At 61.6% G+C, this 47184-nt stretch carries 44 protein-coding genes and 1 other RNA gene; 4 read left to right on the forward strand and 41 right to left on the reverse strand.

The genetic code is table 11. The features are described from left to right. From dnaX to DMP11_RS08450, 18 genes are all read right to left on the reverse strand, one after another. Positions 1–1222, reverse strand: a 1222-nt coding sequence (gene dnaX, locus DMP11_RS08365; RefSeq protein ID WP_123186041.1) for a DNA polymerase III subunit gamma/tau, incomplete at its 3' end; no start/stop codon positions are given. 115 nt (positions 1223–1337) lie between these two features. After that, a complete protein-coding gene (locus tag DMP11_RS10645; RefSeq protein ID WP_214647109.1) occupies positions 1338–2345 on the reverse strand; it encodes a VTT domain-containing protein in 1008 nt (335 codons plus the stop codon). A 31-nt stretch (positions 2346–2376) separates the two neighbouring features. Continuing rightward, positions 2377–2470, reverse strand: an RNA gene (ffs, locus tag DMP11_RS08375) — signal recognition particle sRNA small type. 177 nt (positions 2471–2647) lie between these two features. Beyond that, positions 2648–3985 (reverse strand): chloride channel protein, encoded by a 1338-nt coding sequence (locus DMP11_RS08380; protein WP_161555342.1) that lies wholly within the window; start codon positions 3983–3985, stop codon positions 2648–2650. A gap of 110 nt (positions 3986–4095) precedes the next feature. Continuing rightward, positions 4096–4893: a formate dehydrogenase accessory sulfurtransferase FdhD gene (fdhD, locus tag DMP11_RS08385; protein ID WP_123186043.1), complete on the reverse strand. Its 798-nt coding sequence runs from the start codon at positions 4891–4893 to the stop codon at positions 4096–4098. Positions 4894–4985: 92 nt separating this feature from the next. After that, complete coding sequence (locus tag DMP11_RS08390; RefSeq protein WP_183621512.1) at positions 4986–5819, reverse strand: formate/nitrite transporter family protein; 834 nt, start codon at positions 5817–5819, stop codon at positions 4986–4988. 25 nt (positions 5820–5844) lie between these two features. Next, positions 5845–6414 carry a hydrogenase maturation peptidase HycI gene (gene hycI / locus DMP11_RS08395; protein ID WP_214647108.1) on the reverse strand — a complete coding sequence of 190 codons (570 nt, stop codon included), beginning with the start codon at positions 6412–6414 and terminating at the stop codon, positions 5845–5847. Continuing rightward, complete coding sequence (locus tag DMP11_RS08400; protein WP_123186045.1) at positions 6411–7004, reverse strand: formate hydrogenlyase maturation HycH family protein; 594 nt, start codon at positions 7002–7004, stop codon at positions 6411–6413. The genes hycI and DMP11_RS08400 overlap by 4 nt, the downstream gene beginning before the upstream one ends. After that, positions 7001–7783: an NADH-quinone oxidoreductase subunit B family protein gene (locus DMP11_RS08405; RefSeq protein ID WP_123186046.1), complete on the reverse strand. Its 783-nt coding sequence runs from the start codon at positions 7781–7783 to the stop codon at positions 7001–7003. The genes DMP11_RS08400 and DMP11_RS08405 overlap by 4 nt, the downstream gene beginning before the upstream one ends. Further along, positions 7784–8314 carry a formate hydrogenlyase complex iron-sulfur subunit gene (locus DMP11_RS08410; RefSeq protein WP_123186047.1) on the reverse strand — a complete coding sequence of 177 codons (531 nt, stop codon included), beginning with the start codon at positions 8312–8314 and terminating at the stop codon, positions 7784–7786. It abuts the gene before it with no gap. Positions 8315–8316: 2 nt separating this feature from the next. Next, on the reverse strand, positions 8317–10056 hold the full coding sequence (locus DMP11_RS08415) for a hydrogenase large subunit (protein ID WP_123186048.1): 1740 nt from the start codon (positions 10054–10056) through the stop codon (positions 8317–8319). After that, the gene (locus DMP11_RS08420; RefSeq protein ID WP_123186049.1) at positions 10056–11633 is read right to left on the reverse strand and encodes a hydrogenase 4 subunit F; all 1578 of its coding nucleotides are present in this window, start codon (positions 11631–11633) and stop codon (positions 10056–10058) included. The genes DMP11_RS08415 and DMP11_RS08420 overlap by 1 nt, the downstream gene beginning before the upstream one ends. 3 nt (positions 11634–11636) lie before the next feature. Next, positions 11637–12299, reverse strand: coding sequence for a hydrogenase 4 membrane subunit (gene hyfE, locus DMP11_RS08425; RefSeq protein WP_235869435.1), 663 nt, complete (start codon positions 12297–12299; stop codon positions 11637–11639). Positions 12300–12305: 6 nt separating this feature from the next. Next, a complete protein-coding gene (locus DMP11_RS08430; RefSeq protein ID WP_123186051.1) occupies positions 12306–13232 on the reverse strand; it encodes a respiratory chain complex I subunit 1 family protein in 927 nt (308 codons plus the stop codon). Between the two features lie 9 nt (positions 13233–13241). Continuing rightward, complete coding sequence (gene hyfB / locus DMP11_RS08435) at positions 13242–15329, reverse strand: hydrogenase 4 subunit B (protein WP_123186052.1); 2088 nt, start codon at positions 15327–15329, stop codon at positions 13242–13244. Then, positions 15330–15923, reverse strand: a complete 594-nt coding sequence (locus DMP11_RS08440) for a 4Fe-4S dicluster domain-containing protein (protein WP_123186053.1) — start codon at positions 15921–15923, stop codon at positions 15330–15332. A 33-nt stretch (positions 15924–15956) separates the two neighbouring features. Further along, a complete protein-coding gene (gene fdhF, locus DMP11_RS08445; protein ID WP_123186054.1) occupies positions 15957–18143 on the reverse strand; it encodes a formate dehydrogenase subunit alpha in 2187 nt (728 codons plus the stop codon). 17 nt (positions 18144–18160) lie between these two features. Continuing rightward, the gene (locus DMP11_RS08450) at positions 18161–18709 is read right to left on the reverse strand and encodes a 4Fe-4S dicluster domain-containing protein (protein WP_123186081.1); all 549 of its coding nucleotides are present in this window, start codon (positions 18707–18709) and stop codon (positions 18161–18163) included. A gap of 406 nt (positions 18710–19115) precedes the next feature. Here DMP11_RS08450 and DMP11_RS08455 point away from each other — a divergent pair, with 406 nt between their 5' ends. Then, on the forward strand, positions 19116–19787 hold the full coding sequence (locus DMP11_RS08455) for a type II toxin-antitoxin system RelB/DinJ family antitoxin (RefSeq protein WP_136845558.1): 672 nt from the start codon (positions 19116–19118) through the stop codon (positions 19785–19787). A gap of 55 nt (positions 19788–19842) precedes the next feature. On the opposite strand, the gene DMP11_RS08460 is transcribed toward DMP11_RS08455, so the two are convergent. The 6 genes from DMP11_RS08460 to DMP11_RS08485 form a co-directional block, all read right to left on the reverse strand. Next, positions 19843–20124 carry a molybdopterin-binding protein gene (locus DMP11_RS08460; protein ID WP_123186056.1) on the reverse strand — a complete coding sequence of 94 codons (282 nt, stop codon included), beginning with the start codon at positions 20122–20124 and terminating at the stop codon, positions 19843–19845. 117 nt (positions 20125–20241) lie between these two features. Beyond that, positions 20242–21204, reverse strand: a complete 963-nt coding sequence (gene nrfD / locus DMP11_RS08465) for an NrfD/PsrC family molybdoenzyme membrane anchor subunit (protein WP_123186057.1) — start codon at positions 21202–21204, stop codon at positions 20242–20244. Next, positions 21205–21888 carry a 4Fe-4S dicluster domain-containing protein gene (locus DMP11_RS08470; RefSeq protein WP_123186058.1) on the reverse strand — a complete coding sequence of 228 codons (684 nt, stop codon included), beginning with the start codon at positions 21886–21888 and terminating at the stop codon, positions 21205–21207. A 69-nt stretch (positions 21889–21957) separates the two neighbouring features. Next, on the reverse strand, positions 21958–22767 hold the full coding sequence (locus DMP11_RS08475) for a molybdopterin-dependent oxidoreductase (protein WP_123186059.1): 810 nt from the start codon (positions 22765–22767) through the stop codon (positions 21958–21960). Between the two features lie 25 nt (positions 22768–22792). Then, entirely contained in the window at positions 22793–24376 is a 1584-nt protein-coding gene (locus DMP11_RS08480) for a molybdopterin-dependent oxidoreductase (RefSeq protein WP_148041124.1), read from the reverse strand. A 400-nt stretch (positions 24377–24776) separates the two neighbouring features. Further along, the gene (locus DMP11_RS08485; protein WP_161555343.1) at positions 24777–25064 is read right to left on the reverse strand and encodes a helix-turn-helix domain-containing protein; all 288 of its coding nucleotides are present in this window, start codon (positions 25062–25064) and stop codon (positions 24777–24779) included. Between the two features lie 112 nt (positions 25065–25176). Between DMP11_RS08485 and DMP11_RS08490 the strand changes: the two genes are divergently transcribed. Continuing rightward, complete coding sequence (locus tag DMP11_RS08490; protein ID WP_123186062.1) at positions 25177–25587, forward strand: type II toxin-antitoxin system RelE/ParE family toxin; 411 nt, start codon at positions 25177–25179, stop codon at positions 25585–25587. Further along, positions 25544–25846, forward strand: coding sequence for a helix-turn-helix domain-containing protein (locus tag DMP11_RS08495; protein WP_123186063.1), 303 nt, complete (start codon positions 25544–25546; stop codon positions 25844–25846). The genes DMP11_RS08490 and DMP11_RS08495 overlap by 44 nt, the downstream gene beginning before the upstream one ends. 2 nt (positions 25847–25848) lie before the next feature. On the opposite strand, the gene DMP11_RS08500 is transcribed toward DMP11_RS08495, so the two are convergent. Beyond that, on the reverse strand, positions 25849–26781 hold the full coding sequence (locus DMP11_RS08500; RefSeq protein ID WP_123186064.1) for a slipin family protein: 933 nt from the start codon (positions 26779–26781) through the stop codon (positions 25849–25851). A 37-nt stretch (positions 26782–26818) separates the two neighbouring features. Next, complete coding sequence (locus DMP11_RS08505) at positions 26819–27211, reverse strand: GntR family transcriptional regulator (RefSeq protein ID WP_123186065.1); 393 nt, start codon at positions 27209–27211, stop codon at positions 26819–26821. Between the two features lie 102 nt (positions 27212–27313). On the opposite strand from DMP11_RS08505, the gene DMP11_RS08510 reads away from it, so the two are divergent. Continuing rightward, on the forward strand, positions 27314–28348 hold the full coding sequence (locus DMP11_RS08510; RefSeq protein WP_123186066.1) for a tyrosine-protein phosphatase: 1035 nt from the start codon (positions 27314–27316) through the stop codon (positions 28346–28348). Positions 28349–28405: 57 nt separating this feature from the next. Here the strand turns inward: DMP11_RS08510 and nrfD (DMP11_RS08515) are convergent, their stop codons facing one another. The 15 genes from nrfD (DMP11_RS08515) to DMP11_RS08585 form a co-directional block, all read right to left on the reverse strand. Continuing rightward, positions 28406–29458 (reverse strand): NrfD/PsrC family molybdoenzyme membrane anchor subunit, encoded by a 1053-nt coding sequence (gene nrfD / locus DMP11_RS08515; protein ID WP_123186067.1) that lies wholly within the window; start codon positions 29456–29458, stop codon positions 28406–28408. A 22-nt stretch (positions 29459–29480) separates the two neighbouring features. Then, positions 29481–30149: a 4Fe-4S dicluster domain-containing protein gene (locus DMP11_RS08520; RefSeq protein WP_214647107.1), complete on the reverse strand. Its 669-nt coding sequence runs from the start codon at positions 30147–30149 to the stop codon at positions 29481–29483. A 49-nt stretch (positions 30150–30198) separates the two neighbouring features. Next, on the reverse strand, positions 30199–31011 hold the full coding sequence (locus tag DMP11_RS08525; RefSeq protein ID WP_123186068.1) for a molybdopterin-dependent oxidoreductase: 813 nt from the start codon (positions 31009–31011) through the stop codon (positions 30199–30201). Between the two features lie 49 nt (positions 31012–31060). Then, a complete protein-coding gene (locus tag DMP11_RS08530) occupies positions 31061–32644 on the reverse strand; it encodes a molybdopterin-dependent oxidoreductase (RefSeq protein WP_123186069.1) in 1584 nt (527 codons plus the stop codon). A gap of 325 nt (positions 32645–32969) precedes the next feature. Further along, on the reverse strand, positions 32970–33878 hold the full coding sequence (locus tag DMP11_RS08535) for a MerR family transcriptional regulator (protein ID WP_123186070.1): 909 nt from the start codon (positions 33876–33878) through the stop codon (positions 32970–32972). A 260-nt stretch (positions 33879–34138) separates the two neighbouring features. After that, entirely contained in the window at positions 34139–35917 is a 1779-nt protein-coding gene (gene aspS / locus DMP11_RS08540) for an aspartate--tRNA ligase (RefSeq protein ID WP_123186071.1), read from the reverse strand. Positions 35918–36182: 265 nt separating this feature from the next. Then, positions 36183–37070, reverse strand: a complete 888-nt coding sequence (locus DMP11_RS08545) for a proline iminopeptidase-family hydrolase (protein WP_123186072.1) — start codon at positions 37068–37070, stop codon at positions 36183–36185. Positions 37071–37145: 75 nt separating this feature from the next. After that, complete coding sequence (locus DMP11_RS08550) at positions 37146–38549, reverse strand: APC family permease (protein WP_123186073.1); 1404 nt, start codon at positions 38547–38549, stop codon at positions 37146–37148. A gap of 226 nt (positions 38550–38775) precedes the next feature. Beyond that, positions 38776–39681: an acetamidase/formamidase family protein gene (locus tag DMP11_RS08555; protein ID WP_123186074.1), complete on the reverse strand. Its 906-nt coding sequence runs from the start codon at positions 39679–39681 to the stop codon at positions 38776–38778. A 134-nt stretch (positions 39682–39815) separates the two neighbouring features. Further along, complete coding sequence (locus tag DMP11_RS08560) at positions 39816–40712, reverse strand: acetamidase/formamidase family protein (protein WP_123186075.1); 897 nt, start codon at positions 40710–40712, stop codon at positions 39816–39818. Positions 40713–40790: 78 nt separating this feature from the next. Further along, positions 40791–42104 carry an MFS transporter gene (locus DMP11_RS08565; RefSeq protein ID WP_123186076.1) on the reverse strand — a complete coding sequence of 438 codons (1314 nt, stop codon included), beginning with the start codon at positions 42102–42104 and terminating at the stop codon, positions 40791–40793. 146 nt (positions 42105–42250) lie between these two features. After that, positions 42251–43372, reverse strand: a complete 1122-nt coding sequence (locus DMP11_RS08570) for a putative manganese transporter (protein ID WP_211236163.1) — start codon at positions 43370–43372, stop codon at positions 42251–42253. 358 nt (positions 43373–43730) lie between these two features. Continuing rightward, a complete protein-coding gene (locus DMP11_RS08575; RefSeq protein WP_123186083.1) occupies positions 43731–44516 on the reverse strand; it encodes an amino acid ABC transporter ATP-binding protein in 786 nt (261 codons plus the stop codon). 34 nt (positions 44517–44550) lie between these two features. After that, positions 44551–46026, reverse strand: coding sequence for an amino acid ABC transporter permease (locus DMP11_RS08580; RefSeq protein WP_123186078.1), 1476 nt, complete (start codon positions 46024–46026; stop codon positions 44551–44553). 25 nt (positions 46027–46051) lie between these two features. Then, positions 46052–46918, reverse strand: coding sequence for an ABC transporter substrate-binding protein (locus DMP11_RS08585; RefSeq protein ID WP_123186079.1), 867 nt, complete (start codon positions 46916–46918; stop codon positions 46052–46054). Positions 46919–47184: the final 266 nt, after the last annotated feature.

Here is a 47184-nt window from a genome sequence, read left to right on the forward strand (position 1 = left end):
GGGCCGGGGCAACAGGGGCCGCCACCGGCGCAGAAGCCACCGGTGCCGCGGCCGCCATCACCGGGGCCAGCCCCATCACGCCGCCGCTGCGCTCCAGCGCTTCCACCCGCTCCGCCAGCGCCTCCAGCGTAAGGTCCGATTCGGGGCGCACCATGCGGGTGAGGGCTATCTCGAAGGTGAGGCGGGCGTTGGTGGAGGTTTTCAGCTCCGCCAGCAAATCCCCCATCACCGTGAGCAGCCGCGCCAGACGGTCGGGGCCGAACAGCGGCAGCAGCGCCTCCATCTCGCGCCGCTCGGTGTCGGACACGTCCAACGCCACATCGGCGCCGGCCAGGCTCATCACGTACAGGTTGCGGATGCTGGCGGCCATGTCGCGGGAAAACTGGGCCAGGTCGGCGCCGGTTTCCACGTAATCGGCGGTCCAGCAGAAGGCGGCCGCGGCGTCGCGGCGCCCCACCATGCCGATGATTTCAGACAGACCGGTGGAATCCAGCGCCCCCAGCATGCGGGAGGCCACCTCCATGGTCACGTTGTTGCCGGAAAACGCCATCAGCTGCTCCAGCGAGGTGAGGGCGTTGCGCATGCCGCCATCAGCCCGGTGGGCCACCAGCTCCAGCGCGTCGCCGTCGAAGGTAGCGCCCTCGGCCACGCAAATGGCTCCCAGCCGCGCCACCATCTCGTCGGTGGAGATGCGGCGGAAATCGAAGCGCTGGCAGCGGGAATGGATGGTTTCCGGCACCTTCTGCGGGTCGGTGGTGCACAGGATGAACACCACGTGGGACGGCGGCTCTTCCAGCGTCTTCAACAGCGCGTTAAAGGCGGCAGTGGAGAGCATGTGCACCTCGTCGATGATGTACACCTTCGAACGGCCGCGGGTGGGGGCGTACTGCACGCGGGAGATGATCTCTTCGCGCACGTTCTCCACGCCGGTGCGGGAAGCGGCGTCCAGCTCGTACACGTCGGGGTGGGTGCCGTTGGCGATTTCAAGGCACTCTTCGCAGGTGCCGTCCGGGTCGGGAGTGGGGCCCTTCTCGCACAGCAGCGCCTTGGCCAAAAGCCGCGCCGTGGTGGTTTTGCCGGTGCCGCGCGGGCCGGTGAACAGATAGGCATGGGACACTTTGTCCTGATCGATGGCGTTTTTCAGCGTCCGCTCAATGTGTTCTTGGCCCACCACGTCCTCGAAGATCTGGGGGCGGTACTTCCGGTACAGTGCCTCGGCCATTAACGGCATCCCTTCTCGTTTCGCAAAGTTTCGCTGCACAGCTTACAACAAGAAGCGCCGCCCATGGAGGGGCGGCGCGGTGGTTCCGCAGGGTTTCGCGGCAAAGCGCGCCGGCCTACTCGGGCTTGCCGGCCGCGTCGGGCGCGTCGGGCGCATCGGGCGCCGGCGCCTCTTCCGCCGGGCCCTCTTGGGAAGACGACACCTCCCCTTCTGCCCCGTCCGGCAACTCACGGGCCGCCTTCGCCTGCTGCTCGGCCGCCTGCGCCGCTTCCAGGCGCTCGGCCGCTTCCCGCTCGGCCGCCTCTTGCCGTGCCTTTTCCTGGCGCAGCTGCTCTTGCTGAGCCGCCACTTTCGCCCGCGCCTCTTCCTTGGCGCGCGCTTCTTCCCGCATCACCTGCTCGCGCACCACGTCGCGCTGGTACTGGGCCTCGGCCACCTTGGCTTCCGCCTGGGCCACCGGGTCGCCCTTCTTGGCGCGGCGGCTGGCGGTGGCCGCTTTGATGGCGCCGATGAACGCCGGCGCCACCGACACCGCCACGATGCCCAGCACGATCACCTCGAAGTGCTCCTGCACCACGGGAATGCCGCCAAAGAAGTAACCCACCAGCACGAACAGGCTCACCCAGGTGACGCCGCCGATGCAGTTGTACAGCGTGAACTTCCCGAAATTCATGTGGCCGGTGCCGGCGATGAACGGGGCGAAGGTGCGGAAAAACGGCATGAAGCGGGTGATGACGATGGTAAGGCCGCCGTAGCGCTCGAAGAAGTGGTCCAGCTTCGCCATGCGCTCGGCGTTCAGGGCCTTCACCTTGCCGGAGTCGATGATGCGGCGCCCGAAGAAACGGGCGATCCAATAGTTGGAAGTGTTGCCCAAAATGGCGGCGATCCAGAACACCCACAGGGTGGCCCAGATGTTCAAGCCGCCCCCGTCGGCGGAGAACACGCCGGCGGCGAACAGCAGCGAATCGCCCGGCAAAAACGGGAAGAACACCAGGCCGGTTTCCACGAACACGATGAGGAACAGCGGCGTGTACACCCAAACCGGGCCCAGCGCGATGATCCAGGCGGCGATTTGGCCGCGCGGGTCTTTCAGCAGGTTGACGAAGAAATCGATGATGCCCATGAGGCTCCTTACGTTTAGCACGCAAAAGTGCCCCGAATAGGTAGGGGCGCTCGTCAGCGGTCCCTTATGGCTGCTTCCTCCCGGACCTGACCAGGTTCGGAACATGTCGCCGCCCATACCCATTCGAGGCACTCGAACTTGTGACATAACAGTATAGGCAGTCAAGCTCCCCCGCACCTCTGCCCAAACCGCCCTTGACCAAAATTCCATACCCCTGCTATTTCGGGCATTTTCCGCGCCGTTCGCGAGCCATACGTGTTAAGGCCTTGGCAAGAGCCCCGTCTTCATCCACGCCGATATGCTCATCCATCCGAATCGCTGGACAGCGCAGTAGGATACAGCCCAACGCGGGGTGCGCAAAGCGATGACAGAAAGGCCGCAGGTGCTGCAAGGACGGCTACCTCAGGCCCAAAAAGCCCGAGCGACAGTACGCAGGCCGTAAGAGGGCACTTGGTGCAGCTGGAGAAAAACGAGGCGACTCCAACTGCGGAAAACAGCGCGATTACGGCCGATGGCGCGCCGGCAACCACGGCGGCAAGCCCCTGTCCGGAAAAGACAATCCCGCAAGCGCCCACCGCAAGCACTCCAATGGCATTGCCCAGACAGGCCCCCACAGCCAGCACGGGCATAATCTCACCCCCCTTGAATCCGCCAGCGAACGTAAGCAAGGTGAGCGCACCTTTGAGCGCGAAGGACCACCATGGCAGAACACCCCCCTCCACAGCCACGGCGGCCAAATCCGCTCCAGGCCCACAGTAAACGCGCACTCCCCCGTAGCCTAACACCTCGGCGTAACCAAGCAGCAGCGACACAGCAACACCGCCCACGGCGAGGGCAAACACTGGCGCGCCCAACCGGGCCAAACCGCACCGGAGCATACTGACCGCCCGGCAAAAACCAGCGCCAACCGCCCCCGATACCGCCCCCACGAAAAGAACTGGCACCACTAGCGCCATCGCCGCTCCCAAAAAGCCAAGATCCCCTGACTCAAAGCCCGAATGCGCCATCGCCGCCAGGCACGCCCACTCCCCCGACAAGGCCTCAGCCACCTGGGGCAGAAAACGCACACCGCACGCCTCTGTCACAATCCAGGCTGCGGCGGCGGCAATCGTCGGCGCAACGACGGCTCCCCCGTCCGAAGGCCGTCGCCGCAGTACTTCGAATGAGAACACCACGCCTGCAGCAGGCACGCCAAGCATTGCCCCCAATGCGGCGCCCATGGCCGCCGGAGCAGCCCACAAACGGCCCTCAGCGGACAACTGGCGCCGAAACGACCCGCTCGCCCCAGCGGCCATTTGCAGAGCGGCGGCTTCCTTGCCCACTGAGCCACCGCAGAGTACAGTGAGCACCGTCCCAACGACAACTGCCGGCACGAGCCGCAGCGGCACCTCTTCTCCGTTGCGCGCCGCCTTCGCCACCGAAGCCGTGCTCCAGGCGAAGTCGACCCCAGTCGCCCGATAGAAGCCATAGGTTGCCAAACCGGCCACGGGCAGGAGCCACCCAAGCTGCGGATAAGCCGTAAAAGCCTCGGCAGCCGCATCCACCGCCACGCTCAGCATCGCCGTCAAGGCGCCCACTGCCCCTCCCAGAACAGCGAATACCAGCCCATCACGCAAGAACTTGAGAGCAGCGGTTGCCATAGCCCCCTCCAATTCGTCCAGCATTCCCCATGTCGTAAGGCCAGTCCGGTCGGTCCGCTAAAAAAATCGAGCAACGCCAACGTTTCCGCTGCTCGAAACGGTGGGCACCCCTAGCTTGGGTCGTTGTACACCACAACCGAATCAGGACGCGCCTGGCAAATGAGCGTGAGGCCGAACTCCCGCGCCAAGCGAATGGTCTCGTCGGTGGGCACTGCCTTCGTAGCAAGGATGGGAATACCTGCGCGAATGGCCTTCATCACCATGTCAACCGGCAAGCGGCCGCTGGAAAACACAAGGGCATTGCGCAAATCGATATCCGCCCGCAAAGCAGCCCCCACTACCTTGTCGAAGGCATTGTGCCGGCCCAAATCCTCACGGCAAACTACGATTGCGCCATCAATCATCAGGTAGCAACTGTGAGTCCCCGTAGTTGCGCGGTGCAACGGAGTGTCTTCGGCAAAAGCCCGAGCCGCCTTGAAAACCCATTCCGGTTCCCATGGGATAGGCACAACGGCCGCAGGCCGGCTGTCGCTAGTGAAATACTGGTTATACACGCGATTGCCCGTGCAGCAGGTTGGCACCGTCTCGATGCCGGCCCGGGAGAAATCCGCCCGCCGGCAATCGAGCAGCACCGATGCGCGAGAGCCCTGATCGCACAGGTACACCTCGGCTATGTCGTCCACCGCAGAAACAACACCTTCGGTGAACAGCCGACCCACCACCAGATCGACCAGATGATCGGGCGTGCACACCATGCGCAGCGTTGGCACGGTGTTCACCGACACCTCTAGGGCGTGCTCGGCAAGCACAGCGCGACTTACCGCCTCGCATCCGCCGCCGGGATGCAGCAGAAGCCCGCCGCACTGCTCGACCGCCTCCTCTTCCCGGTACTGGTCGATTACCTTCATGATGTCCTCTCTCGTGTCTCAGCGGCCAGGCCCGGCCGGGGCCTGCTCCTCAGAACCCTCTCGCCACACGGCAGCAACGGGCGAGCGGGCACCTATTTCTCTTGCTTCTTGCGGTAGATGAACCAGTAGGCCATGCCAACGAGCAGACCACCGGCAATATTGCCCAAGGTGGCCAACACCAAGTTGTAGGCCACCCCTCCAAGCGTCATCGCGCCAGCGACCCCAAATCCGCCTACCGCATTTAACAGCAAACCCATGGGCAAAAAGAACATATTCGCCACGCAGTGCTCAAAGCCGCAGGCCACAAAGGCAGAGATGGGGAGCAAAATGCCAAGCACCTTATCGGCCGTCGTCTTCGACGAAAAGCCGATCCACACGGCCAGGCAGACGAGAATATTGCAAAGCACCGCTTTGAAAAACAGGGTCACCGGCTCAAGCGCCACCTTGCCAGCCGCCACCGACACGAAGGCTTCGCCCACCGCTCCGCCGTTCATTCCCTGCAGATTCGATAAATAAATGATGGCCACGGCGAGCAGGGAACCAGCCAGATTGCCAACCCACACGATGCCCCAATTGCGGAACAGCTGACCAAAACTAATCCTGCCGGAAGCCTTAGCGCATGCCATGAGCACGTTGCCCGTAAAGAGCTCGGCGCCGCAGCAGAGCACCAAACACAGACCCAGGCAGAAAGTTAATCCCCCTACAAGACGCTGCACACCGAAGGCCATAGTGGTGTCTCCCAAAAACGTGCAGAAGAACATGCCGCCGAAACCGATGAAGGCGCCGGCAAGCATTGCTGACACGAAGCACTTGCCGCCGGCCATGGTGGCCTTCGCAACGCCAACGTTCTCAGCCTTGGCCTCAATAGCCGCCGGCGCTAGGGCGTCGGGGCTGATGGACATAAGGTCCTCTTTCACAATCGACATGGAACAACCCTCCCAAGATACAAACTCACATATTTACATACGGGTACATTTCGAAATTTCCGCCTGCTGCGATGTCGCGGTAGATGCCCTCCACCGCCTTCCTCACCGCATCGCTCACCGGATCGAAGAAGGCGGTGCTCAGCGGCTGAATACCGAGGAAAATCACCTCGTTGCACATCTGGACCAGCTCCTCCAGCAAATAGGTAATGGGCAGCGTATGGGTGGTGATGAGCGACTGCACCGCCACATCCTGGGGGCGTAAGCGGCGCACCGTTCCTGGATCGAGCCCCATGGCCGCCGCGTCGACGAGAAGCAGTCGGTGCGGGGCAACGCGCCTCAGGTAACCCAAATCGTTCTCGGGCGTCTGCCCTCCATCCACCACCGTCCACCCCTCTACCGGCTTCTCTTCCAGGTGCCGGGCCAGCAGGGGGCCAGCCGCGTCGTCGCCACGCAGGACGCTTCCAACGCAGAACACGACGTTGCCGCCCCGGGCCCCAGCCTCGGCCGCGGCGAGAATCGCCTCAGCAGTCGGCGGATTGCCGCACCCTGGATTCTCGGCGGTGTGGCGAGGCTCACGTTTTCCCGACTCCGTCACGACACCCTCCTTCCCATGGCATACACGCACGCCTCGCACTGAATCTCTTCCAAAAGGCGCAGGAATTCCTCGAGCCATGACAGCGCATCGGCAGCAACCACCGATGCGGAAGCCGCAAACTCCTCCGATGCCTTATCCAAATCCGCTAGAGCCGCCCCCGACCGCTCCAAGGCCGCGATCACCGCCGGCTTCAACAGGGCCACGTGCTCTCCCCTCACCTCGATTTCCCCGAAGCGCTCGATACCGGCGAGCTTATCGCGCGCCGAACCCGGATCCATGAGCGCGAGCGCATCGGCGAACACATCCCGAGATGTGGAAAGGCGCGGATGCAGGCAGTCGATGACCCCGGTATGATGCCCGATGGCCAACGTGTAGTAGAGCACCGAGCGCACGTCGTCGGGAATGGAGCGCTCATGATCGACGAACTTCTCGCCCAGGCGGTAGAACACCACCTCCCGCGCCGTGCGTCCATCGGTGGTATGCGCGCTCAGGGGGCGGGCGGGCGCCCCCTCCTCCCGGCTTGCGCAGCCGCCCGACGTCCTTTCGGCGCCGGCCGGCTGCGCTTCCTGGCGGCGAACCGTCGTGATCATTCGTCGACGACCTTGCTCAGAAGCAGCGTCTTCAGATCCATGAAAACAGCCTTTTTGCGCATGTCGGCTTCGCCATCGATAAGCGCATCGACGGCGCCAAACACATTAACGCGATCCTTGGCGATGGCCATCATGAACTCGTCCACGATCTGCTTGCCATAGTAGTAGCCGCTCATGCGTCGCGCCTCGCGCTCAAAGGCAGTGCGCACCTTGTAGGGAATGGCGGGAAAGGCCACCGGAGCCTCCTCCCCGACAGGCGCCACATGATGACTCTCGTGCAGCTTTTGGTCCAACAGCCCCAAAGCGCAGGCGAACCCGAAGATGGTCGCCGGCGGCGAGGGCGGGCAGCCCGGCACGTACACGTCCACTGGCAAGATGGGATCAGTGCCGCCCCACACGCAATAGTTGTCATGGAAGATGCCGCCCGTGCATCCGCAGGCACCGTAGGCCATGACGATCTTGGGATCAGGAGCAGCATGATAGGCCCGCAGCGCCGGTTCGCGCATGGCGCGGGTCATCGCACCGGTATACAGCAGCACATCCGCATGACGGGGCGAGGGCACCACCTTGATGCCAAAGCGCTCGGCATCGAAGACCGCCGTAATAGTGGCGAAAATTTCAATCTCGCAGCCGTTGCAGCCGCCGCAGTCCACGCGGTACACGTACACGGAACGCTTAATCGAGCCGAGCAGGCGCTCCTTCGCTTCAGCCACCTTGGCATCTAGCGCAACCGGATCGGGTCGCCACTGCAGCTGGGATGGAAAGTCGTTCTCCAGCATTTACGCCCCCTTCCTCTCGCGGGCCTGCTTCTGAAAGGCCTCAGCGTCATCGGCGCGGCGGCAGTCCAAGCACAAATCCAGTTTCTCTATATCGGTTGCCGCCACTCCTCCCACGGATGCTAGCACTCGCCGCGCGTAATCCACTTCCTTAGCGGGCGCGTAAGGCCTGCCGCAACGGGCGCATTGGACCACCGCATAGGAGCACGATTCCCGCAAATCACCCTTGTTCTTCACAGCCAGTTCGAACTCGCCCGTCAGCTTAATGGCGAACAGCGGACACACTTCCTGGCATCGGCCGCAGAAAATGCAACGGCCGTAACTGATGTCCCAAGTGATGAGCGACTGGTCGGCGTTTAACTCCATGGTGATGGCGTTGGCCGGACAGGCAATAGCGCACGCCCCGCATGCAATGCAGAGCTTCTCGTTGTGCTCGGGCTTGCCGCGGAACCCCGCCGGCATCTCAAGCGGCTGGAAGGGGTAGCCCACCGTCGCATCGCCGGCCCTGCGAATCTCCTTGAACAGCTTCAGCACGGCTACCACCCCTTCCCAGCCAGCGGCGAGTGGGTGCGCCGACGACAGTAGCCCTCCAACTGGTCTTTCGTCAGCACCGTCTCGGTCTTCTTCTTCACGTCCACCACAGTCACGCGGTCGGTGCAGGAATAGCACGGATCCATCGACCCCACGATGATGGCCGCATCGGCCACGGTGTTGCCCCGGAACATATAGCGCAGAATGGGCCAGTTGGAATAGGTGGCCGCCTTGGCGCGCCAGCGATAGCACTTCTGGTTGTCGCCGACCATGGCCCAGTGCATATCCTCGCCGCGGGGCGCCTCGGTATAGCCGAGAGCGAACTTGTGCGGCGTATACTGCCACTTTTCCGTGAGCACCGGGCCGGCCGGCGCTCCTTCGAGCAACTGCTCGATCATGGTAAGCGAGTCCATGAACTCTTCTACGCGCACAAGCGTGCGGCTCTGCACATCGCATCCGTTATGGCTTCGGGCCGACAGGCCCACCAGGAACTTGTACCCATCGAAGGGATGGTCGAAACGCACGTCGCGGGCGATGCCGCTACCGCGCACGCAAGGGCCCACCGGCGAGAAATCACGAGCCACCGCCGGGTCGAGGTATCCGATACCAGCCGTGCGCGATTCAAAATTCGCCGTCGACGTGAGCATATCCACAAGCGCCTCCACCTCGTTGCGCAGCTCTTGCACGTAGGCAATGGTGGCCAGCTTTTGCTCGTCTAAGATATCGCGACGCACACCGCCTATGAGGTTCAGCCCGTAGGTCTTGCGGGCGCCGGTGAGCAGCACCGCCAGATCCATGGCCTTCTCGCGCACCCGGAAGAAGTGCTGAAAACCCGTGTCGAAACCGCAGTAGTGGCACACGAGTCCTAAGTTCAACAGGTGAGAGTGCAGACGCTCCACTTCCAGCAGAATGGCGCGGATGTACTGGGCGCGCAGGGGCACCTCTATGCCCTGGGCGTTTTCCACCGCTTCGGCGTAGGCCACCGAATGGGCGTTGCCGCAAATACCGCAAATGCGGTCCGCGAGAAAGGTCACCGCATCGTAACTCAGGCGGCTTTCGGCCACCTTCTCCATGCCGCGATGCACGTAGAACAGCCGATAGTCGGCGTCAATAATGTCCTCGCCCTCGACGAACAGCCGGAAATGCCCCGGCTCGTCAGATGTGATGTGCAAGGGTCCCATAGGCACCTGCGTGGTCTCCTCGGCATGACCCTCATAGAGAAACTCGTAGTTCTCCACGGCGCAGGCCGGCTCGGGGCGGCGACGATAGTCCATAGCGTCCTTGCGCAGCGGATACAGGTTGCTTGGCCAGTCGTCAGGAAGCACCAGCCGCCGCTCATCGGGCAGCCCCTGGGCGCGTAGCCCAAACATGTCGAAAGCCTCGCGTTCGCTCCATACGCAGGCGGGAACCCGCGGGGTCACGCTCGGGTACTCCATGGAATCCGGATCCACTTCGGCCCGCACCACGACGAACCCCGGATCGCTCTCCTCCATGGACAGCAGATAGTACAGCGCGTAGCTGCCGTTGATGGGCCTTTCGTCATTAGCCACCATATTCGGAAGCCAACCCCCGCGTCCGTAGTAGAGGAACTCCACCACATCGGGAAGCATGTCGGTTGGCACGGTGATGGTCACCTGATCGGCCGCCTGCCACGTCGCATCGAGCACCGCGCCGGGGAAGGTGTCGCGCACCGCCTGCACGTGGGTTTCGCCCACTCGCAAAGCTGTTTGCCTTTTCGTCGTCATTACTCGAACACCTCCTCGGTCATCCCATCGGCGGCTAGCGCCGCCAGGGCGTCGTCAAGCAAGCTCCCATTTGCGGAATACTCGCCCTCGTAAGCCATCACGATGGCCCCCGCATCCTCTATAGAACCAGCCAGGGGGCCGGGCATCGCCACGCCAAGCAGCACCACAAGCGCCACAAGCACGATTTCCGGAACCAGGGCCAAGGCGGGTACGTCCCCGCGCGGCACATTGTCGGGCGCGCCGCCAAGCGCCGACCCCGTAATGAGGCGAACAAGGGCCATGATCACCACAACAAGCGCCACAAGCACGAGCACGAGCGCCCACCAGGCCGCGGCTGCCACGCCCGCGAGCACCATGAGCATCTCGCTCAAAAACATTGCGAAGGGCGGAAAACCCGCCAAAGCCAGACAGCCCGCGACGAACAAGACGCCCGTGACGGGCGCCACCGCCACAATGCCGCGAATCCTTTCCAGGTCGCGCGTGTGGTACTTCATCATCACATTTCCCGCCAGGCAGAACATGAGCGCCTTGGTCAGACCGTGGGCGATGCAATGCACGAGACCCGCGATGATGCCCAGAGGACCGCCTATGCCGAAGCACACGGCGATAAGGCCCACGTTCTCACAAGAGCTATAGGCCAGCTTCCGCTTAAGATCGCGCTGGCGATACACTTCGAAGGCGGCATAGCCCACCGAAAGGACACCCAGAATCATCATGACTGTCTGGGGAAACCCATCCCCCACATTGGCCGAAGCGAGGATATAGAAGCGCAGGATGATAAGGATCGCACACTTCAGCAGCACGCCCGAGAGCAAAGCCGAAACGGGGCTCGGCGCCTCGGAGTGAGCATCGGGCAGCCAGGTGTGCATAGGGAACAAACCCGCCTTGGTACCGAACCCGATGGCCGCGAACACAAAGGCAATCATCATGAGGGAGTGGTCCATAAGCGGCGCAACCGGCAGGATGGCAGTCCAGAACACCGCCTGGTGCGCATCGGCCATGACGTCGGCGGCATTAGCGTATACGAGCAGCGTGCCGAACAGGCCAAAAGCCACGCCCGCCGTGCAGACGATAACGTATTTCCATGCCGCCTCCAAGGCGAGCTTGGTGCGGTAAACGCCCACGAGGAACACCGTCGACAACGTAGTGGCCTCCACCGACACCCACATCATGATGATATTGTTCGAGGTGACGGCCAGAATCATCGAGAACACGAAGAGGCTGAAGAAGGCGTAGTACTGCTTCACCTGGCCGGAACCGAGGCGCCCCTCCTCCACATCGTGGGCCACGTAGGGCAGCGAGTAGACGCCCGTGCACGGGGCGATGACGGCGATGAGCCCAAGGAAGAGCGCCGAGAGACCGTCCAGATGGAACCACTCCCCCGCCGCATAGACATCGGCACCGGAACACACAGCCACCACGAGAGCCAGGCCCGCAACGGCCACACCGGCCAGGGAGAGCAGGTGCAGGGCCTCATAGACGGCGGACGGAGTGCCCTTCGATGGCAGCACGGCCATGGCGAGCGCCGCGATGAGGGGACAGCCCAAGAGCGCCAAAAGCAACATTGAGTAATCCATGGCTTATCCCTTCAACTCACAGAGATCGTCGGCATTGAGGGTGCGGGCATAGCGCGCCATCCTCGCCACGAGCACCGCCAAGATGACAACTGCGAAAATCGCATCGGTGGCCACGCCGATCTCCACCAGCTCGGGAGCCTGGGGCGCCAAAAGCGCCAAGGTCACGTGCGAGCCGTTCTCCATAAGGCAGTATCCGAAGATTTGCTTGAAGATGGACCTCTGGATGACAATGCAGGTGAGGCCAATGAAGAAATGGGCGAGCGACACGGCCAATGTGGGCTTCACCGCCGCGGCCGTAGGCAGGTCAATACCAGAGACGGCCACGAAGCACACAAACACTTCCACGGCCACGAGGGCGACCGACTTCATGGGGTTCAGCTTCGGCGGCAGGTCCACCGGAACCTCCCCTCCGATTTTCTTCAAGGTGAACAACAGAATGGCGGGCACGAGCACCACCTTGGTGGCGAAGGCCGTGGCCGACCACGTGTACAGCTCGCCGGAGCCTGTGACCGCCCCCAACGAGGCCAGCACACCCACCAGCACGAGCGACTGCAGCGAGTACAAGCACGCCGCGGCCCGTCCAGTGCGGGCGAGAACCACCATCATCGAGGTGATGATGAGGCAAGCGCCCAGCACGTTGACCAGCGGATATCCGAACATACTCATCACCTCCTATATTCCAATGACGAGAAACACAAGGGAAAGCGAGGCTATCCCCACCACGAACCAGGTGTAACGACCCAGGTACTTGTAGCGCACGCGCATAACGGAATTCTCAATCACGGCAGCAACGAGGAGCACAGCGGTCACCTTTACCGCATAGAGGAGAAACCCGATTAGCACGGCCCCCGCGTCGGGTGCCTGAGCTGCCCCGAAGGGCAGGAAGACCGCCACGAACAAGCTGGCTACCACAAGCTGCTTCACCGACACGCCCAGCTTCAACATGGCCAAGGACGGGCCGGAATAGGCGGCCAGCGGGCCCTCTTGAATCTCCTGCTCAGCCTCGGCCAAATCGAAGGGCAGCTTGCCCATCTCGATGTAGCAGGCCATGGCACAGGCCACTCCGGCCACCACTACGGCCACGAAGGGATAGGCAGTCAGCGTCCCCACCGCTTGGGTCATAATCCCCAAGTTGGTAGAACCAGCGGCCACGGCCATCACGAACAGCACGAGCATGAGCGAAGGCTCCACAAGCACGCCCACCAAAAGCTCCCGGATACCCCCGATGGCGGTGTAGGATCCGGCCGAATCAATGGCTGCGAGGCTGAAAATGAAACGGGGCAGCGCCATGAGATACAGCACGGTAATGATGTCGCCGAGCAACGGAATCGGGCAGGCCTGCATCGCCAAGGGGAGCCCCGCAGCGATGAGGGCAAACGACCCCAGGAAAACCGGCGGCGCTATGCGGGAAACCAAGCCGCTGCCGCCCTCGCGCACCTCGCAGCGACGCCACAGCTTCGCGAGGTCGTAGTAGTCCTGCAGAACCGACGTGCCCGTGCGCGAGTGCATCTTCGCACGGATCTTGCGGGCCACGCCGCTTGCAAGCGGAGCGGCGGCCACCAGAAGGACAGCCTGAAGTATCGCAATAATGATAGTCATGGCATCCTCCTAACGAACCAAGATGATGAGCGCGAGAAAGAACACCAGCGCTCCGACGATATAAACGATATAGGTGCGGAAGTCACCGCTCTCCAGTCGGGCAAAAGCCGCGCCCAAATCGCTGACGATAGAAAGCACCGAATGGGACAGCGGCACCGTCGGCGCAGGAGCGGGCGCAATGCCCGCAACGCGATCGCGGTCGTATCGCGAATCCGGATCCGCATTGGACGGGGCGCAGACGCCTGACTCCTTTTCCAGGGAAAGCCCACGGGAGACCATCCGTGCGAGCACCGCGCCAAGGCCATTCACAACGCGGCGAATCGCATAGAGCGGGCCCATAAAACCCTTCACGTTCGCCCCGACAGTAGAAGCGAGCGTCTCCATGGAAAGATCGGCCGCATAGCCGCAGGCCCAGGTTTGCGGGTCGTCCTTAATGCCCGCGCGGCGGTTAGCCGCATTGCGCGCAAGGGTGCAGCCCCCTATGACCGCCACCATGAGAACAGCAATAACAAGCGGCGACACAACCGACACCGTATCGAGCGACACGAGCACAGCGCCCTCGCCAACCGGCAGTGCCGGAGCGGCCAACACCGAAGCGGCCAGATCGCTCATCTGCGGAGCAACCCAAGCCGCACCCAGGCCGAGCGCGATACAGGCCGCCGTGAGCATCACCATGGCAGCCACCATGGGCACCGGCGCCTCATGGGCGCGCTCGGCAGCTTTGGAACGAGGCCGGGCGAGGAACGTCACGCCGAAGGCCTTCACGAAGCAGGTGACGGCCAAAGCGCCGGTAATAGCCAGAGCCACCACAGCGAAGGCGAAAACGATGCGAAGGAAGACGTCGCCGCCCATGGCCGCACCGATGAGCCCTTGGTAGGTGAACCACTCCGACACAAATCCGTTCAGCGGCGGAATGGCCGAGATGGCCAGCGAGCCAATGAGGAAGCACACCGCCGTCCAGGGCATCACGCGCGCCAGGCCACCGAGCACCTCCATGTTGCGGGTACCCGTAGCGTGCAGCACGCTGCCGGCGCCCAGGAACAGCAGGCCCTTGAACATGGCGTGGTTCACCACGTGGTATAGCCCGGCCAAGAGACCGATAGCAGCAAGCCAGGGCAAACCCGCGGCCCAGCCGAAGATACCCGTGCCAACACCGAGAAGGATGATGCCGATATTCTCCACCGAGTGATAGGCCAGAAGGCTCTTCAGGTCATGCTCGCCCAAGGCGTACACCACGCCGAGCACGCTGGAAACCGCCCCAATGATAATGACGAGCACGCCCCAACTCACCTCACCGCCCGTAGCGCCGAGCAGATCGAAGCACACTTTGCAAATGCCAAAGATGCCGATTTTGATCATACCGCCGGACATGAGGGCACTCACGTTCGAAGGGGCTGCCGGATGGGCCTGGGGAAGCCACGAATGGAAGGGTACCACACCCGCTTTCGCCCCAAACCCGAAGAAGGCCAGCACGAAAGCGATCGTAGCCACCGGCGGAACGAAGGCGAGGCCCCGGAAAGCCGCGAATTCCAACGAACCAGCACAGACGGCCATGGAGAAAAAGGACAGGGCAATCATCAAAAAGCCAATATGGGCCATGATGAGGTAAAGAAAACCTCCGCGCAGCGATTTCTCCGTCTGATCGACGATGACGAGCATGTAGGAGGTGAGCGACATCAGCTCGAAGAATACGAGGAACCAGAAGGCGTTGTCGGCCAAGATAACCAGGTTCATGCTAGCGATAAAGAGGTTCATGAAAAACCCAATGGGTCCGATGCCCGCCTCGTAGTACTCGTCGAAATAGGCCAGGCCGTAGAGCCATGCCGCAAAGGCCAGCGCCGCAATGACGGCGATGAACAGGCCCGCCAGAGGGTTCAACAGCAGCGTGAAGTTCGCGAACGGCAAGGGGCCGGCCCAGCTGACATAGGTTGCCGTCTGGAACAGGGCACCCACTCCGCCGATGAAGCTCAGGACCGCCGCGCCCATGCCGCCCGCGCACGCGATGACCTTCGAGACGGGCCGGGCCTTCGAGGCGGCCAAGGACAGCATGCCAGTAACGCAGGAGAGCCCGAGAGAGAGCAAGATAATCTGCAGCATTTAGGCCTCCTTCAAATTCGTCGACCGACCCATCATGATCTGGTTTGCCGCCACGGCAGCGCGCATCTTTTCCTTGCGCAGGCCGTCGAGCGTCGTGGCATCGCGCACGAAGAGCGCCTCGGTCGGGCAGGCACTCACGCAATGGGGACCCCCTTCGGGGTCGTAGGTGGAGCATAGGTCGCACTTGACGGCGCAGGTGTACACGCCGATGCTCCAGGACAACAGCGGCGAGGTGCCGCGCGGTTGGTTGGGAGTGGGATAGGAGATGCCGGCAACCCCCGCCGTTGAGGTACCAGCTGGATGGATGGCGCCGAAGGGGCACACCACCGCACAGAGCTTGCACCCGATGCACGCTTGCTCGTTCACAACAACGGCGGCATCGGTGCGCGCAATGGCGTCCACGGGACACACCGCCAAGCACGGCGCCCCCTCGCACTGATGGCAGGTAACGGCCGCCGTTACCTCGGGGGTGAGCGTCAGCGCGAGGCGGGGCTGCGCCTGCAGCCCGGCCACACGGTGGCCATGGCTGCAGGCGGCGAGGCATGTGCCGCATCCTATGCACCTATCCGGCTCTATGGCGATGAAGGTGTTCATCAGAGTCCTTTCGGATGAGGAAGGGTGCGGCGGCTACTCCGCGGAAACATCAGTCACAGGCGCCACGTTCTGAGGCGCGGCCTCGGCGGCCAAACGGTCTTTCAGGGCGCTGTAAAGCGACTGCATATGACGCTCGGCCCACACCTGGTCGTCAATGCAGTGCACCTCGCAGGCGGAGTACTTGTCCTCGGGCGTGCCCGACAAGGGGTCGGTCACGTGCATAGTCAAATCGTTGCACTTGCCAATCCACCACTGATAGGTCATGTACACCGCGCCCTTGTTGATGCGCTCGTCCAAACACGCGCGGGTGATCACCTTGCCGCGACGCGAGCTGACCCACACCAGGTCTTCATCGCGGATATTGCGCGCCTCGGCATCGATGGGGTTGATGTGCACGTAGCCCGGCTCGTCGGCCAGCATCGAGAGCACCTTGCAGTTGCCGGTCATCGAGCGGCAGGAGTAGTGGCCAACCTCGCGCACCGTGCACAGCACAAGCGGGTAGGCGTCATCCGGAAGCTCCGTGGGCTCCACGAAGTCGTGCGCCATGAGGATGGCCCTCTTGTCGGCGGTGTTGAACTGGCCATCCTTGTACAACGTGGGGGTGCCGGGGCATTCCAGCGTGGGCACCGGCCACTGGGCATGGCCCGTACCGGCCATCTTTTCATAGGTAGCGCCGTAGAAGTTGGGGCAAAGCTCTCGCACCTCGTTCCAGATTTCCTCGGTATCCTCGTAATGCATCGGATAGCCCATGCGCGTCGAAAGCTCTTGGAAGATTTGCCAGTCGTGCTTGCATTCGCCCTTGGGGGGCACGGCAGCCGTAAAGCGCTGGAACGTGCGGTCAGAGGCGGAGAATACGCCATCATGCTCGCCCCAGGAGGTGCCGGGGAACACCACGTCGGCCAGAGCAGTCGTTTGGGTCATGAAGATATCCTGGGAGATGAGCAGATCGAGGTTCTCCAAGGTTTCCTTCATGTCGGCGGAATCGGGCTCGGTCTGCAGCGGATCCTCGCCGAAATTGTAGAAGGCACGAATCTTGCCCTCCTTCACCCCGTGGGGCAGGTCGGTCAACTTGAAGCCGGGCTCGGCAGGCAGCTTGCCCTCGGGAAGCCCCCATGCCTTCTCGAACTTAGCGCGCATATCGGGGTTTTCAACTTTCTGATAGCCGGGAAGGAGGCTCGGCCACATACCCATGTCGCAAGAACCCTGCACGTTGTTCTGACCGCGCACCGGCGCAAGGCCGGCGTTGTCGCGACCAATTTGATTTGCAACGCACGCGATGGCGGCAATGGTGTGCACCACTTTCACGCCCTGACGCTGCTGGGTGACGCCCATGCCCCAGCCGATGATGGAGTTGGGGGCGGTGGCGTACATGCGGGCCGCCTTGCGAATGTCCTCGGCGCTGCAGCCACAGATATCGGCCACGCTCTCAGGCGTGTAGTTCTTAATAGTCTCCCACCACTCATCAAAGCCGGCGGTGTGAGCATCCACGAACGCCTTATCGTGCATATTCTCGGACACGATGACGTTGGCGAACGCATTCATGAAGGCGAGGTTGCAGCCGTTCTTGATCTGGATGTACAAATCGGCTATGCGGGCGGTCTCGATGGAGCGCGGGTCCACAACAATGATCTTGGCGCCCTTCTCCTTGGCCTTCACAATGCGACGGGCCACGATGGGGTGCGAGGCGGAGGGGTTGTAGCCGAACAGCATGATGAGGTCGGCGTTCTCCAAGTTGGGAATAGACACCGACATGGCACCGGAGCCCACCGTGTCCATAAGGCCGATAACCGAAGGGCCATGACAGGTACGCGCGCAGTTGTCAATGTTGTTCGTGCCAATGCAGGCGCGGGTGAACTTCTGCATAACGAAGTTTGCCTCGTTGCCTGGGCCGCGGGAGGAGCCGGTCAGCATAATGGCATCCGGGCCGTACTTCTCCTTGATCTCGGTCAGTCGCCGCGCCGTGAAGTCCAGCGCCTCGTCCCAGGTAACACGCTCCAGCTCGCCGCCCTTCTCGCGGCGAATCATCGGGTGCAAGATGCGCGGCGTCAGGATCTTCGTGTCGTTGATGAAGTCGAAGCCCGACAGGCCCTTCAGGCACAGCTCGCCCTCGTTGGTTACGCCGTCGATGCCCTCAGCGCCGACGACCATCCCGTCATCGACCAGCAGGTTGAGCTTGCATCCGGCACCGCAGTAGGGACATACGGCCATATGTTTTTCCATTGTTTCACTCCCCCGTTCTAGTTAAGATCCATGTTCAGCGGCACGCTGGCAAACGCGCCCGAGGCCACAGCCGCCTTCATGCGACGGGCCCGCTGGCGCGCGGCCAGCTCCTCCTCGTCGATGACCATCAGGCCTCCGGTAGGACAGGCTTCCACGCACGCCGGTCCGCCCTCGCGGTCATAGCACAGATCGCATTTCACCAGCGAGGCCTTAGGAGCCGACTCCACTGTCAGGCCACCGAGCTTCGCTGCGCCCTCCTGGGAAACCACTTCCACCGCACCGTAGGGACAGGCCAGCACGCAGCTGCGGCAACCGATGCAACGCTCCTGCTTCACCGCCACACGACCTTGGTCAAAGTACAGCGCGCCCTCGGGGCACGAGGCCACGCACGGCGCATCGGCGCAATGGTGGCACACGATGGGCGCAGAAATGGTCAGGGTGGTAATTAGGTTCAGACGGGGTTTCGCAACGTCTCCGGGCACGCTGTGCTTTAGCAAGCAACCGGCCATGCACGTCTGACAGCCGATGCACAGGCCCGGATCTGCAATGACGAATTTAGAACCCATGAACTCCTCCTCTTCCTCATTCTTTGAAGCATGCATTCCCCCCATTTCCCCTTGCTCGTCCCCCTCTCGAGAACCGGGGCGCACAAGACCAAGGCATTAACGAGATACCTTGCGAAATGGAATGGAATCTATGGGAAGTGCGCAGTTTTGCGCATCGGGAAAGTCGTGTTTGACCTGTTGGGGACGTTATAACGCACTCAAAGCCCATTGACAACTCCCTATTTTTGCCTCTTCGAGCGCCTTCTTCCTCAGTCGCGAAAGCGAGCGGGTCTGCGAGTGTGTTACAATTGCATTACACAATTCCTCGTTTTACTGAGAAAACGTCGCCGAAAAGCCTAAAAATGCGTGCTTTTTTCTCTCGCTTCCAATTTGATTTGAGAGACGGAAAAAAATTTCGGAGGTGCCCATGGGCAAGCAAGCCACCCTGCAAGTGCGCATCGACGCCACCATGAAAGCGGAGGCCGAGGAGCTCTTCGAAGCATTGGGGCTCTCGCTCTCCGAGGCCGTGCGACTCTTCGTGGCCGAGAGCGTCAACGGTCGGCGGCTTCCTTTTACTCCCCATCTCAGTAAAAGCGAGGGCGCCACCTCCGCCTTCGGCAAACTGCGCCACTACGGCAATCCCGCCCAGTCGGGCGACGAACGCACGGCATGGCTCAAAGAGCAGGGATCCTCGGACACAGGGCGGCCGAAAGCCCCGCTCCGGGGGCGCTCCCGCGACATCGTCATCGTGGACAAAACTATTCTGTTGCACTATCTGCTCGACAACGATTCACGACGGGCCGCCAAAGCGCGGCGCATTATTGCTGGCGGCGCGGCACGTGCCTACCCGGAAACCATCGTCGCCTGCGTTGCGGCGCTCGAAAACGACTACCGCGTGCCGCGCTCTCTTATCGGCACGGTCATGGCGCTCCTCGCAGACGATGTGTCCATGGAAGACGGAGCCGCCGTGCGCCTGGCTGCGCGCCTCTATGGGGCGGGAAAGCTTTCCTTCGCCGAGCACCTCCTGACCGCACGCAACATTCTCACTGGATACCCAGTCGAGACTTTCAGCAAGCCACTTTCCCGCACAATCATGTAAACGAGAGCCAGTCCCACCCCCGTCCGTGAACGCGTTGTTTTAATTGCAGTGAGCCCTACTCCTCCACTTGCAGCTCTGCGAAGGCGCTTTCGGGGCTGTGCTCGCCGGCGTCGTTCACCGAGCGCACCCGCAGCACGTAGAAGCCGGCTTTTTCCGGCGTATACTCGAAGGTCCAGGTGAGGTTTTGGTAATCGTTGGTGTCGGGCGTGTCGTAGCGGGTCCAGTGCTCGCCCTCGTCCAGCGAAAACTCAATGGCCGAAATGCTGTGACCGAAGTCATAAGCATTGCCCTTGAACTGCACCGGCTTTCCCACTTGACCGTACACGCGTCCTATCATGGTTCCCCCTTTGATCGTTTTTGCAAAAGCATAGCAGACTGCCCTTAGGACAAAGTTTTGAGAAAAGAAACGCCCGGCGCGAAAACGCACCGGGCGCACAAAGAAGCCGAGCAAGCCCTACAGCAAAAGCCCCATCACTGTGGTGGAGAGGAGGCTGGCGTGCACGCCGGCCGCCAGCATGAGGAAGCGCAGCTCGCATCCGCCGATGAGGGCGCCGATAGCCCCGACGGCCATCGCGGGGCGGCTCTCCCGCTTCCCCAGCGCAAGGCCCAAAATCGCCATGGCCAAGGGAAGCACCAGGCCGCAGGCCACCACCATCCACCAGAACACGGTGGACAGTCCGCCGGAAGTGAGCAGCTCGGCCGAAGCCGCGGCCGCCGCGCCCCAAGCGGTTGCGGCATCGCCCGAGGCCATCTGCCACAGAAGCGCCGCCAGCACGGCCACTTCCGCCACCACCAGCACCACCACGATGCGCTCCATGAGCATCTGCGCGCGGTGGGCCAGCGGGTCGCGCTTGGAAAGGATTACGGCCATCACCTCCACCAGCGCCACGCCGGTGTCGAAGGCCGACACGGTGAACAGCGCCGGCAGCAGCGGGCTGTCCCACAGCGGCACGCCGCCGGCGGTCATCAGCAGCATGCCGGTGTACACCGCCACAAAGGCGCCAAGCGCGATGCCGATCCAGGCCAGCACCGTGCGCAGGGCGGCGCCGTGGGCCTTGAACCACTTCCAGCTCTTCGCCAGGGCGTTGCCCACGGGGCGCACGGCCAGCAGGGCCGAGACGAACCACACCGCCAGCGCGCAGAACGCGCCCCAGGCGCCGTAGGTCATCCACGAGGAGAAGTTGCTGAAGGCCGACCACATCATGATGCCGCGCACGGGACTGATGAGCTCGGAGAGCAGCAGCATGAGGCCCACGGCCAGGCTGGCGAAGGCGGCCCACATAGAGGCGCACACCACCAGCCGGTGCTTGGTGCGGTCGATGAGGAACAGCACCGCCGCCATGATGAAGGCGCCGGCCCCCATGCCGCCCAGGAACAGGTACAGCGCCGGCTGCCAAGACCAGGTAAGTTGTAGCATTCACTTCACCCCCCTGACCAGATAGCAGTTGGGCCCGCACGGCTCGCCCACGGGGACGGGCGCGAGGCCCCGCTGTTCGGCCTCGGCCACCAACTCATCAACGGGCCCGTACTTGAGCGCGTTGAAGATGCACGCCTGCGCGCAATAGGGCTGATCGCCCGGCGCCACTCCCGCATCCAAGCAGCAGTCGCATTTGTCCATGGCCTCGGAGTTGTAATTCGGCACCCCGTAGGGACAAGCCTGGAAGCAGTACTTGCACCCGATGCACTTGTCCTTGTCCACATGCACGATGCCCGCCTCGCTCTTGCTAATGGCGCCCGCCGGGCACACCCGCAAGCAGTTCGGATCATCGCAATGCATGCACGAGGTAGAGACGTAGACGTTCATTCCGTTGCTGTCGAGAAAGGACGATACCGCCCGTCGATTGGGCGTCTCGTCAGAAAGATGGTTCTGACTGCGGCATGCCGCAACGCACATCTCGCAATCGACGCATCGTCCCATGTCCACCATAAAGCCGTACTGGGTGCCTCCCACCTCAGCACCGTTATTGCTGGCCGTTTCGCCGCCTTCGGCAAAAGCCTTTCCACCCAGGGAAACCGCTCCTCCTACCACCAGCACGGAGGCGCCAAACGCTGCCGTGCCCGCAATAAGGCCACGGCGGGAAATGCTTCTGGCGTCTTGCATATTCGCCTCCAATCATTGGTCTTCAGTTGTGAGGGATGCGGCCATCCCACTTCCCCCACACAGGAACAGTTATTGAATGTCGCCACCGAACGAAACGCCTACGTTGGGCAAGTTGGCATAGGCAGAACGTGCTTCGTCGCTCGACGGGCTGGGCGGAGGCGTCTGACGTTCCTCCAGCGTAATGGCAACGATGTCACGCGCAAAGTAATTCGCCGAAGTGGAACCCAGCCACAGCTGGTTCGAACCGCCCATGGTTTCAGCCAGGGGCGCGCCGTTCACGTCATAAACTACCGGGCAGTAGTGCGTCTTTACGTACTGCAAGGGCAAAGCCACCTCGTAGCCGTCGGCCGAAGTGAACACGATGGTGTTGGCTTCTTCCTGGACGCCGGCAATGCCGATCAGCGTGCGAACCGCAACGCCCGTCACCTCTGCGTTGGCGCTGGCCTTCCCATCGGCAGGGTTTCCGGCACAAGCGCAGCCCAGCAAAAGCGACTGCACCTCTTCGGTTTCGCACAACTCATCGAAGCTGGCCGCATAGGGATGGTCCACCGCACCCCTCACCTCAATCACCCAGTCGTGGGCCGACAGACTGCCCGCATCCCCTGCGGGGCGCGCGCCGCACAGGTACTTCGAGGCACCCGCAACCGCTTTCAGGTCATCGTTGGAAGAGACCTCGCTTTGGGTGTAGGCGAATTTCCCTGACACTACATCAGTGGAAACAATGTCTGTCTTTTCATACGTTTCTTGACGGGCATTTTCAACTGCATCGGGCGCCGATACTTCAGGCGACGGCGACGCCACTGCGAAGCTGCTACCCACACCCGCCAACGCCAGCACAGAACTCGCGCCCAGCACGATGGTTTTCTTGATTGCGCTCATCTCTTACACCTCACTCTCTTGTTATTTAGGCTTCGTGCGCGTTGAACATGACCTTGTCGGGGTACATGCTCACCAGGCCCTCATCGGTAACTGCGCGCACCGCCAGCACATACGAGCCAGGTTCAGGGGTGATGGTGAAATTCCAGTACACCCATTTGTTGCGATCGGAATCAGACGTGTCCATACGCGTCCAGGTAGCTCCGTTGTCAAGCGAGAACTCCACTGCCGTCACCTGCTGGTCAAACGCTTGGGCATAGCCTTCAAAGGTATACGGCTCACCTGCTTTGATGATTTGGCCTTCATGGAAGAAGCAGATGCCAGCATTGGGCTTGTTGTACCACTTGCCAATCATGTCGGGATCTAAGGTGTTGGCCTCGTCCAACTCCCAGCCTTCAAATACCTTCACCTCATCGGCTGGAGTGTCCACCACTTCAAGGTCACTTACCCAGCGGATGGAAGAGGGTACGCCGCGGTTCTGGTACCAAATACGCACCGGGAAGCCTTCTGTCCAACTCAGGTTTTCGCCGTTAATCTTGTAAACAAGATAGGCACCGTTCTTTGCCAGAGTTTCCAGCGTTTCGCCGCGAGACCAGCCGTCAGATACGGTCGCCATCAGGGCCGTAGCCCCCTCTTTCACGCCGCCAGCCTTGTCTAACAGCCACTGCACCGGGATTCCGGTCACTTCCACGTTGCTCACCATCTCCCAGCCGGGCGCGTTCATAACGCACTGAGTGGAGCTGATAAACGTCTCGGACGGTGCCTCCTGAATCAACTGGCCCAGCGTGATGGAGTACGGGTTGTTCACCAAACCAGATACACTGATCTCCCATGCGTCACGGGCAGCATCGTCGGTGGGCACGCCCTTCATCTCATTGTCCACCGCTTCGCGGTTCATATCCCCGGTGAAGAAGGTGAGGTCGAACATTTCATTTGTCTTGTCCTGTTCGTAGGACATCTCCGCATTCACGTCCTCATTGGAGATGAAGGTGAGGCCCTGCATCACGTCGTACTTAGCCTCTTCCCAAAGCTGCATGCCCTTGCCATCGGCGGTAGCGTTGTGGCAGCTCATGCAATCGCCTTTGAAAGTATCGCGGCTATGGATGCCGTGAATAAGCGATCCGAACTCGAAGTTCTTGGTCACGTAACCGGTGCCTACGTCGTGACAAATGAGGCAATCCATGGGAGTTGCATCCATTCCCAGATTATTTCGGATGTCAATGTGCGGGTAGCTCAGATGGTTCATAATCAAGTCCACCAGGCCGTCAGTGTGGCACGAATTGCACCCGCGGTTATTCGCGTTCAGATACTTGATGTTGTACGAGTTCGGCTGGTCACCCAGGTGCCAATAGGAAAAGTCCACATCCGGAGCCAGCTGCACCTGAGTGCCATCCGCCAACGTCTGGATACTCGGCAAGCTGCTGGAATGCACCTCCCCCATTTCGCTGTACAGCTCTTCCAGGCTCTGGGCCGTGCCCGTTGCAGCCTGATGGCTCACCGCCCCTTCTCCGTTGCTTTCAACATCCGGAGATTCCACATTGGGGACGCAGGCCGCCAACGCCATCGCTGCAGCACACGTCACCGTTGCTGCAAGAAATGCCTTTTTCTTCACGGCTTTCTCCTCCTCCTGTTTTCGCGTGCCTACCCAATGGATGAGATAGTATCATAAATTTGTATGATATGTGATATTTATCCTACATATCTATGATTCTTTTTTCAGGATAGACCATGCCAGCTAGAGGGTGGGCCCTTCGCGCAGCACCCAGCACCCAGGTCTCATCGCCCTGTGATCAGCCCCCGATTTTTGCGTGAACGCGCGCTCTCGAGTCACGTTGCAAAAATGGCTGGAATCGGCCGCGACGCTGGCACCCAGAGTGTCGTAATAAGTCCCTTTTTATTACGACATCTAGGCAGTATTCCAGCCAAATAGGTGCTTTTATTACGACATTTCCCAACTGTCCACACCTATTGCCCAACCTGCCGAAGCCCTCGAAGGCCTCGGATAAAACAGCTCACAGGTTGACGATAGCCACTTTCACATTGGAGTTACGGAATACGGGCTTTAGGTAATCCGGGTCGCAAAGCTCTGGCAGAACCTGCTGAAGAGCCAGGAAGATATCAGCAGACGGGGCACGACTCGCGCTCTCAAGCGCATAGATCGTCCGCTCCGAAACGCGCAACCCCGTCTGCTCCTCTACCGCCGCCGCCAGCGCACCACCTCGTGAATAACCATTACTTATTCTTGCCGCTTTGAGAAGCACCCCGTAAGCAGCCCAGTCGATGATGCTGTTTTCTTTCACTGTCACACTCCTATTGCACAATAGTACAAGTGCCTCTATTCTATATTGCATTATAGTGCAACGGTCGCTTTTGAGAAATATAACTTGCGAGCTATATCATATAGGAGCTATAATGTGGTCAGTCGAATTGAAGTTGATAGAGGATTGGCTAGACGCCCAAGACGATGCCATGGTTGCGCATATCCTCTCCGCCATTGAGGTGCTGCAAGAGCATGGCCCAGCACTCGGACGTCCGCTCGTTGACAGCATCGCCGGATCGTCCGTCAAGAACATGAAGGAACTGAGGCCGCCCTCCCCTGGCGAGACCGAGGTGCGCATTCTCTTTGCCTTCGACCCAGCGCGGAAAGCCATCATGCTGCTGGCCGGCGACAAATCAGCGGGGAACAGCAACCGCGACAAATGGAACGGGTGGTACAGAAAGGCTATCCCGGAAGCCGAACGACTATATTTCAAGTACACCGCACAGGAGGGAATTGGAAATGACCAGCCCGAAAACCTATCGCGAAAAGCGCGGCATCACTGACGCCGAAATGGAGGCGGCCCGCCGCTACACCCAAGACTACATCGATGCCTACAACCTTCGGGAAGCGCGAAAAGCCAGCCACATGACACAAGTAGAGCTTGCGCGCGCGATGGGAGTTTCCCAGAACCGCGTCTCGCGCATGGAGAGCGGAGATATAGGCTCCATGAGCCTCGACACCATACGGCGCTACATCGAAGCCGTAGGGGGAAGCGTCACTTTGGTTGCCGACCTCCCCACAGGACGAGTGTCCCTGGCATAGTGTTACAGCTTGCCCAGTTTGCCGAGGCCTTCGAAGGCTTCTGAGAGGGCGCTGGGGATTACCACCATGCCGCCCTTTTCCTTCACGGAGTCGGCCACGAAGCTCATGGCTCGCAGCTGCAGGGCGGCGTCTTTGTTGCCGTAGGTCTCGGCCGCCTCCACGAACATCTCCGACACTTCCTTCTCCACCTCGGCCAGCATCACGCGGGCGTTGCTCTCCCGCTCGGCCCGCGCCTCGGCCGAGAGCGCCTCCTGCAGATCGTCCGGCACCTCGATGTCGCGAATCTCCACCGACAGCACGGTGATGCCGTACTCGTTGGTCTTCTGCTCCAGGATGTCCGCCACTTCCTTGTCGATTTGGGTGCGGCGGGTGGACAACTGGGCGATGGTCACCGCCCCCATCACGTCCCGCAACGTGGTTTGGGCCACCCAATACACCAGGCGCACGTAGTTCTTCACTTCCGAGCAGGCCTTTTCCGCATCCCATACGGTCCAGAACAGCACGGCGTCCACGTCCACCGGCACCAAGTCGGCCGTCAGCACGTGCTCGGCCTTGAAGGCAGTGGAGCGCATACGCATGTCCACCGTGGCGGTAACCGAATCCACCACCGGCAGCATGAACACCAGCCCCGGGCCGGCCACCCGGTGGAACTTGCCGAAGCGCAGCACCACAGCCCGCTCCCACTCCAGCACCACATGAGTGCAGCTGAACAGCACCAGTGCCGCCAGAAGTCCCAGCAGCACCGGCACTCCCGAGCCGCTGAACCATGATACGGCCGCAAACACCGCGAACAGCACCGCCGCCAGCACGATGCGAATCACCACAGCGCCGGTGCGGCTGGTGGTGGTTTCGTCGAACTGCGCCTCGCTGGTGATGGTTTCATCTTCGACAGTGATGTCGTTCGGCTCGTCGAAATAGGATTTCTTCTCCGCCATGCTCTCCCCCTCGTTGGGCGCCCGCCGGCGCCGGCCGTTATGAACCTAGCCCTCCAGGGGCCCCGAGCGCGCTTTCCACCCGCGCCATCACATCGCCGCGCGTGAGCCCCGATTCCTGGGCCACGCGGGCCAGCTCCTCGATGATGGCGTCCACCGGCGAAGGCGGCAGCTCCAGCTCGTCGCGGTTGATGTCGGCAATGGTGGAACGGCGCCCACGACCGGAATTGATGAGGCCGTCGGTCTCCAGATCCTGGTACACCTTGTGGATGGTGTTGTAGTTCACCCCCAGCTCCACCGCCAGCTGGCGCACCGTGGGCAGGGTGTCGCCGGGCCGCAGCTGCTCGGAGCGGATGAGGAAGATGATGTAGTTGCGTATCTGCACCCAAACGGGAACGCCGGACTTGTCGTCCACTTTCAGGGTTTCGAACACGCAGCCACCTCATCGGTCAAAGTATCATTGTAGTGTATGATAGCACACCCGCACGTGCCGCCATGCGCTATCATAGGGCCACCGAAGAAAGGACACAGGCCCATGGCCCCCAACACCGAAAACCCCATCGCCCCCGCCTCGCAACCGCCCTACTATGCGGGGCGCCCCATCGCGTTTTCCGGCTATGTGGACAATTTCGAGAACCCTATCACCGCCATGGAGTTCTCGCTGGACGGGGGCGCCAGCTGGACGCCCTACCCCACCGCCGCCGTGGACAAGCGACGCGGCGTGAACTGGAGCTTCGTCTACACGCCCCCGCAACCGGGCCGCTACCTGCTACAGGCGCGGCCGGTAACCGCAGCGGGCCCGTCATGCCTGGTGGCCGGATTCCCCTTCGAGGCGCTGCCGCTGGGCAGCAGCTTCGGCAGCGCGCGCATCCGCGGCGTGGGGGCCACCTACGCTGATGCCCGGGTGTTCCGCTCCCGCGAACTTGCCGGCCTCACCCCCGAAGAGGCCGCCTTCATGGCGCAATCTCTAGGCATCCGCACCATATACGACCTGCGCACCGCCGCCGAGGTGGCGGCCCGCCCCGAGCCCTTCTTGTTGGGCACCAAAACAGTGGCCCTCACCCCTTCCGCCGAAGGACGCCAGAAAGACGCGGAGAAGCGCCTGGTAGCGGGTGTTATCGAGAAGTACGGCCAGCCGGAGGAGCGCATGCGGGCCAACTACCGCAAGTACGTGGCGGAGTACCCTTTGGTAGGGCAGGCGCTGCGGTCGATGGCCGCCGAGAGACGTCCGGCGCTGGTGCACTGCGTGAACGGGAAAGACCGCACCGGCGTGTTGTGCGCCACCCTGCTACGAGTAGCGGGGGCCACCGAAGCCGAGGTGATGGAGGACTACCTGCGGGTGAACAACGACCACGCCGACCTGATTGCCGCCGAAGCACAGCGGCTGGGGGCGGGCATGACCGCCCACGAGCGCGACTGCCTCATGTCGTTTCTGGAGGCGCGCCCCTCCTACCTCCAGGCCTACTTCGACGAAGTGGACCGCCGCTACGGTAGCTTCGACGCCTACGTGCGCGAAGGGCTGCACCTCACCCCCGAAGCTATCGAGCAACTGCGGGCACTGGTAGGCTAGCTGCCCCATACGCAAAAAGGCCGCGAGCGTAACGCCCGCGGCCTCCCGCCCGCACCTCTACAGGCGAGCAATCGCGTCCTGAAACAGAGATGCCATGGCATCCGCCAAAGGATCTCCGTGGATTCCGGCCATTACCACCAAGAAGCGCAGCGCACAACCACCAGCCAAAGCGCCAATGGGCCCCAATATCGCGATGAAGGAGCTGGATCGGCGCTGGCCATCTTTCAGCTTGCCACCGCTTTCTAGCGCCTCAGCCCTACCGAAACCATTCGGATTTGCGCGCCTATGGGCCACCAAGGCCCAAAGCGCCATGGTCATCGGCAGCGCCAAGCCAGCCACCACCACAAGCCCCCAGAAAGCCGGCGCGAGTACGCCGCCCAGCAGCATCTGGCTAGCTGCAGCAGCCGACACATTGGCACCGTCGCCCTGGCCTAGCAAGAAGCCAAAGAAAAGGGCAAGCACGGCCAGTTCGGCAATCACCAGCGCCACTGTCAGTTTTTCCAGAAAGCGCATTTCCCTGCCCTCGAGGCTATTCCCCCCAGATTTGGCCACCGCTATAAGCTCCACCAAAGCGACCCCTGTATCCAAGCCGGAAACGGCAAACAACACCGGCAACAGTGCCGAATTCCACAGAGGCACGCCCGGCGCCGTCATGAGTAGAACGCCCGTGTAAGCCGCAACCCCAAGACCTACCACGGTCCCCGCGACGGCCAACAGCTTCAAAATCGCCGCGTGCAGGGCCGCAGCCTTCGCGCCCTTGCGAGCCGCCGCCGTCTGCATCACCCCCAACGAAAGAAGGGCGAACAGGAAAAACACTGCCATAGCTGCCACTAGAAGCCAAGCTCCAATAGTCATCCACGAGGTGAAATGGCTGAAGCTCTGCCAGAGCATAAGCCCCCTCAGCGGATTAGTCAGCTCGGTGAGCAGACACAGCAATCCTACCGCAAGGCAGACAATGGCACCCCAGGAAGACGCGCAGGCCACAGAGCGGGATCGCTCCGGATTGCGGAAGTACAGCAGAGCCGCCGTCACAAACGCTCCTGCTCCCATGCCTCCCAAAAACAGGTACAAGGACGGCTGCCAGCCCCACACCATTTGCAAATCAGTCATATCAGATTCCTAACTATGCTGGCTAGAGCAGCAGATACGACGGCCCGGTGGACGACTCCACCTTTCGCGCCGTATTTCCGCAGCTGCTCTGCAAATCGTCGAGACGTCCATAGTGAAGAGCGCCGAACATGCAGGCTGCCGCACAGTTCGGCTCATCGCCGGGAGCCACGCCAGCGCCAAGGCAGCAATCGCACTTGTCCATGCCGCCCTTCGTATAGTGGGGAACCGAGAACGGGCAAGCTTGATAGCAGTATTTGCAGCCAATACAGCGCTCGGAATCTACCACCACTATGCCATCAGCGCGCTTCGAGATAGCTCCGGCAGGACAAACTTCCGCGCAGGCCGGCTTCTCGCAGTGCATGCATCCGTAAGAAAGATAGGCCTTGGCGCCGAAATGGCTCTCGAACAGACGCACTTCCCGGCGAGCCGGGGTGCCGTCGGGCGTGTTGTTCGCCTTTCTGCAAGCGGCAACGCACTTTTGGCAGTTCACGCAGTTGCGCGTATCCACCAGAAATCCGTATTGGGTCTTCTCCACTGCCTCAGAAGCCGACTCGACTCCCGCATCTTCGCCAGCGGCCATCGCCCGCGGAACCGCAGCAGCGCACCACAGCGCCGCTGCCGCACCGGCAGAAAGGCCCATCAACGCCGTTCTGCGAGACACAGCGTTTTCGCCCGTTGCCCTTTGGTTCATGGCAGCCTCCTTATCTCACAGCCCACTGCGTCATCAAGCGCGATGCGCCTCATAGGGCGCCTCCCTCTCCGATGCTGATGTTGGGGACGTTTTCGTACGCATCGCCCGCTTCGGCGGTTCCCGGCGTCGGCGGTGGTGTTTGCCGCTCTTCAAAACTGATCTCCACTACATTCTTCAGGTAGTAATTGGCCGCCGTCGAGCCCATCCACAGCTGGTTGGAGCCCCCCATGCTGTTGCCCACCGGCTCACCGTTGACGCTATAGGCCAACAGGCTGAAACGCTGCAGCACATAGTTGAACGGCAGTGCCACAGAAGAGCCATCGTCAGAAGTAAAGACAATGGTGTTCACGCTATCGCTCGGCTGCGCCAGCGCCGCGATGTAGGCAATGCGGACGCCTAGCACATCGGCATTGCCGCTGGCGGCGCCGTCGACGGGGTTTCCGGCACAAGTGCAGCCCATTACCAGCTGAGCCGAACCCTCTTCTGCCAGCTCGTCCATAGTGGCCGAAAAAGCGTTATCCACGTTTCCCGACACGGCCACTTCCCAAAGCCCGGGGTTCTCGATAGAGGCCATGGGTGCTCCTTCGCCCCCGCACAAGTACTTGGAAGCTCGAGCAAAATTGTCCCGCAGCTGAGCGGTAGGGGTAAGAGAGCTTTGGTTGAACGTGAAAAGACCCTGGACTGCTTTCTGACACACCCGGCAAGGAGCAGCTGCCGCTTGCTGCTGATCGGCGGTGGGCACCGTGGCCTCATCGGCAAAGGCTGGCGCAGAAACGGCTCCTTGAGCAGCAGCGGCTCCCATTCCCGCCAGCAGAAGCGCAGCACTGGCCCCCGAGGCGATTTTTTGAGTAGTTGAATTCATTTCGCATCCCTTCGATGTTCGATTGCGTTCAATTTCTGCGTGCGGAGGGCTACTCCACGTTCATCATGAAGTCCACCAAACGGTCGTTCACATGCAAATTGCCCTCGGCATCCTGCGAAGTCACGCGAATCTTCACCAGATACGCCCCCGGATCGGTAAAGCTTTTTATGTCCATCTTCCAATACACCCACTTGGACTTGTCAGTACCGGAAACCGGCACTTCTTTCCAGGTGGCACCGTGATCGAAGGAGAACTCCAGCTTCACCACATCTTCCTCAAAGGCATGGGCATAGCCTTCGAAATGGATAGGCTGGCCTGCGGTGAAAATCTGGCCTGTCTCGGCGGTAAGTACGCCCACGTTGGGAGTGTTAATGGGCTGCTTGGTCTTCGGATCCACATAGTCGCCGAAAACACCTTGGTTGTAGTTGTTGTAGGCCCCGCCCGGATCATCGGAATGGGCAATGTTCACTTCCGTCAGATAACGGGTAAACTGGCCGCCGGATACGCCGTCGCCGAACCAAATAGAGAGCGGATAGCCCTGCTGCAGATCCAGCCGCTCTCCATTCATCTCGAACACCAGCAAAGGGTCGCTGTCCAGCGCTACCTGGGTATACATGGGAATGTCGTAGCCATCCACGCCAATGGCGTCCAGCATGTTGGCGCCTTCGTGAACCCCCAGTGTCTCGAAAATCTTCTTGAAGGGAACACCGGTCACTTCTGCCTGGTAAATGTAGGCACCACCAGTGGCGTTGATGGTGCAATGGTTTGCAATAGTGCGCGTTTCAGTACCGAACTCGTCGATCATCTGCTGAATGGTCATCTCCCGCGGATTGTCCATCTCGCCCTTGAAGGTGACCGTGTAGGTGTTAAAAATGTTGTCGTCTTCCTCGAACCAGGCAGTGGTACCCCAATTGTTCTTGGCCTTTTTCTGGACGAACATCTTCTCTACCGGGGTTATCTCGTCTTGGTTCCAGGTGATATCGACGTCAACATCGTCCGCAGCCACATCGGTTATACCGCGCAGCACATCGTATTTAACGTAGTCCCACATTTCGAACTGGTTTTCATTGGTAATGTAGTGGCATGATTCGCAATTGCCGCCCATGTCCACGAAAGTGTTGCTGTTCATGTGGTCATGCATGGCATCTTGGAAGTTCTGCAGGCTCACGCCGTAGGCGTCATGGCAGCCCATGCAGTCGTTATAGCGAATAGGCTCGTTGTCGTAGTTGCCCCAATACACCCAGTGATCCATGGTAGCCATCAGGGTCTCGTCCAATTCATGGCACGAAGAGCAGCCCCTCTGGTCGGCGTTCAGGTAGTAAGTGTTGTAAAGATTCCAGTCTTTGGGGAAGAAATAGCCGTTGTTCATGCCGGCATAAGGGGTTTTCTGCACACGCGTGCCATCAGGCTTGGTGGTAACCTTGGGCAGGTAAGCCGCCCATTCGTCCCCTTCCACTGTCTGCACGATGCCTTGAGGCTCATTGCTCCCCTGATCTTGCGATGCCTCCTGTTGCGGCGATGCGCACCCTGCCGCCCCCAGGCAAAGGGCCACAGACAACGCCGCGGCGCCTCCCCAAAGCAGCATCGTTTTGCGGGGATAGCGCGGCAAGCTGCCTTCTGCGCTTTTCACCATATAACGCTCCCTTCCTCTGCGTAACTCATCTCTCCTCGCGGAGAGCCCTGCCTTTATGATGGGCGGTAACGCAACGGAGGAGGCAAGGGTATTTTTTTTGAAATAGTTTCGAAAACAGCACACGGACGTTTTTCCGGTTTCAAGTTGGAAGTTCAGCAAGAAGGCCAACGTGTCCGCTGATAAAAGTTATTTTGCGGATAGATAATAGCCAAAGGGAGCTTTCATCCCATTTTCGCCGTGGCCGCACAGGCCGCAAAACATTGCTCCAGCACGGCGCCAATCTGTAACCTAGGGTTACAGATTCATGACGCGTCCGCAGCTTCCGCTAATTGGGCAGCGCCACCGGTATCTCGAAGCGAAGACGGTCAAAAGTGCCGCCGAGGCTGCCGGTAATTTCTTCGTCCACATCGCCAATGCCCATGTACGACCCCCTGATGGCGAACTTATGGGCAGAAATGTAGTCGAGAAGCTCCTCAATGCCAGCCACTTCGCTCGATTTCCCAGAATTATCGAAGAAAGTCAGTGCAGTGGCATAAACCACAAACCCCTCAGGGATGACCAAGGTGTCTTCCTCTAAGGGGAGGTATTGCTGCGGCACCGCAACGCAAGCGCGGTCAACGGAGAAATTGCGCTGCGCAAGGTTTTCCGGCGAAATCATAGTAGATATGTGGTTGCACACAACAGCCGGCAAGCCCAGTTGCTGAATATGCTCGCGCATAAGGGCCATCGCGTAATACCAGGCAAGTGCCCCTTCCTCGGTGTGTTCGGATGCGAGCTGCACCTCACATCCCTCCAGATTTACCACAACGAATGTTCTTTCCGGTTTCCATTTCAACGACACTCCCGACACCACGAGGTCTTCAGAGGACCCCTCCATCTCGAGATGCTCCCGAAGAAGCTGCTCGGCAACTGAGAGCCGAGCCTTTTCCGCACGCACTTCCGATACTTTGCGGGCGTACAGCTCGCGTTCGCTGTTGAGAGACATGCCCAGGAGCAACTCCCCTATCTCACTTAACGTGAATCCCAGGTTTTGAAGCCTCGCGATTCTGTCGGCACGGGGAATCTGGCAGAGCGAGTAATAGCGATAGCCGGTGTCCTCATCGTGAAATACCGGGCTCAATAGCCCTTTCTCGTGATAGAGGCGCAAGGCCCTCTTCGTCAGCCCGCAAATGTCCGCCATTTGCCCCGTGGTGATGCGACCATCTTTCTCAAGATAAGACTCGAGCTTTTCCATTATGTCCCCCTCCGCTGATTGCCCGGCATTATAAAGACATCCTCGCAGAGATTCAAATTGGATACCGTAAGACCACTGAAGCCAGAGCGCAAAAGAAAGACCGCAGAAGGTAGCCCTACAATCTTCTCCTGAATTATGAGTTAGCACCGCCGCGCCTCACCAGGAGCCACCATCGAGTGCATCTTGAAGTGCCCGCACATCACCCGTAAGACAGACAAAGACAGAATACCCGCACTGCGGGTCCAAATGCCCAAGCCGGTCTACAAAAGGCGGAGGTCAACCTCTTTCAGCTGACGGGCGGTCACCTCGGAAGGCGCGCCGGTCATGGGGTCGCTGGCACTCGACGTCTTCGGGAAGGCGATCACGTCGCGGATGGAGGGCTTCTCCGCCAGCAGCATGATGAAGCGGTCTAGCCCCAGCGCGATGCCGCCGTGGGGCGGGGCGCCCAGCTCCAGCGCGTGGATGAGGTGGCCGAACTTCTCATCGATCTCGGCATCGGTAAGGCCCAAACGGCGCAGCACACGGCGCTGCTCGTCGGCGTTGTGGATACGGATGGTGCCGCCGCCCAGCTCGTAACCGTCCATCACCAGGTCGTAGGAGTAGCTGCCGCACTCCAGCGGCACGTCCTCGATCTTGTCCAAATCCTCCCGCAGCACCTGGGTAAAGGGATGATGCTCGGCGGAGTATTTCTTCTCTCCCTCATCGTACTTGAACATGGGGAAGTTGACCACCCACAGAAGCGCGTGGCCCTCGCGAGGCACGTCCAGCGCCTCGGCCATGTGCAGACGCAGGGCGGAAAGCACGGCGTTGGCCACTTCCGGCTTATCGGCCGCGAACAGCAAAAGGTCGCCCGGCTCCACTTCCATCTCCGCCTTCAGAGCGGCCCATTCTTCGTCGGTGAAGAACTTCTTGATGGGGCTCTTCTCCTGGCCATCAGTGGTGAACGCCACCCAGGCCATGCCCTTGGCGCCGTTCTCCTCGGCGATGGAGGCCAGCTTCTCCACCTCGCCGCGGCTCCAGTCGCCAGCGCCCTTGGCGTTGATGGCCTTCACCACGCCGCCCTGCTGCGCCACGCTGGCGAACACCTTGAAGCCAGTGTTCTTCACCAGGTCGGTGATGTTGTGCAGCAGCATGCCGAAGCGCACATCGGGGCGGTCGCAGCCGTACTTGTCCATGGCCTCCGCCCACTGCATGCGCTGCAGCGGGAACTCTTGGGCCACCCCCACCTGGGGCAGCACCTCGGCCATCACGTCTTCCATCATGTCGATAACGTCGTCGCCCTCAACGAAGCTCATTTCGATGTCGAGCTGGGTGAACTCCGGCTGGCGGTCGGCGCGCAGGTCCTCGTCGCGGAAGCAACGGGCAATCTGGTAGTAGCGCTCGATGCCGGCGCACATCAGCATCTGCTTGAACTGCTGGGGGCTTTGGGGCAGCGCGTAGAACTTGCCGGGGTTGGGACGGCTGGGCACGATGTAGTCGCGGGCGCCCTCGGGGGTGGAGTTGGCCAAAATGGGGGTTTCCACCTCGAAGAAGCCGCGCTTGTCCAGGGCGTTGCGCAGCGCATGGGCGGCACGGTGGCGCAGCTTCAGATTGGCCAGCATCTCAGGCCGGCGAATATCCAGGTAACGCCATTTCATGCGGGTGATTTCATCGGTTTCGATGCCGTCTTCGATGGAGAACGGTGGGGTGACGGAAGTGTTCAGCACCTCCAGCTTGCTGGCCAGCACCTCAATGGCGCCGGTGGCCATGTTGGGATTCACCGCCTCTTCGGCGCGGGCGCGCACCTTGCCGGTAACCCGCAGCACATATTCGCGGCCCAGATGCTCGGCCGCCGCGAAGTCCTCGGCGCTAACGCAGTCGGGGTCCACCACAATCTGGGTGTAGCCATCGCGGTCGCGCAGGTCCACGAAGATGAGGCCGCCGTGATCGCGATTGTGCCAGGCCCAACCGCACAGCACCACTTCGCCACCCACATCTTCCAGCCCCAGCTGCCCGCAGGTGGCAGTGTGCATGCAAAACTCGTTGATGTAATCGCCCATGGTCGATTCCTTCTGTTCTTCCCAGCGCCCCCGCACGCGGCAGGGGCAGGCTTAGCCGTTCGTCAAACCTGAATATTGTAGCGTTACTTCCCCGCTCCATACGGCCATTTCCGCTTCCGATGCAAAAACGGCATCAAGCGCCCGCGCCTGCGCCTGCAGCCAGGCGCACAAAAAGGCCCGAAGCATATGCCCCGGGCCCGAAGGTTCAGCTGCCGCAATGCGCTACGGCCCATGAGGGCGCCGGCAAGAGGCCGCGCCCGCACCGCTATTCGAAGCGGCTGATGAAGTTCTCGACCGCCTCCATCGACTCGTCCGGATGGGTGACGCAGGACATATGCGGCGCGCCAGCGATGAGGGTCCACTCGCAGCCGGGAATGAGGTCCACCCCTTCCTTGATTACCAGCGGCGTGCCCTCGTCGTCGGTGCCGGACAACGCCATGCAGGGCACCTTGATGTTCTTCACCCCTTCGCGCACGTCCCAGTCGCGCATCTTGCCGGTGACCACGAACTCGCTGGCCCCCTGCATCACCATATAGCACTCACCGGTGCCCTCCACCTCGTCGATGAGGTACTGGGGGTAGTCCTTCTCGTACAGGCCGGTCACATGACGCTTGTAATACTCGTCGTAGGCGGCCTTGGCGACAGGCGTGTCGTAGTTGCCGGTGCGCTCGGCCTCGGCAATGGCGTCCTGCATCTCCTGCGGCATGTACTTGATCAGACGATTGGCCTCCTCCAGCCACGTGGCGATGCGCACCGGCGAGGAGTTGATCACAAACGAGTTCACGCCGGAATCGTCCTTCATCATGCACAGCATGCCCAGCATGCCGCCCCAGGAGTTGCCGAACAGGTGGATGTCATCCAGCCCCAGCGCCTCGCGCACCGCGTAGAACTCCTCCACCCACAAGTCGTAGTTGTAGAAGTCGTCCTCCTGGTGCGGGATGTTCGACTTGCCGCAGCCAATTTGGTCGTAGAACACAATCTGGCGGCCATAGCGGTCGGCCATCTCGGCGTAGGGCAACAGGTAGTTGTGGGTGCAACCGGGGCCGCCGTGCAGAATCAGCAGCGTCTTCTTGCCCGGCTGGTTCTCCCCCACAATTTTGCAGTAGGTTTTGAATCCCTTGTAGTCCACGTACTCTTCGCGAATCTCCGCCATAGCGGTTCCTTTCTCGGGCGAAAACAGCGCGCCCCTCGCAAGGGAGGGGCGCACGCTAACAACTTTATCCAGTCGCTAAACTTCCAAATTCTTGAAGGCTTCGGGCACTTCCTTGTAACCCTTCGACTTCACGGCGCCGATCACCAAGCCGATGACCAGCCACACGATGCCCACCACGTACGTGGGCACATCGAAGCCAGTGAACACGTAGCCCAGAATGAAGATGCCGATGAAGGGGCAGATGAGGTACTTCATGTAGTCGGCGAAGGAGTTGCGCTGCTTCTCCTTCACGAAGAAGTACAGGAACACGGCGAAGTTCAGCAGCACGAACGACGACAGGGCGCCGAAGTTCACGAAGCGGGACAGCATCACCATGTCGCCGAAGAAGGCGGTGACAATCAGCGACAGACCGCCCAGCACCAGTGCCGCCACCCAGGGGGTTTGGTACTTGGGGTGCACTTTGCCGAAGAAGCGCGGAATCACGCCGTCGCGGCCCATGGAGTACAGCAGGCGGGCAGAAGCGGTTTGGGCGTTCATGATGTTGGCGATGCCCACCGCCACGATGTTCACCACCAGCAGGATGTTGCGCAGCACCACGCCGCCGGCAGCCTCAGCGGCATCGAAGAAGCCGGTTTCGATGGAGATGTTCTCCCAGTCGGGCTGGATGAGGGCGGCCACGTAGGTTTGGGCCACGAACACCACCACCATGATGCACAGGGCGATGATGATGCCCTTGCCGATGTTCTTTTCCGGCTGATAGGTTTCCTCGGCCAGGGTGGACATGCCGTCGAAGCCCAAGAACGACAGGCAGGCAATGGACACGGCCATGGCGATGAAGTGGGCGTCCACTTCGCCGGCCTTCCACAGGGGCTCGGTGGAAAGCTCGCCGTAACCGCCGCCCCCCAGCACGAAGCTGGTGCCGATGGCGATGAAGGCGATAACCGCCAGAATCTCCACCACGAAGATGATCCAGTCGATGCCCTTCGACATGGAAATGCCGCGCACGTTGACGAAGGTGTTGAACACCACGAACACCACAACCCACAGATACCAGGGGCTGCCGGGCACCAGGGCCACGCCCCAGTTTGCCACCATCACCAGCAGCAGGGCGGGCACGAACACGTAGTCGAGCAGAATCAGCCAGCCGGCGATGAAGCCCACGTGCGGGTTGATGCCGCGCTGCACGTAGGAGTACACCGAGCCGGCGATGGGGAACTTCTTGGACATCCACATGTAGGACAGCGCCGTGAAGCTGATGGCGATGAAGCCCACGATGTAAACGAGCGGCGTCATGCCGTGGCTGTTCTGCTGAATCTCGCCGTAGATGGACTGCGGCGCGATGATCACCATGAACAGCACGCCATACAGAATGACGTCGCGCAGCTGGAGCCCGCGTTTGAGCTCCTGCTTGTAGCCGAATGCCTCGATGTCCTCGCCGAGGCCGATGGTCGGCTCTTGGATAGGCGCCTTGTCGGCCATGCTATCCCTCCTTCTATCCGGGCGGCCCTCTTGCCGCCTTTTCCCGTTCGATTCCCGGAAGGAGAAACGGCGGAAGCGGCAACGCGCTCAGACAGGAGCCGTTCCTGTTTCCGAAAATCGGATGCGCAAATTATGACCCCTCGACTTAAAGTCAAGGGGTCCAGGATAAAAGTTTCCCGCGCTAGGGCGATATTTGCACTTTAGTGGGCTGAAGCGGTGGGGAGCCTTACCCCACCAAAGGGCCGAACTGCGAAAGCTTCGGCGTGCCGATGCGCAACGACAGCTGCACCTCGCAGGGTTTGCAGCCCTGGCTGATCTCCACATCGGACTGCAGCGACATGTACATGTAGGTGTCGGTGGCGTCCCAACCGGTGATGCGCATCAGCAGCCGCTGCAGCTCTTTGGCGGCGGCCATCACCGCCTCGTTGTACTCCTGCCCGCTGGCGTTCACGTACCAGCGCCCCTCGGGGCCGAAGGTCTCCAGCACCGGCCAGTGCAGCTCGAAATTCTTGAGCACCCCCACGCGCACGGTGATGCGGGCGGGAATCTCGATGCCGGTGCCGCACAGCTCGCCGTCGCCCATGGCGGCGTGCACATCGCCCATCTGCAGCAGGGCGCCGGGCACGCGCACCGGGAAGTACAGGCGGGTGCCCTTGGTGATCAGGTGGTTGTCCATGTTGCCGCCGTGGGCCCCCACGTAACCGTCGATCACATCCTCGCCGTCCGGCGCGGTGCCGATGACGCCGATCATGGGGTTGATGGGGAATTTCACCTCGTTGAACTGGGCCATGCCGTCCACAATGGGCACCTTCTTGGAGCGGTACGGGGTGCCCTCGAACAGGGGGCCGCAGTGGTCGTCGGTGGCCACGGTGCCCTCGTCCGCCACCTCGATGTTGTAGATGTCCACCACCAGTACGTCCCCCGGCTGCGCCCCTTCCACGTACACCGGGCCGGCGGCGGGGTTGGCACCGTCGTAACCGTAGTCCAGCGTGGCCATGGTCACCGTCTCGTCGGTGATGCGGTTGGAGAAGCAGTCCTTAGTGACGAACTGCAGCACTTCGCCGGGCACCGCCGTGGCTGCCGGCTTGTTGTTCTTGGAAAACGCGTAAACCTGGTCTTGGATGATTTGCATGGAAGCTCCTTTCTGGGAGAAATGTAAACGCATACGGGCCGTCGATTAGGCAGAGATAGAATCTCTGCCCTACGAATTCAACCAGCGGTTCTTGGGGGCGTGTCAGCACCGCGTCCCCCTGTCGACCCTTAAGGCTAGAGCTGGAAGCCCAGGGCCTCAAGCACGTACTTGGGCACCATGAAGCGTACCGTTTTCTCCGGGTCCACCATCTGGCACACCTGCACGTCGGCCACCATCGAGAACAGCATGATTGCCTCGTCGGCCCCCATGCCGGTGCGGGCGCACACCAACTCCACCATCTCGTGAACCGCACGGTCCGCCGCCGCATCCAGGCTCTCGGCCGAGGCGATGATGCCCACGTGGGTGTCGTTTTCGATAATCGGGTCTTTCAGGGAAAGCTCGGGCAGTGCCGTCAGCGTCACCGTGGCCCAGCCGGCCACCTCGGCGCCGGACACGGACACTTCGCCGTCCCCCATCACCGCGTGCATGTCGCCCAGACCGAACAGCGCCCCCTCCACCGCCACCGGGAAGTACAGGGTTGCGCCGGTGGTGATGGCGGTGTTGTCCATGTTGCCGCCATGGCTTCCGGGGGTGCCACAGTTCACCGGCGCGCCAGCGGGGGCCACGCCGATAACGCCGATCATGGGCGCCAACGGAATGGACAGCTTGTCGCTCCACACCAGCTTGTCCCCCTCGATTTTGCAGAGCTTGGTGGACCACCGGGTGAACAGATCGCCGCACACCCCTTCCCCTTCGCCGGTGCAGGAAGCGGTTTGACCGTCCAGCTCGATGGAGTCGATGTGCGCCCGAAGCGCGCCGCCCGGCACCGCCCCTTCCACGAAGATGGGGCCGGTAGCGGGGTTGATGCGATCCCAGTCGATTTCGTCCAGCACGTCTTCGGGGGTTTGCACCTGATTGCCGAAGCAGTCCTTCGTGCGAATGCGCACCGTGGCGCCCGATGGCACCGTGAGCACCGGCTGTGCCGTGCCGTCGAACGCGTAGATTACCTTGCCGTCGTCCAATTCCACCATGGATACTCCTCCCACCCAAGCGGCCCAAGCGCCGCATTCGCGAATTAGCGGAACGGGAAAATGGTACCAGAAGGCGGGCTATTTCTGGCACACGGGGGCCTTGCCCACCTCTTGGTAGTTCTCGTTGCGAAGCTGGCTTTTCAGCACGCGACGGAACAGCAAAATGAGCACGGGGATGGCGATGGCGAAAACCGCCCCCAAATCGAAGGAGGCCGGCGCGCCGAAGCCGTCGATCATGAAACCGGCGGCCGACGGGCCCACCGCCATGCCGCAGGTGATGCCGGCGTTCACCCACGTGATGCCCTCAGTCAGCCGCTCGGTGGGCACGGCGCGCTCCACCGTCGCGTTGGCCACGATGAGAAACGGCGCGTAGAACAGGCTGCCCACCACCGTTACCACCAAAAGCACCGGCATCGATTCGATTAAGAACATGGCGCCGAAGCTGCCCCCCAAAAGCAGGGCCGCCACCGTGATCTGCTGGTATTGCGGGGCGCGAAAGCGCAGCATGCCGAACACGAAGCCGGCCCCCATGGAAACGAAGGCGGAAATCATCAGGGCCACGCTGGCGATATTGGCATCCCCCAGCTCTTCGGCCAGCCCCACCGTGGTGGAATCGTACACGCCGAACATGGCCCCCAGAAACATCATGGTCACGAACAACACCCGCACCACCGGCGTGGTGGCCAGCAGGCTGCGCTCCTTGGCGGGAACGTCCGCCACCTTGGCAGGTTCGTCGGCGCTCCCCTGCCCCGCGGCGCCTTTGCCCATCGAGGGCTTGGGCTCGGTGGAGCGGGACAACGTGAGCACCACCGTGCCCACCACCAGCGCGATGGCGCCGGCCAGCATGCCCGCCACCGGCGCGATGGAGCTGGCGAGCGCGATGGAGATGGAGGGGCCGAACATGAAGCCAATGTCGTCCAACACCCCTTCGTAAGAGAACATGGTGCGCAGATCGGGGGCATCTTTCCCCAATTCACCCGAACGGATGAGGTGGGTCCAGCGGGCGCGGGCCAGCGCCGGCGCACTGGGCACAAAGCCCATCAGCACCGCGGCGGGAAAGCACAGCCACTCGGGGCCGCCCAGCGCCATGTTGCCCACCAGCAGGGCAAAGCCCAGCACCGTGATGGCGGTGGCGAAGGGCACCACCCGGCTTTGGCCGTAGCGGTCCACCAACCGCGACACCTGCGGCGCCACGATGAAGGTGGATATGGCGATGGCGGACGACACCGCGCCGGCCAGTAGAAACGAATGGCCGGAAAGAGTGATCATGGTAACCGTGCCCACGTTCATCATGTACTGGTAGAAGCGCATGAGGAAGCAGGCGATGTCGAACCCGTAGGCCCGTCGCACTTTCAGCACACTTTTATATACCGAAGGATCAACCGCACCCACTTTGCACCCCTCTCCTCGTCCAAGCCGCCGGCGGCTTCACTGCAGTAGCGGCCATTCTACGCATGCCGCAGGCAAAAGCCCACACTTCATCTGGGGGTTTCATGGGAAACGCAGCCATCGGCCGCAAGCAGGCGGCAGACGGGCCGCTAAAACACCACGCCCAGCCCTTCGGCCACCAGTCCCCAGAACACGCCGGTGGCGTACAAGAGAGCGATGATCTTTGCATTCTGCAGCGCCGGACGGTTCGAGCGCACCAGCACCAGCAGCCCCACGCCCGCGGCCGTCAGCAGGCCGGCCAGCATGGCGCCGGGCCCCAGCACCCCTTCCAGGTACAGCTGGGCAATCACCACACTGGCGGCGCAATTGGGGATGAGCCCCACCAGCGCCGCCGCCAGCACCGCCAAAATCGGGCTCGCGGCCAGGAACTGGGCCAGCACGTCCTCGCCCACCGTTTCCAACACGGCGTTCAGAAGCACGGTGATGACAAAGATGAACAGGGTGACGGTGATGGTGTGCTTGAGGGCGCTCTTCGCAATGCCTTTCCAGCCGTCGTCGTGGCTGTGGTCGTGGCAACAGGCGACAGGGGCGGCCGCAGTATCGGAAGCGGCGCGCTCCTCCCCTTCGTGGTCGTGGCCGCAGTCGTGGCAATGGGCATGGTCGTGGCGCTCATGGCCTTCGGTGGTTTCCAGCTCTTCGGCGATGGAGCGGTGCAGCTGGCCCGGCGAATCAACGGCCTGTGCCAAACCGTCGTCATGGTGGCCATAGGCAAGTTCGGGGTTTTGCTTGCAGGTGGCGCAATCGTCGTCGCAGCCGCACTTGTCCTGGGCGCACAGCTCGTGGATGCGCAGCTTCTCCTTGTCGCGGCGGGCCAGGCGCAGCCCCGCGTCCACCACGAAACCCATCACCATGCCGATGATCACCTTCGCCCCCATGATGGAGAGGATGGTGTTGGGGGCCACGTTCTCCGCCAGGAAGATGGGCAGCATCTCGTCGGAGGTTGACAGCAGCACCGCGAACAGGGTGCCCAGCGTGATCACGCGACCGGCATAGAGGGTGGCGGCCATAGCGGAAAAGCCGCATTGGGGCACCACCCCCAGAAATGCCCCCACCACCGGCCCGGCAGCGCCGGCGTGGCGGATGGCCTTTTGGGTTTTCGCCCCTGTCTTGTGTTCCAGCCATTCCATGACCAGGTAGGTGACGAACAGAAACGGTATCAGGTATAACGTGTCGGAAACCGAATGCTCCATCACGTGTTCAACTATGTGCAAAAATTCATCCATAATCGGAAATGATAGCCGTCTTCGCCATGCAAGCCACCGGGCCGCCAGGCAAACGATGCCCGATTGTCAGCAAGGAGGGAGCAAAAGGGGCGGAGATAGAATCTCCGCCCTACGATTTCCAGATCCAAATAAGTAGCGCCGGAGGGTCGGAGGGTTCCCGCGCGCAGTTCCGCACGGGAACCCAATAGGTCCAACAACGCAAGCGAGGCACACTGTGGTGCCTGCAATTGCCTTGAAGGCCGGCTGAGCGTACCTGGGTACGCGAAGGTAAGGCGTGAAAGGCAAGGGCAGGTGGCCACAGTGCGCCGCAGCGTCGAGTGGTCCGACGGCCGTCAGGCCGCCGGAACTAAGCTATATGGCCGAGGAAGTCTTTCGTGCGTTCGTTTTGGGGATGGTCGAACACCGCTTCGGGGGTGCCCTCCTCCACCACCACGCCTCCATCCATGAAAATCACGCGGTCGGCCACGTCGCGGGCAAAGCCCATCTCGTGGGTGACCACGATCATGGTCATGCCCTCGCGGGCCAAATCCTTCATAACCCCCAGCACGTCGCGCACCAGCTCAGGGTCAAGCGCGCTGGTGGCCTCGTCGAACAGCATCACGTGGGGGCGCATGGCCAGGGCCCGCGCGATGGCCACTCGCTGCTGCTGGCCGCCGGAAAGCTCGGAGGGCATGTAATCGGCGCGGTCGCCCAGCCCCACCTTCCGCAGCTCCTCCAGCGCGATGGCCTCCGCTTCTTCCTTCGAGCGCTTCAGCACCTTGCGCTGTGCCAGCATCACGTTTTCCTTCGCGGACAGGTGCGGGAACAGGTTAAAGCTCTGAAACACCATGCCGATACCGGTGCGCAACTTGTTGATGTCGGTTTTCTTGTCGGTGATGTCCTTGCCCTCGAAGTAGATATGGCCGCCGGTGGGCACCTCCAGCAAGTTGATGCAACGGAGCATGGTGGACTTGCCAGAGCCGGAGGGCCCCAGCACCACCACCACTTCCCCGCGGTGCACGTCGATGTTCACATCCCGCAGCACCTCGGTGTCGCCGAAACTTTTCTGCAGGCTTTGGATGGACACGATCACGTTCTCGTCCAGCTGGGGCGCCGGGCGGGCCGAGGACACCTTCACGGAGGTGGCGGCCATCTGGGCGGAAATCTCGTCCACCTTCTCGCTTACCTTATTCACGAGGGTCCCCCTTTCCGTCCTTGCTGTCACGGCGGGCCTTGTGGCGCAGCGCCTTCTTCTCGGCACCGTAGGCGGCTCCTTCGGGGCTTACGGCGAAGCTCTCGGAAAGCCGCATGCTCAGGGTCATGTCGGCGTCGCCATCAGCGGCCACCGCCCGCATGGCCACCGGCGCCGACTCGATGACGCCGGCAGCTTCCGCCTGGGCACGGGCCTTCTTGCGCTTGCGGCCGCCATCGGCCAGCTTCTTCTCCATGTGGTTGATGGCGCGGGTGGCGGGGATGGTGACCACCAGGTAGAACAGGGCGCCCACGATGTAGGGGGTCATGTTGCCGGTGGCGGCGGTGATGATCTTGGCGTTGGAGATGATTTCGTACACGCCCACGGCCGCCAGCAGCGAAGTGTCCTTGTACATGAGGATGAACTCGCTGGTCATGGTGGGGATAACCCGGCGCACCGTCTGCGGAATGATCACGTGGATCATGGTTTGGGCACCGCTCATACCCAGCGAACGGGACGCCTCGAACTGCCCCTTGGGGATGGACTGGATGCCAGCGCGGAAAATCTCCGCCAGATAGGCGCTGGAGTTCAGGAACAGCACGATGATGCCCATCCAGAAGCCGGAGATGTTGACCCCCATCTGGGGCAAGCCGAAGTAGGCGATGTAGATTTGCAGGAACAGCGGCGTGCCGCGGATGATGTTGATGTAGCAGGACGCGATGGCGCACAGCACGCGGTTTTTGGCCATGCGCATGAACGACCACATGAGCCCCAGCGGAATGGCCAGCGGGAAGCTGATGATCACCATGAGGATGGCCAGAATCCAGCCCTGGAACACCGCCGGCACCGAGGTGATGGCGATGGTGGGGTCCAGGAACAGGTGCAGGAACTTCACGCTGTTCCATGCCTGCACCGCCGGCTGGGCCGCCAGCCACTTCGACATCTGCTCGGCGGCAGAGGTGCCCACCACGTCGATGGTCTTGCCGCCATCGGGGATGTCCTGGGCCGCACCCCCTTCCACCGTGTAGGTGCCGGCCACGGGGAACTGGCCGCCCGAGGGGGGCAGCACGCATTCGTTGCATTCGATCATGATCATGGCGCCGGCGGGGGCGGCCTCGTCGAAGGCCACGTTCACCTGGGCGCCATCGGTGGTGACGGCCGAGGCGAAGTCCAGCCGCTCCAGCCCGTCCAGCACGGTAACCGCCACGTTGGCGGCGTCCACCACGGTGCCCTCCGGCAGCGCCAGGCTTACCGTGGCCACCGACTCGTCTTCAGCGGATTGCCCTTGCCAGGTAACGCGGGTGGGAGTGCCCCCCATTATCTGGTTGCCGCTGTCCTGATTTGATTTCGCCGTCCAGCGCTCGGTTTCCATAGCGAAGGCGGGCGAGGCCGCGACCGCCGCCAAAACCAGCGCGCACGCCAGAGCCGTTAGGACGGCAAGAAAGCCGAAGGCGGTGCTCCGGCTTTCCATGCGCAAGGGCTCTGTCGAGTGAATCTTAAGCACCGAACCACTTCTGGGTCAGCTGGTCGTAGGTGCCGTCAGCCTTCAGCTTGGCGATGGCCTCGTTGAGGGCCTTGGTGAGGGCCGGGTTGTCCTTGCTCACCACGATAGCGTACTGCTCGCCAGTGGGAACCTCGGCGATAACCTCGGCATCCTGATAGGCGTTCAGCACGTAGTACTGCACCACAGGCAGGTCGGCGGCCACGGCGTCCACCTGGCCAGACTGCAGGGCGGCAAACACGCCGGTCATCTCATCGAAGGCCAGCACTTCGGCGCCCTCAACGTTTTCCAGCGCCCATTCATAGCCAGTGGTGCCCGACTGCGCGCCGATCTTCTTGCCTTCCAGCTGATCCACCGAAGTGATGCCGCTGTCCTTCATCACGGCAACGCCCTGGTTGATGTCCATAATCACGTCGGTGAAGTCAATCTCCTTGGCGCGCTCAGGGGTAACGGTGAAGCCAGACACGCCCACGTCGGCCTTGCCGCCAGCGCTAATCAGCGGCACGATGGTGTCGAACTTGGTGGAGGGCAGGTAGTTGCATTCAAGCCCCATCTCGTCGCAGATAGCCTTCATCAGGTCCACCTCGAAGCCTTCCGCCTCGCCATCGGTGTTAAGGTTCTCGAACGGCGGAAAGTCCAGCGATGCGGCAACGGTCAACTTGCCGTCGTTCACCAGCACAATCTCGCCGCCAACAGCGGCGTCATCGTTGTTGGCGGCGGCGCTGTTGTCGGGAGCGGTGCTGTTGGCGGAGCTGTTGTTGTCCGTCGGCTGAGTGGCGGGGTCGCCCGACGAGCATCCGAACATGCCCAGCGCGGCCACCATCAGGGCGCCGGCTGCCAGCATTGACAGTTTCTTCTTCATTTCTCTCCCCTTTCGGCTTTTAGATATACCTCAAGGGAAAAGCATCCGGCCCTTCCCCGTTCAGCGGGCAATCCGTTTCAGGTATGCTCAAGAATTATAGAGAGGTTGACGCCCCAGTGTTTGGACGGCCGTACCAATAGGTAGGGTTTTTCTTGTCCAGAGGGACAAAAAGCCCCCTCGGGAGCCGGATCCAGTTTGCAAGGGGGGTTGGAGGGGGATGGATCGCAGGCTCTCGAGGGGGCTTTTTGTCCCTCTGGACAAGAAAA

It is taken from the genome of Parvibacter caecicola (assembly GCF_003725335.1).
Taxonomy (GTDB): domain Bacteria; phylum Actinomycetota; class Coriobacteriia; order Coriobacteriales; family Eggerthellaceae; genus Parvibacter; species Parvibacter caecicola.

What these genes read in the sequence shown, in the direction of transcription:
- DMP11_RS10645 (WP_214647109.1), bottom strand. Translation starts at nt 2,345, where the DNA reads ATGGGCATCATCGATTTCTTCGTCAACCTGCTGAAAGACCCGCGCGGC.
- DMP11_RS08380 (WP_161555342.1), bottom strand. Translation starts at nt 3,985, where the DNA reads ATGGCAACCGCTGCTCTCAAGTTCTTGCGTGATGGGCTGGTATTCGCT.
- fdhD (WP_123186043.1), bottom strand. Translation starts at nt 4,893, where the DNA reads ATGAAGGTAATCGACCAGTACCGGGAAGAGGAGGCGGTCGAGCAGTGC.
- DMP11_RS08390 (WP_183621512.1), bottom strand. Translation starts at nt 5,819, where the DNA reads ATGTCGATTGTGAAAGAGGACCTTATGTCCATCAGCCCCGACGCCCTA.
- DMP11_RS08400 (WP_123186045.1), bottom strand. Translation starts at nt 7,004, where the DNA reads ATGATCACGACGGTTCGCCGCCAGGAAGCGCAGCCGGCCGGCGCCGAA.
- DMP11_RS08405 (WP_123186046.1), bottom strand. Translation starts at nt 7,783, where the DNA reads ATGCTGGAGAACGACTTTCCATCCCAGCTGCAGTGGCGACCCGATCCG.
- DMP11_RS08415 (WP_123186048.1), bottom strand. Translation starts at nt 10,056, where the DNA reads ATGACGACGAAAAGGCAAACAGCTTTGCGAGTGGGCGAAACCCACGTG.
- DMP11_RS08420 (WP_123186049.1), bottom strand. Translation starts at nt 11,633, where the DNA reads ATGGATTACTCAATGTTGCTTTTGGCGCTCTTGGGCTGTCCCCTCATC.
- hyfE (WP_235869435.1), bottom strand. Translation starts at nt 12,299, where the DNA reads ATGAGTATGTTCGGATATCCGCTGGTCAACGTGCTGGGCGCTTGCCTC.
- DMP11_RS08430 (WP_123186051.1), bottom strand. Translation starts at nt 13,232, where the DNA reads ATGACTATCATTATTGCGATACTTCAGGCTGTCCTTCTGGTGGCCGCC.
- hyfB (WP_123186052.1), bottom strand. Translation starts at nt 15,329, where the DNA reads ATGCTGCAGATTATCTTGCTCTCTCTCGGGCTCTCCTGCGTTACTGGC.
- DMP11_RS08440 (WP_123186053.1), bottom strand. Translation starts at nt 15,923, where the DNA reads ATGAACACCTTCATCGCCATAGAGCCGGATAGGTGCATAGGATGCGGC.
- fdhF (WP_123186054.1), bottom strand. Translation starts at nt 18,143, where the DNA reads ATGGAAAAACATATGGCCGTATGTCCCTACTGCGGTGCCGGATGCAAG.
- DMP11_RS08450 (WP_123186081.1), bottom strand. Translation starts at nt 18,709, where the DNA reads ATGGGTTCTAAATTCGTCATTGCAGATCCGGGCCTGTGCATCGGCTGT.
- DMP11_RS08455 (WP_136845558.1), top strand. Translation starts at nt 19,116, where the DNA reads ATGGGCAAGCAAGCCACCCTGCAAGTGCGCATCGACGCCACCATGAAA.
- DMP11_RS08460 (WP_123186056.1), bottom strand. Translation starts at nt 20,124, where the DNA reads ATGATAGGACGCGTGTACGGTCAAGTGGGAAAGCCGGTGCAGTTCAAG.
- nrfD (WP_123186057.1), bottom strand. Translation starts at nt 21,204, where the DNA reads ATGCTACAACTTACCTGGTCTTGGCAGCCGGCGCTGTACCTGTTCCTG.
- DMP11_RS08470 (WP_123186058.1), bottom strand. Translation starts at nt 21,888, where the DNA reads ATGCAAGACGCCAGAAGCATTTCCCGCCGTGGCCTTATTGCGGGCACG.
- DMP11_RS08475 (WP_123186059.1), bottom strand. Translation starts at nt 22,767, where the DNA reads ATGAGCGCAATCAAGAAAACCATCGTGCTGGGCGCGAGTTCTGTGCTG.
- DMP11_RS08490 (WP_123186062.1), top strand. Translation starts at nt 25,177, where the DNA reads ATGTGGTCAGTCGAATTGAAGTTGATAGAGGATTGGCTAGACGCCCAA.
- DMP11_RS08495 (WP_123186063.1), top strand. Translation starts at nt 25,544, where the DNA reads ATGACCAGCCCGAAAACCTATCGCGAAAAGCGCGGCATCACTGACGCC.
- DMP11_RS08500 (WP_123186064.1), bottom strand. Translation starts at nt 26,781, where the DNA reads ATGGCGGAGAAGAAATCCTATTTCGACGAGCCGAACGACATCACTGTC.
- DMP11_RS08510 (WP_123186066.1), top strand. Translation starts at nt 27,314, where the DNA reads ATGGCCCCCAACACCGAAAACCCCATCGCCCCCGCCTCGCAACCGCCC.
- nrfD (WP_123186067.1), bottom strand. Translation starts at nt 29,458, where the DNA reads ATGACTGATTTGCAAATGGTGTGGGGCTGGCAGCCGTCCTTGTACCTG.
- DMP11_RS08520 (WP_214647107.1), bottom strand. Translation starts at nt 30,149, where the DNA reads ATGAACCAAAGGGCAACGGGCGAAAACGCTGTGTCTCGCAGAACGGCG.
- DMP11_RS08525 (WP_123186068.1), bottom strand. Translation starts at nt 31,011, where the DNA reads ATGAATTCAACTACTCAAAAAATCGCCTCGGGGGCCAGTGCTGCGCTT.
- DMP11_RS08530 (WP_123186069.1), bottom strand. Translation starts at nt 32,644, where the DNA reads ATGGTGAAAAGCGCAGAAGGCAGCTTGCCGCGCTATCCCCGCAAAACG.
- DMP11_RS08535 (WP_123186070.1), bottom strand. Translation starts at nt 33,878, where the DNA reads ATGGAAAAGCTCGAGTCTTATCTTGAGAAAGATGGTCGCATCACCACG.
- aspS (WP_123186071.1), bottom strand. Translation starts at nt 35,917, where the DNA reads ATGGGCGATTACATCAACGAGTTTTGCATGCACACTGCCACCTGCGGG.
- DMP11_RS08545 (WP_123186072.1), bottom strand. Translation starts at nt 37,070, where the DNA reads ATGGCGGAGATTCGCGAAGAGTACGTGGACTACAAGGGATTCAAAACC.
- DMP11_RS08550 (WP_123186073.1), bottom strand. Translation starts at nt 38,549, where the DNA reads ATGGCCGACAAGGCGCCTATCCAAGAGCCGACCATCGGCCTCGGCGAG.
- DMP11_RS08555 (WP_123186074.1), bottom strand. Translation starts at nt 39,681, where the DNA reads ATGCAAATCATCCAAGACCAGGTTTACGCGTTTTCCAAGAACAACAAG.
- DMP11_RS08560 (WP_123186075.1), bottom strand. Translation starts at nt 40,712, where the DNA reads ATGGTGGAATTGGACGACGGCAAGGTAATCTACGCGTTCGACGGCACG.
- DMP11_RS08575 (WP_123186083.1), bottom strand. Translation starts at nt 44,516, where the DNA reads ATGGCCGCCACCTCCGTGAAGGTGTCCTCGGCCCGCCCGGCGCCCCAG.
- DMP11_RS08580 (WP_123186078.1), bottom strand. Translation starts at nt 46,026, where the DNA reads ATGGAAAGCCGGAGCACCGCCTTCGGCTTTCTTGCCGTCCTAACGGCT.
- DMP11_RS08585 (WP_123186079.1), bottom strand. Translation starts at nt 46,918, where the DNA reads ATGAAGAAGAAACTGTCAATGCTGGCAGCCGGCGCCCTGATGGTGGCC.